The 55,590-nt window shown below is 73.3% G+C and carries 56 protein-coding genes (2 of these 56 only partly in view); 30 read left to right on the top strand and 26 right to left on the bottom strand.

Features of this window, described 5'->3' with window-relative positions; translation table 11 throughout:
- Both ACYVP9_RS01080 and ACYVP9_RS01075 read right to left on the bottom strand, forming a co-directional pair.
- Positions 1–324, bottom strand: partial view of an acetoacetate--CoA ligase gene (locus tag ACYVP9_RS01080; protein ID WP_460602837.1) — the 5' end (the start) only. Its footprint begins 1,635 nt before the window's first position; 324 of the gene's 1,959 nt are visible here — the first part of the coding sequence; it begins with the start codon at positions 322–324; the stop codon falls past the left edge of the window.
- Entirely contained in the window at positions 321–1,022 is a 702-nt protein-coding gene (locus ACYVP9_RS01075; protein ID WP_460602836.1) for a GntR family transcriptional regulator, read from the bottom strand. Before ACYVP9_RS01075 ends, ACYVP9_RS01080 begins: the two co-directional genes overlap by 4 nt.
- Before the next feature lie 250 nt (positions 1,023–1,272).
- Here ACYVP9_RS01075 and ACYVP9_RS01070 point away from each other — a divergent pair, with 250 nt between their 5' ends.
- From ACYVP9_RS01070 to ACYVP9_RS01055, 4 genes are read left to right on the top strand one after another with little or no spacing between them, the layout of a single operon-like run.
- Positions 1,273–2,481, top strand: a complete 1,209-nt coding sequence (locus tag ACYVP9_RS01070; RefSeq protein WP_460602835.1) for a sugar ABC transporter substrate-binding protein — start codon at positions 1,273–1,275, stop codon at positions 2,479–2,481.
- A complete protein-coding gene (locus ACYVP9_RS01065) occupies positions 2,482–4,023 on the top strand; it encodes a sugar ABC transporter ATP-binding protein (protein ID WP_460602834.1) in 1,542 nt (513 codons plus the stop codon).
- Positions 4,020–5,087, top strand: coding sequence for an ABC transporter permease (locus ACYVP9_RS01060; RefSeq protein WP_460602833.1), 1,068 nt, complete (start codon positions 4,020–4,022; stop codon positions 5,085–5,087). The genes ACYVP9_RS01065 and ACYVP9_RS01060 overlap by 4 nt, the downstream gene beginning before the upstream one ends.
- Before the next feature lie 20 nt (positions 5,088–5,107).
- Positions 5,108–6,052 (top strand): fumarylacetoacetate hydrolase family protein, encoded by a 945-nt coding sequence (locus ACYVP9_RS01055; protein WP_460602832.1) that lies wholly within the window; start codon positions 5,108–5,110, stop codon positions 6,050–6,052.
- Positions 6,053–6,058: 6 nt separating this feature from the next.
- On the opposite strand, the gene ACYVP9_RS01050 is transcribed toward ACYVP9_RS01055, so the two are convergent.
- The 4 genes from ACYVP9_RS01050 to ACYVP9_RS01035 are packed head-to-tail and all read right to left on the bottom strand — an operon-like array spanning position 6,059 to position 8,744.
- Complete coding sequence (locus ACYVP9_RS01050; RefSeq protein ID WP_460602831.1) at positions 6,059–6,667, bottom strand: histidine phosphatase family protein; 609 nt, start codon at positions 6,665–6,667, stop codon at positions 6,059–6,061.
- A gap of 51 nt (positions 6,668–6,718) precedes the next feature.
- Positions 6,719–7,006, bottom strand: coding sequence for a hypothetical protein (locus ACYVP9_RS01045; RefSeq protein WP_460602830.1), 288 nt, complete (start codon positions 7,004–7,006; stop codon positions 6,719–6,721).
- The gene (locus ACYVP9_RS01040; protein WP_460602829.1) at positions 7,006–7,341 is read right to left on the bottom strand and encodes a hypothetical protein; all 336 of its coding nucleotides are present in this window, start codon (positions 7,339–7,341) and stop codon (positions 7,006–7,008) included. Before ACYVP9_RS01040 ends, ACYVP9_RS01045 begins: the two co-directional genes overlap by 1 nt.
- 23 nt (positions 7,342–7,364) lie before the next feature.
- Positions 7,365–8,744, bottom strand: coding sequence for an HNH endonuclease signature motif containing protein (locus tag ACYVP9_RS01035; RefSeq protein WP_460602828.1), 1,380 nt, complete (start codon positions 8,742–8,744; stop codon positions 7,365–7,367).
- Positions 8,745–8,805: 61 nt separating this feature from the next.
- Here ACYVP9_RS01035 and ACYVP9_RS01030 point away from each other — a divergent pair, with 61 nt between their 5' ends.
- The 7 genes from ACYVP9_RS01030 to ACYVP9_RS01000 all read left to right on the top strand — a co-directional run bounded on the left by ACYVP9_RS01030 (position 8,806) and on the right by ACYVP9_RS01000 (position 18,568).
- Positions 8,806–9,855 (top strand): NADPH:quinone reductase, encoded by a 1,050-nt coding sequence (locus tag ACYVP9_RS01030; RefSeq protein ID WP_460602827.1) that lies wholly within the window; start codon positions 8,806–8,808, stop codon positions 9,853–9,855.
- 66 nt (positions 9,856–9,921) lie between these two features.
- Positions 9,922–11,328: a 2-oxoadipate dioxygenase/decarboxylase gene (hglS, locus tag ACYVP9_RS01025; RefSeq protein ID WP_460602826.1), complete on the top strand. Its 1,407-nt coding sequence runs from the start codon at positions 9,922–9,924 to the stop codon at positions 11,326–11,328.
- Positions 11,325–12,485 (top strand): NAD(P)/FAD-dependent oxidoreductase, encoded by a 1,161-nt coding sequence (locus ACYVP9_RS01020; RefSeq protein ID WP_460602825.1) that lies wholly within the window; start codon positions 11,325–11,327, stop codon positions 12,483–12,485. The genes hglS and ACYVP9_RS01020 overlap by 4 nt, the downstream gene beginning before the upstream one ends.
- A 25-nt stretch (positions 12,486–12,510) precedes the next feature.
- Positions 12,511–13,725, top strand: coding sequence for a 4-hydroxybenzoate 3-monooxygenase (locus ACYVP9_RS01015; protein ID WP_460602824.1), 1,215 nt, complete (start codon positions 12,511–12,513; stop codon positions 13,723–13,725).
- A 19-nt stretch (positions 13,726–13,744) separates the two neighbouring features.
- Positions 13,745–14,314 carry a GNAT family N-acetyltransferase gene (locus ACYVP9_RS01010; protein WP_460602823.1) on the top strand — a complete coding sequence of 190 codons (570 nt, stop codon included), beginning with the start codon at positions 13,745–13,747 and terminating at the stop codon, positions 14,312–14,314.
- A gap of 125 nt (positions 14,315–14,439) precedes the next feature.
- On the top strand, positions 14,440–17,358 hold the full coding sequence (locus ACYVP9_RS01005; protein ID WP_460602822.1) for a S8 family serine peptidase: 2,919 nt from the start codon (positions 14,440–14,442) through the stop codon (positions 17,356–17,358).
- A 25-nt stretch (positions 17,359–17,383) separates the two neighbouring features.
- Entirely contained in the window at positions 17,384–18,568 is a 1,185-nt protein-coding gene (locus tag ACYVP9_RS01000) for a saccharopine dehydrogenase family protein (protein WP_460602821.1), read from the top strand.
- Between the two features lie 23 nt (positions 18,569–18,591).
- Here the strand turns inward: ACYVP9_RS01000 and ACYVP9_RS00995 are convergent, their stop codons facing one another.
- Positions 18,592–20,367, bottom strand: coding sequence for a DUF2189 domain-containing protein (locus tag ACYVP9_RS00995; protein WP_460602820.1), 1,776 nt, complete (start codon positions 20,365–20,367; stop codon positions 18,592–18,594).
- Positions 20,368–20,436: 69 nt separating this feature from the next.
- Between ACYVP9_RS00995 and ACYVP9_RS00990 the strand changes: the two genes are divergently transcribed.
- The 3 genes from ACYVP9_RS00990 to ACYVP9_RS00980 all read left to right on the top strand — a co-directional run bounded on the left by ACYVP9_RS00990 (position 20,437) and on the right by ACYVP9_RS00980 (position 24,406).
- Complete coding sequence (locus ACYVP9_RS00990; RefSeq protein WP_460602819.1) at positions 20,437–21,972, top strand: aminopeptidase P family protein; 1,536 nt, start codon at positions 20,437–20,439, stop codon at positions 21,970–21,972.
- A gap of 4 nt (positions 21,973–21,976) precedes the next feature.
- Positions 21,977–22,423 carry an aminoacyl-tRNA hydrolase gene (gene arfB, locus ACYVP9_RS00985; protein ID WP_460602818.1) on the top strand — a complete coding sequence of 149 codons (447 nt, stop codon included), beginning with the start codon at positions 21,977–21,979 and terminating at the stop codon, positions 22,421–22,423.
- Positions 22,424–22,582: 159 nt separating this feature from the next.
- The gene (locus ACYVP9_RS00980; protein WP_460602817.1) at positions 22,583–24,406 is read left to right on the top strand and encodes a metallophosphoesterase family protein; all 1,824 of its coding nucleotides are present in this window, start codon (positions 22,583–22,585) and stop codon (positions 24,404–24,406) included.
- Here ACYVP9_RS00980 and ACYVP9_RS00975 read toward each other — a convergent pair.
- From ACYVP9_RS00975 to ACYVP9_RS00950, 6 genes are all read right to left on the bottom strand, one after another.
- A complete protein-coding gene (locus tag ACYVP9_RS00975; RefSeq protein ID WP_460602816.1) occupies positions 24,375–26,120 on the bottom strand; it encodes an IucA/IucC family protein in 1,746 nt (581 codons plus the stop codon). The two genes, ACYVP9_RS00980 and ACYVP9_RS00975, sit on opposite strands and share 32 nt — an antisense overlap.
- Positions 26,117–26,641 (bottom strand): GNAT family N-acetyltransferase, encoded by a 525-nt coding sequence (locus tag ACYVP9_RS00970; RefSeq protein WP_460602815.1) that lies wholly within the window; start codon positions 26,639–26,641, stop codon positions 26,117–26,119. Before ACYVP9_RS00970 ends, ACYVP9_RS00975 begins: the two co-directional genes overlap by 4 nt.
- The gene (locus ACYVP9_RS00965; RefSeq protein WP_460602814.1) at positions 26,638–27,927 is read right to left on the bottom strand and encodes a lysine N(6)-hydroxylase/L-ornithine N(5)-oxygenase family protein; all 1,290 of its coding nucleotides are present in this window, start codon (positions 27,925–27,927) and stop codon (positions 26,638–26,640) included. The genes ACYVP9_RS00970 and ACYVP9_RS00965 overlap by 4 nt, the downstream gene beginning before the upstream one ends.
- Complete coding sequence (locus tag ACYVP9_RS00960; RefSeq protein ID WP_460602813.1) at positions 27,924–29,408, bottom strand: pyridoxal phosphate-dependent decarboxylase family protein; 1,485 nt, start codon at positions 29,406–29,408, stop codon at positions 27,924–27,926. Before ACYVP9_RS00960 ends, ACYVP9_RS00965 begins: the two co-directional genes overlap by 4 nt.
- Positions 29,409–29,513: 105 nt before the next feature.
- The gene (locus tag ACYVP9_RS00955) at positions 29,514–30,617 is read right to left on the bottom strand and encodes a winged helix DNA-binding domain-containing protein (protein WP_460604259.1); all 1,104 of its coding nucleotides are present in this window, start codon (positions 30,615–30,617) and stop codon (positions 29,514–29,516) included.
- Positions 30,617–30,994: a VOC family protein gene (locus tag ACYVP9_RS00950; RefSeq protein ID WP_460602812.1), complete on the bottom strand. Its 378-nt coding sequence runs from the start codon at positions 30,992–30,994 to the stop codon at positions 30,617–30,619. The genes ACYVP9_RS00955 and ACYVP9_RS00950 overlap by 1 nt, the downstream gene beginning before the upstream one ends.
- Before the next feature lie 91 nt (positions 30,995–31,085).
- Between ACYVP9_RS00950 and ACYVP9_RS00945 the strand changes: the two genes are divergently transcribed.
- Positions 31,086–32,063 carry a helix-turn-helix transcriptional regulator gene (locus ACYVP9_RS00945; RefSeq protein WP_460602811.1) on the top strand — a complete coding sequence of 326 codons (978 nt, stop codon included), beginning with the start codon at positions 31,086–31,088 and terminating at the stop codon, positions 32,061–32,063.
- On the opposite strand, the gene ACYVP9_RS00940 is transcribed toward ACYVP9_RS00945, so the two are convergent.
- Together ACYVP9_RS00940 and mca are read right to left on the bottom strand one after the other, a co-directional pair.
- Positions 32,010–32,258, bottom strand: a complete 249-nt coding sequence (locus ACYVP9_RS00940) for a hypothetical protein (RefSeq protein WP_460602810.1) — start codon at positions 32,256–32,258, stop codon at positions 32,010–32,012. The two genes, ACYVP9_RS00945 and ACYVP9_RS00940, sit on opposite strands and share 54 nt — an antisense overlap.
- Positions 32,255–33,127 carry a mycothiol conjugate amidase Mca gene (gene mca, locus ACYVP9_RS00935; protein WP_460604258.1) on the bottom strand — a complete coding sequence of 291 codons (873 nt, stop codon included), beginning with the start codon at positions 33,125–33,127 and terminating at the stop codon, positions 32,255–32,257. The genes ACYVP9_RS00940 and mca overlap by 4 nt, the downstream gene beginning before the upstream one ends.
- A 151-nt stretch (positions 33,128–33,278) precedes the next feature.
- Between mca and greA the strand changes: the two genes are divergently transcribed.
- Positions 33,279–33,776 carry a transcription elongation factor GreA gene (greA, locus tag ACYVP9_RS00930; protein ID WP_460602809.1) on the top strand — a complete coding sequence of 166 codons (498 nt, stop codon included), beginning with the start codon at positions 33,279–33,281 and terminating at the stop codon, positions 33,774–33,776.
- Between the two features lies 1 nt (position 33,777).
- Here greA and ACYVP9_RS00925 read toward each other — a convergent pair whose 3' ends face one another.
- A complete protein-coding gene (locus ACYVP9_RS00925; RefSeq protein WP_460602808.1) occupies positions 33,778–34,245 on the bottom strand; it encodes an Lrp/AsnC family transcriptional regulator in 468 nt (155 codons plus the stop codon).
- Between the two features lie 19 nt (positions 34,246–34,264).
- On the opposite strand from ACYVP9_RS00925, the gene ACYVP9_RS00920 reads away from it, so the two are divergent.
- A complete protein-coding gene (locus tag ACYVP9_RS00920) occupies positions 34,265–35,716 on the top strand; it encodes a sigma 54-interacting transcriptional regulator (protein WP_460602807.1) in 1,452 nt (483 codons plus the stop codon).
- On the opposite strand, the gene ACYVP9_RS00915 is transcribed toward ACYVP9_RS00920, so the two are convergent.
- Entirely contained in the window at positions 35,704–36,657 is a 954-nt protein-coding gene (locus tag ACYVP9_RS00915) for a DMT family transporter (protein ID WP_460602806.1), read from the bottom strand. The genes ACYVP9_RS00920 and ACYVP9_RS00915 overlap by 13 nt on opposite strands.
- 57 nt (positions 36,658–36,714) lie before the next feature.
- Here ACYVP9_RS00915 and ACYVP9_RS00910 point away from each other — a divergent pair, with 57 nt between their 5' ends.
- On the top strand, positions 36,715–37,290 hold the full coding sequence (locus ACYVP9_RS00910) for a TetR/AcrR family transcriptional regulator (RefSeq protein WP_460602805.1): 576 nt from the start codon (positions 36,715–36,717) through the stop codon (positions 37,288–37,290).
- Positions 37,291–37,303: 13 nt separating this feature from the next.
- Positions 37,304–38,089: an LLM class F420-dependent oxidoreductase gene (locus ACYVP9_RS00905; protein ID WP_460602804.1), complete on the top strand. Its 786-nt coding sequence runs from the start codon at positions 37,304–37,306 to the stop codon at positions 38,087–38,089.
- A gap of 103 nt (positions 38,090–38,192) precedes the next feature.
- Here the strand turns inward: ACYVP9_RS00905 and ACYVP9_RS00900 are convergent, their stop codons facing one another.
- On the bottom strand, positions 38,193–38,801 hold the full coding sequence (locus ACYVP9_RS00900; RefSeq protein WP_460602803.1) for an SGNH/GDSL hydrolase family protein: 609 nt from the start codon (positions 38,799–38,801) through the stop codon (positions 38,193–38,195).
- 46 nt (positions 38,802–38,847) lie between these two features.
- Between ACYVP9_RS00900 and ACYVP9_RS00895 the strand changes: the two genes are divergently transcribed.
- From ACYVP9_RS00895 to ACYVP9_RS00860, 8 genes are read left to right on the top strand one after another with little or no spacing between them, the layout of a single operon-like run.
- On the top strand, positions 38,848–39,177 hold the full coding sequence (locus tag ACYVP9_RS00895; RefSeq protein ID WP_460602802.1) for a DUF2256 domain-containing protein: 330 nt from the start codon (positions 38,848–38,850) through the stop codon (positions 39,175–39,177).
- Positions 39,178–39,217: 40 nt separating this feature from the next.
- On the top strand, positions 39,218–41,173 hold the full coding sequence (locus tag ACYVP9_RS00890; RefSeq protein ID WP_460602801.1) for a vWA domain-containing protein: 1,956 nt from the start codon (positions 39,218–39,220) through the stop codon (positions 41,171–41,173).
- A complete protein-coding gene (locus ACYVP9_RS00885) occupies positions 41,170–41,550 on the top strand; it encodes an SET domain-containing protein (RefSeq protein WP_460602800.1) in 381 nt (126 codons plus the stop codon). The genes ACYVP9_RS00890 and ACYVP9_RS00885 overlap by 4 nt, the downstream gene beginning before the upstream one ends.
- A gap of 9 nt (positions 41,551–41,559) precedes the next feature.
- Complete coding sequence (locus ACYVP9_RS00880; protein WP_460602799.1) at positions 41,560–42,018, top strand: hypothetical protein; 459 nt, start codon at positions 41,560–41,562, stop codon at positions 42,016–42,018.
- Positions 42,018–42,473 carry a GNAT family N-acetyltransferase gene (locus tag ACYVP9_RS00875; RefSeq protein WP_460602798.1) on the top strand — a complete coding sequence of 152 codons (456 nt, stop codon included), beginning with the start codon at positions 42,018–42,020 and terminating at the stop codon, positions 42,471–42,473. The genes ACYVP9_RS00880 and ACYVP9_RS00875 overlap by 1 nt, the downstream gene beginning before the upstream one ends.
- 23 nt (positions 42,474–42,496) lie before the next feature.
- Positions 42,497–42,970, top strand: coding sequence for a SigE family RNA polymerase sigma factor (locus ACYVP9_RS00870; protein ID WP_460602797.1), 474 nt, complete (start codon positions 42,497–42,499; stop codon positions 42,968–42,970).
- A complete protein-coding gene (locus ACYVP9_RS00865; protein ID WP_460602796.1) occupies positions 42,967–43,803 on the top strand; it encodes a hypothetical protein in 837 nt (278 codons plus the stop codon). The genes ACYVP9_RS00870 and ACYVP9_RS00865 overlap by 4 nt, the downstream gene beginning before the upstream one ends.
- Positions 43,804–43,816: 13 nt before the next feature.
- Positions 43,817–44,470 (top strand): DsbA family oxidoreductase, encoded by a 654-nt coding sequence (locus tag ACYVP9_RS00860; protein ID WP_460602795.1) that lies wholly within the window; start codon positions 43,817–43,819, stop codon positions 44,468–44,470.
- A 6-nt stretch (positions 44,471–44,476) separates the two neighbouring features.
- On the opposite strand, the gene ACYVP9_RS00855 is transcribed toward ACYVP9_RS00860, so the two are convergent.
- The 6 genes from ACYVP9_RS00855 to ACYVP9_RS00830 form a co-directional block, all read right to left on the bottom strand.
- On the bottom strand, positions 44,477–44,971 hold the full coding sequence (locus ACYVP9_RS00855) for an FBP domain-containing protein (RefSeq protein ID WP_460602794.1): 495 nt from the start codon (positions 44,969–44,971) through the stop codon (positions 44,477–44,479).
- Positions 44,972–45,101: 130 nt separating this feature from the next.
- Positions 45,102–46,583 (bottom strand): glucoamylase family protein, encoded by a 1,482-nt coding sequence (locus ACYVP9_RS00850; RefSeq protein WP_460602793.1) that lies wholly within the window; start codon positions 46,581–46,583, stop codon positions 45,102–45,104.
- Positions 46,584–46,621: 38 nt separating this feature from the next.
- A complete protein-coding gene (locus ACYVP9_RS00845) occupies positions 46,622–47,641 on the bottom strand; it encodes a zinc-dependent alcohol dehydrogenase family protein (protein WP_460602792.1) in 1,020 nt (339 codons plus the stop codon).
- Positions 47,641–48,069 carry a cupin domain-containing protein gene (locus tag ACYVP9_RS00840; RefSeq protein WP_460602791.1) on the bottom strand — a complete coding sequence of 143 codons (429 nt, stop codon included), beginning with the start codon at positions 48,067–48,069 and terminating at the stop codon, positions 47,641–47,643. The genes ACYVP9_RS00845 and ACYVP9_RS00840 overlap by 1 nt, the downstream gene beginning before the upstream one ends.
- Before the next feature lie 9 nt (positions 48,070–48,078).
- The gene (locus tag ACYVP9_RS00835; RefSeq protein ID WP_460602790.1) at positions 48,079–50,553 is read right to left on the bottom strand and encodes a bifunctional acetate--CoA ligase family protein/GNAT family N-acetyltransferase; all 2,475 of its coding nucleotides are present in this window, start codon (positions 50,551–50,553) and stop codon (positions 48,079–48,081) included.
- Positions 50,537–51,709 (bottom strand): acetoin utilization protein AcuC, encoded by a 1,173-nt coding sequence (locus ACYVP9_RS00830; protein WP_460602789.1) that lies wholly within the window; start codon positions 51,707–51,709, stop codon positions 50,537–50,539. Before ACYVP9_RS00830 ends, ACYVP9_RS00835 begins: the two co-directional genes overlap by 17 nt.
- 49 nt (positions 51,710–51,758) lie before the next feature.
- Between ACYVP9_RS00830 and ACYVP9_RS00825 the strand changes: the two genes are divergently transcribed.
- Genes ACYVP9_RS00825 through ACYVP9_RS00815 form a run of 3 tightly spaced genes read left to right on the top strand, consistent with a single transcriptional unit; the run spans position 51,759 to position 54,214 of the window.
- Positions 51,759–53,321, top strand: coding sequence for a methyltransferase domain-containing protein (locus ACYVP9_RS00825; RefSeq protein WP_460602788.1), 1,563 nt, complete (start codon positions 51,759–51,761; stop codon positions 53,319–53,321).
- Positions 53,309–53,611 carry a DUF6752 domain-containing protein gene (locus tag ACYVP9_RS00820; RefSeq protein ID WP_460602787.1) on the top strand — a complete coding sequence of 101 codons (303 nt, stop codon included), beginning with the start codon at positions 53,309–53,311 and terminating at the stop codon, positions 53,609–53,611. Before ACYVP9_RS00825 ends, ACYVP9_RS00820 begins: the two co-directional genes overlap by 13 nt.
- Positions 53,612–53,620: 9 nt before the next feature.
- Positions 53,621–54,214, top strand: coding sequence for a GNAT family N-acetyltransferase (locus tag ACYVP9_RS00815; RefSeq protein WP_460602786.1), 594 nt, complete (start codon positions 53,621–53,623; stop codon positions 54,212–54,214).
- Here ACYVP9_RS00815 and ACYVP9_RS00810 read toward each other — a convergent pair.
- Entirely contained in the window at positions 54,202–55,029 is an 828-nt protein-coding gene (locus tag ACYVP9_RS00810; protein ID WP_460602785.1) for an SDR family oxidoreductase, read from the bottom strand. The genes ACYVP9_RS00815 and ACYVP9_RS00810 overlap by 13 nt on opposite strands.
- A gap of 70 nt (positions 55,030–55,099) precedes the next feature.
- A protein-coding gene (locus ACYVP9_RS00805; protein ID WP_460602784.1) for a cystathionine gamma-synthase crosses the window boundary here: on the bottom strand, positions 55,100–55,590 show its end. 652 nt of this gene lie beyond the right edge of the window; the window shows 491 of its 1,143 coding nt (coding positions 653–1,143); its start codon lies off the right edge, out of view; its stop codon occupies positions 55,100–55,102.

The raw sequence follows: 55,590 nt of genomic DNA, 5'->3' as shown, positions 1-55,590 counted from the left end.
GCCCTCGTCGACCGCGACCACCGCGACGTCGTCGGGGTCGCGTCCGGCGAACACCCGCGCGACGTAGTTGAGGCGCACGCCGGGGAACCAGGTGGCGCCGGGCATGCCGTTCGAGGTGAGCACGTCCTGCGGCGCGTCCGGCGCCACGTCGAAGAACGTCCAGACCCCCCGCCAGAAGTCGGCGAGGTGCTCGACCGACCACGCGTGCAGCGCCGGATAGTCGGGCAGGACGACACCGTGCTCGGCCTCGGCGCGCCGGGCGAAGCCGGCGATCGCGCTGTCGGCCGCGCGCCGCGGATCGGGTTCCCAGATCGGACGGGTCACGAGACGAGATCCGGACGGTGCTCCTCGACGTACGCCTCGAGCAGGCGCGTGGTGGTGTCGATGTGGTCGGTCAGCAGGGCCACGGCACGGGCGGCGTCACGGTCGAGGGCCGCCTGCATGAGCGCGCGGTGCTCGCCGGCGACGTCGCGGCGCCCGAGTTCACCGCGCGCCATCCCCGACCAGCGGCGGTAGAGCTCGGCCGTCTCGCGCAGCGATTCGGCGAGATCGCGCAGGCGGGCGCTCGGCGCCGCGCTCACGAGGGCCGCGTGGAACTGCGCGTGGGCGGCGGCCCATTCGTCCGACATCACCCGCTCGCCGTCGGGCGACGACGTGGGCGTCCGGGTGAGCCGGTGGTGGCTGGCCAGGACCCGCGCCTCGTACTCGACGTCGGCGTGCACGACGGCCTGGCGCAGGGCCTCGCCCTCGATCAGCACCCGCAGCGCCGACAGGTCCCGGACGTCGTCCATGTCGAGCTTGACGACGGTGAACCCCTGCTGGGGCGCGGCCACGACCAGGCCCTGCTCGGCCAGCCGCGTGAGCGCCTCGCGCACCACCGACATGCTGACGGCCTCCTCGGCGGCCAGCGCCCGGGGCGACAGGCGGGCGCCCGGCGGGTACCGCCCGGCCAGGATGTCGCCCCGGATCCGGGCGAACGCGGCGCGCGTCAGGTTCCTGGGGGCAGCTGGCGTGACTGGCATCGATGTCCTCCCGGGGCCGACGAGCCGCGGCGGCGCGGCATGCGCGCAGACGCTAGCAGCGGGTTGTCGAAATCCAGGCTCATGAGCGACTTCATGCCAAAGAATCGATTACTTGCATGAGAATCCTTGACACTGGATGTGTTCCTTTCCACACTCGGCGGACGACCGCGGGGGACAGAATCGATCACGGGTGCGTCGCCCCGGCCCGGTCGCAGCAGCCGCTCGCACCGCCTACCGAAGGACGACGCCGATGCCGTACCTGCCGTTTCCGACCCGCCGCGCGACCGCCCGCCGCATCACCCTCGGGTGTCTCGCGGTCACCGCGCTCGCCGTCAGCGCCTGCAGCAGCGCCCGCTCCGACACGCCGGGCGGAGGCTCGACCGGCACCGGGGGCGGTGGCGGCGGGGGCGGCGGCGCCGTCGTCGCGAAGGCCAAAGCCAGCCTGGCGAAGTACTCGGGCGAGGTGTCGAGCTACGACGCCGTGAAGGCCATTCCCGGCGGGGTGAAGTCGCTCAAGGGCAAGACCGTCTGGTACGTGCCGATCGGGTCGGCCGTCCCCATCCTCAACGCATTCGGTTCGGGCGTCGAGCAGGCCGTCACGAAGATCGGCATGCGGTACAAGACGTGTGACGGCAAGTTCCTGCCCACCACCATCTCGCAGTGTCTCTCCCAGGCGGCGTCGCAGGGCGCCGACGCCGTGATCACCGGCTACATCGACTACGCCCTCGTCCCGAACGCCTTCGACAATCTCGTCGCGAAGAACATCCCCGTCCTCGTCGCCGGCGAGAAGCCGAGCGCCGGCAAGTCGGACTCGCCCAAGCTGGCGTTCTACGACACCACCAAGACCATCGAGCTGCTGCAGAAGCTCGGCGCCGACGCGATCATCGCCGACAGCGGCGGCAAGGCGAAGGTGCTCTACATCGGGGTCGACGACTCGCCGCAGACCAAACAGGCCGCGATCTTCGCCAAGAAGTACTTCGCGCAGGCCTGCAAGGAATGCACCTACAAGGAGATCAGCTACAACACGGCGAGTCTCAACAAGGTGCCGTCGCAGGTGAGCAGCGCGCTGATCGCCAACCCGGAGACGACCTACGTGTTCCCCGCCCTGGACGCGGGAGCACCCGGGGCACTGAGCGGCATCCAGACGGCCGGCTACAGCAACAAGGTCAAGCTCGCCTCGACCAACGGCGCGCTCGACTCGGTGCAGCGCGTCAAGGCCGGCAACGTGCAGTTCGCCGACATCGGCTTCAGCCCGATCTACGCCGGGTGGCAGTTCACCGACGGCATCCTGCGCATGATGACCGGCGGCACGCCCGTCCCGACCACGGGCATCGTCCGCGCGTTCACGAAGGACAACGTCGGCGATCTGGAGCTGACCCCGAAGGCGTACGCGACCAACGACTGGTACGGCTCCGACGACTTCGAGAAGACCTTCCTCACCGCGTGGGGCGCGAACTAGATGTCGATCGCCCTGTCGCCACCGACGACGGTGCCGCGGCTGTCGATCCGCGGGCTCGACAAGACCTTCGGACCGGTGCAGGTGCTGCACGGCGTCGAGCTCTCGGTCCGTCCCGGCGAGGTGCACGGGCTGGCCGGGCAGAACGGCTCCGGCAAGTCGACGCTCATCAAGATCCTGACCGGTGTGTACGCGCCCGACCCCGGTGCCGCCTACGAGGTGGACGGGCAGGCCGTGCGCCTGCCCGTCCGCTGGCCGGAGGTGCGGGCGGCCGGCGTGTCGGTCGTGCACCAGGACCTCGGCCTGCTCGACCAGCTCACCGTCGCCGAGAACATCTGCGTCGGCGGCTTCCCCACCGAGCGCTTCACCGGACGGATCGACCGGGCCCGGCGCGACCGCCTCGCGGCGGACACGCTGGCCCGGCTCGGCGTCGACCTGGACCCCGCCGCCCCGGTCGGCTCGCTCGGGGCGACGGAACGCGCCGAGGTCGCGATCGCCCGCGCCATGCGCGACCACGACACGGGTGGCGGGCTGATCATCCTCGACGAATCGACCCGGGCGCTGGCCGGTGACGACCTGCGCCGGATCCACACCCTGCTGCGCCGCATCGCCGCGGACGGCGGCTCGGCCGTCCTCATCAGCCACAACCTGACCGAGCTGCGCGACGTCACCGACCGGCTGACGATCCTGCGGGACGGTCGCGTGGTCGCCGCGGGCGCGGTCACCGCCGAGCTGAGCGAGGAGGAGATCGCCCGCCGCATGCTCGGCAGCTCTCTCGCGGTCACGGAGGCGCGGTCGGTCACCAGACCGGAACGTCCCCGCGTCAGCGTGAGCGTCACCGGCCTCACCGGGCAGAAGGTGCGCGACGTCGCCTTCTCGCTCGGCGACGGCGAGATCGTCGGCATCACGGGACTTCCGGGCAACGGGTACGAGGAAATCCCCTACCTGTTGGCCGGCGCGACCCGGGCGAAGGCGGGCACGGTGCGTACCCGCAACGGCACCGTCGAGCTGCGCCGGGCGGGTGTCAGCGCGTGCATCAGGGCCGGGTTGGTGCTCGTTCCCGAGCGTCGCGACCGGGACGGGCTCGCGTTCGAGATGTCGATGCGGGACAACATCAGCCTGCCCGCGCTGCGGTCACGGGGACGGCCGTGGTTCGTCTCCCGCGGCTGGCAGCGGGCCGGCGCGGAGGACGCGGTCGGCACGCTCGGCATCCGTCCGAACCTGCCCAACATCCTGGTCAAGCAGCTCAGCGGCGGGAACCAGCAGAAGGTGCTGCTGGCCAAGTGGCTGTCGATCGGCCCGTCCGTCCTCGTGCTGCACGAGCCGACGCAGGCGGTCGACGTGGGGGCGCGCCAGGACATCCTCGCGGCGCTGCGCCGTGCCGCCGACGGCGGGATGGCGGTGCTCCTCGTGAGCAGCGAACCCGAGGACCTCGCGGCCGCGTGCGACCGCGTCCTCGTCCACCGCGAGGGCGAGGGCCTGGTGGAGACGGGTGCGGCCACGCCCGACGACCTCATCGAGCAGATCTACGGGAGGACCTCATGACCCTGTCCCACCACGACGAGACGACACGCGACACCACCCCGGTGCAGGACGCCTCGGGTGACCCGGCGGACGTCGTCGCGCCCGTGACCTCGCCGCGCCGCGGCAGCGTCCGGGGCGACCGGCTGCGTTCCGTCGGCTCGCGGTACGCACTGCTCGGCGTCTGGGCACTGATGGCGGTCGTCTACGGCGCGATCATGCCCGACAAGTTCCTCGACACCTCGACCGTGCAGTCGATCTTCGGGTCGCAGTCGGCGCTGCTCTTCCTGGCGATCGCCGCCCTGTGCACGTTCGTGGTCGGCGAGTTCGACCTGTCGTTCGCGAGCGTGATGGGGCTGTCGGCGACGATCATCCCGGTGCTGTCGACGCTGCACGGCGTGCCGCTGCCCCTCGCCTGCCTGATCGCGGTGCTCTCGGCGCTCGCGTGCGGGGTGCTCAACGCGTTCTTCATCGTGAAGCTGAAGGTGCCGTCGCTGATCGTCACCCTCGGCACGGCGAGCCTGTACCTCGGCATCGCCGAGCTCATCTCGTCCTCGACCATCGTGTCGGTGTCGAGCCGGACGTTCTCCGACATCGCACTGATGAACTTCCTCGGACTGCCGCTGTCGTTCTGGTACGGCCTGGTGCTCGCGGCGGCGTTCGCGTACGTGCTGACGTGGACGCCGCTCGGACGGCACATCGTGTTCGTCGGGTCGAACCGCGAGGTGGCCCGGCTCGCGGGCATCAACGTCGACCGCATCCGGGGCGGCAGCTACATCGTCGCGAGCCTCGTCGCCGGTCTCGCCGGCGTGCTGCTGGTGATGTCGGTGGGCGGGTTCGACCCGACCGCGTCCGCCACGTACCTGCTGCCGGCCCTCGCCGCGGTCTTCCTCGGCACCGCGATGGTGCTGCCCGGGCAGTTCAACCCGATGGGCACGTTCTTCGGCATCTACTTCCTGTCCACCGGCATCATCGGCCTGCAGTTGCTGGGCTACACCGGGTGGGTGCAGGACGCCTTCTACGGCGCCGGTCTCGTCCTCGCCGTCACCATAGCCACGGTCGTGCGCACCCGCTCCCGGGTCGCCTGACCGCCGAGTTCGGAGGAACCATGCGTTTCGTCAGAACCGCCACACCGGACGGCCCTCGCGTGGGTGTCCTCGGCACGGACGACACCGTCGCGGTCTCGCGGGACGTGTCACGGCTGGACGACCACCTCGAATCGCTCACCGCCCTCGGGGAAGCGATTCTGCGCGATCCTGCGCGAACGACGTCCCTGGATGCACTCGACCTGGTGAGACCGATCGACCCGCCCTCGATGCGCGACTTCATGGTGTTCGAGGAACACATCAAGCCGGCGTGGGCGCACCAGGGACGCGAACACGGCCCGGACGTCTGGTACGAGCAGCCCGTCGGCTACTTCAGCAACGTCGCGAGCCTGCGGGGTCCGCGCGAGGCGGTCGAGATCCCCGGCGGTTCGCAGCGGCTCGACTTCGAGCTCGAGGTCGGGGCGATCGTGAGCCGGACGCTGCGCTCGGCGAGCCCCGACGAGGCGGCCTCGGCGATCGCCGGTTACCTCGTGCTCTGCGACTGGTCGGCCCGCGACCTCCAGTTCCGGGAGATGGAGGGCAGTCTCGGCCCGTTCAAGGGCAAGGACTTCGCGTCCTCGCTCGGCCCGGTCCTCGTCACCCCGGACGAGATCGCGGGCCGCCGCTCGGGCACCGGTTACGACCTGACGATGACGGCGTCGGTCAACGGCCGCGAGTACGGCCGCGACCAGTGGTCGTCCGCCTACTGGTCGTTCGAGGAGCTGCTCAGCTACGCGTCGTGGAACTCCGTCGTCGAGGCCGGCGCGCTCGTCGGCAGCGGCACGTGCCAGGGCGGGTGCATCCTCGAGCTGTCCCTGCGGCACGGCTCGGAGCGCTACCCGTGGCTGGCCGACGGTGACCGGGTGAGCCTCGCGATCGAGGGCATGGGGTCGATCGAGACCGAGATCCGGGCGCCCGCCCGCGGACCGTGGCCGCACGTGCGCCGCAGGGAGCGCGTCGGCGGCTGACCGGACCTAGCCGGCCGGCTGCCGCACCACGTGCGGCGTCTCGTTGACCGAGCGGACGACGACACGTCCGCTCGGCAACCGCAGCACGCGGGAGATGCTCGTGTAGTCGGCGCTGAACCACATGACCTGCCGGGCACCGATGAGGTGGCCGAGGTAGGCGGAGATGAAGCCACCGTGGCTGCTCACCACGATGCGGTCACGGTCGCCGTAGCGCGCGAGCACGTCGTCGATGGCGCTGACCGCCCGCTTCTGGAAGCCGATCGTGTCCAGCTCGGGGACGAAGTCGTCGTACCGGCCCTCGGCGACGGCGAGCACGCGCGGATCGTCGGGCGCCATGTCCTCGAGTGCGTCGTACACGTGCTCGGGGTCGTCGAGTTCCCATTCCCGCAGGTCGTCGATCACCTCGGCCTGCAGCCCGAGCGCGGCCTCGATCGGCGCCGCGGTCTCACGGGCACGCCGCAACGGGCTGGTGACGACCGCGTCGACCGCGTTGATCGCCTCGCCGGCGAGCCAGGACGCCAACCGCTCGGCCTGTGTGCGCCCCAGGTCGGACAGCTCGGGGTCGGCGTGGCCCGAGACGGGAAGGCCGTGTCGGACGAGAAGCAGTTCGGTCACCCCTGCACGGTCGGTGTTACTGCCTTCGATGTCAAGTAAGTCCGGACGGGATCACGGCACGGCCGATCGCCGGCGGATCGTGTCACCCGGCCACACCTCGTCCCGCCCCACGCCGGGCAGCACCAGGGCGATCGCGCTCGGATCGGCGGTGCGGCTGCAGACCAGGTCGACCAGCGCACGCGCCCGGGCCACGACCCGTCCGTCGCGGACGATCTCGACCTCGTCGCCGTTGTGCAGACCTCCCGACCCGATCGCACCGGTCACCACCGTGCCCCGACCGGTGATCGTGAAGACGTCTGCGACGACCAGGACGACGTGCTCGGCCCCGGGTCCGCGCATCACTCGCCGATCCCGCTGTCGTGCCAGGTCTGCCGTTCGGCGCCGGTGTCGAAGAACGTATCGAGATACGCCTCGGGTTTCAGCGAACTCGTCCGCATGAGGGAGAAGACCTCGGCGCCGTCGGCCAGGTCGTCGGCCATCGTGTACACCTGCGCCAGCGCGAGGTACGTGGCATCGACGGCCTCGGCGTACTCCGCGGCCTCGGTCTCGGCGAGCGCGATGGCATGGTCGGGCCCGTCGGCGCGCCAGATCGTGACCCGTTCCTCGTAGAGGCCGGCGCCGTCGCACTCGGACCGGAACACGCAGCGCACACCGAACCACCCCGACGTCTCCACGTCGACCATTCTCCCCGGTTCGGTCAGAACGGGGGTGGGTCGGGATCTCCTACCGTCTCGACGACTGGCGGCGGCACTGGGTCGAGCCAGGGTTCGGGGTGGCCGGCGTAGTGGCGGCTGTCGGGTGAGAGCCAGTGGGTGGTGCCGTTGTGGCGAGCGGTGATCCAGCCTGCTTCGTGTTTGAGGCGGTGGTGACGGCGGCACAGGCAGTGCAGGTTGCCGGCCTCGGTGAGCCCGCCGCGGGCGGGGTCGGTGTGGTCGAAGGGGTCGAGGTGGTCGCAGTCGCAGGCCTCGGCGCGGCGGCGGCAGCCGGGGAAGCGGCAGGTGCGGTCGGTGAGTTCGACGAGGCGTTTGAGCATTGCGCCGGGCTTGTAGGTGCGGGCGCCGACGGCTTCGAGGCGGCCGCGACGGTCGATCAGCACCGGCCGCCACCACGCGGACGGGTCGGTGGCCAGGCGCATCGCCACCGACACGGGCACCGGTTCGCCGTCGATCTCGGCGACGCCGTCGGCGCCGTCGGCGCCGGCCGCCCGCCCGGTCTCGGCGGCGCGCAGCGGGACGATCACCTGGATCGGGCGCGGCTTCCCGGCCGGACGCCGCCGACCCGAGCGAGTGCGCCGCGCCGTCGCCGGATCACTCGACCGGTCGCTCGCCTCGTCGCTCGGGTGCTCGTCGGACGGCTCCGGTGCGGCTGCCGCGTTGTGGGCCTCGGCGCCGGCGGTGAGCAGATCGACCAGCACATCGGCGCGGATCTCGTCACGGGTGCGCGCGTCGTCCGGGTCTTCGGCGGCGGCGGCCACCTCGGCCTCGGTCAAAGCGTCCAGTTCGTACCGCACCCGGGCCAGCTCGTCCGCCCCGAGGTGGGCGAACAACGATCCCATCCCGTCCGGATCGGCGACGAACCGCACCCGACGCGCCTTCCGCGCGATCGCGTGCCGCCGCTCGGCTCCCTCGGGATCGACCGCGAGCAGGGCTTTGCGGCAGCGGGCCTTGAACTCCGCCACCGACAGGTGATCGCAGCGCGGCAGCACCCGCGCCTCCACCCGACCGGTGGTCTCGGCGTCGGCCAGCAGCGTGACGTCCAGCAGCACCGCCACGTGCCCACCGGTGATCCGCCCCGCCTCCAACGCGTGCAGCGTGTCGGGCAGCAGGTCGCACACCGTGCGGGCCTGCGCCAGACGCCCGGCCGCGGTCACCGGCGCGCACCGCAGCAGCGACGACACCGCCTCACGGTTCCACCGCATCGCCGGATGCTCGCGCTCGTCCAGCCGGTCGATCGCCGCGAGCGTCATCAACCGTCGCGCGTCCAGCGCGCACTGCTCGGCCTGCATCGCCTGCAACTCGTCCAGCAACGCATCCCGCGCGAGCACCACCGGCTCGACCGCCAGACCATCGCTGCTCATGTGTTCGATTCTACGAACCACCACCGACAGAAACGGGCGTCGATGCGGAAGGCTCGTCCGCATGAGCGAGCCGCAGCAGTCGGGGACGAACACCGCCGTGACCTACGAACGCACCGGCGCGGCCGACGTGCTGCACGTGGTGGCGCGACCGCTGACCGCCCCCGGTCCGGGCGAGGTCCGGGTGCGCATGCACCGCGCCGGCGTGAACCCGACCGACTGGAAGTCGCGCCAGGGACAGGCGGACGACACGCCGGTCGACCCGCCGCAGGTACCCGGCCAGGACGGCGCCGGCGTCGTCGACGCGGTCGGCGAGGGCGTGGAGGCAGCGCTGGTCGGGGTCCGGGTGTGGGTATGGGAGGCCGCCTACGCGCGCGCCGAGGGCACCGCGCAGCAGTACGCGACCGTCCCGGCACGCCAGGTGGTCGCGTTGCCCGACTCGGCCTCGTTCGACCTCGGCGCCGCGCTCGGCATCCCGTTCCTGACCGCGCACCGCTGCCTGACGGTGAACGAGGACGGCCCGCGCCGGCTCGGCCCCGGCACGCTGCAGGACCGCGTCGTGCTCGTCGCCGGTGGCGCCGGCGCGGTCGGCAACGCCGCCATCCAGCTGGCCCGGTGGTCGGACGCCACCGTCGTCGCCACCGTCAGCGGCCCGGCGAAGGCACAGCTGGCGGCCGCGGCGGGCGCCGACCACGTCGTCGACTACCGGCGGCAGGACGTCGCCGCCGAACTGCACCGCATCAGCGCCCGCGGCGCCGACACGATCGTCGAGGTGGCACCGGCACAGAACGCCGGGCTCGACGCCGCGGTGCTCGCGCCGAACGGCGCGGTCGCGATGTACGCGAACAACGGTGGCGACGAGTTCACCCTGCCCGTCCGCGCCCTGATGGGCCCGAACGCGCGCTGGCAGTTCGTGCTCGTCTACACCGTCCCGGCCGCGGCCAAGGCGGCCGCGGTCGACGACGTCACCTCTGCCGTCCGTCACGGCGCCGTCCGCGTCGGCGAGGAGGCGGGCATGCCGTTGCACCACTTCGCGCTCGAGCGCGCCGCCGACGCGCATCGCGCGGTGGAGGACGGCACGACCGGCAAGGTGCTGATCGACATCACCGACTGAGGGCGGTGCGGGCACGCGCCCTGCGACCGGCGATGCTGGTGGCCGTCCGCCACACGAGGGGAACCGATGACCGCCGTCGACACCACCGAGCTGCGCGCGCGTTTCGCCCGCCGCCTGTCGGACCTCTACGGACGCGAGGTTCCCGCGTACCGGCAGCTCGTCGAGGTCTCGCACGAGGTGAACGAGCGGGTGGCGGCACGCGACCCGGACGGCGCGCAGCGGCTCGGATCCCTCGACCGCGTGACCGCCGAGCGGCACGGCGCGATCCGCGTCGGCACCCCTCGGGAGCTCGCGCAGGTCGCCCGCATCTTCGCCGCGCTCGGCATGCACCCGGCCGGCTTCTACGACCTGCGCGACGCCCGGCCACGTCCGGTGCCGGTCGTCTCGACCGCGTTCCGTCCGCTCGAGCGCGATGCCCTGGCCCGCAACCCGTTCCGGGTGTTCACCTCGATGCTCGTGCCGCAGGACCGGCGGTTCTTCGACCCCGACCTCGAGGCGCGGTTGTCACGGTTCCTCGACGCGCGGCAGCTGTTCCCCGACGAGCTGCTGCTGCTCGCCGACCGGGCGGTCGCCGACGGCGGCCTGGGTGACGGCGACGCCGGCCGGTTCCTCGACCTCGCCGCCGCGAGCTTCGCGCTCTCCCCCGACCCCGTCGACCGGTCCTGGTACGAGGAACTCGAGCGTGTCTCGAGCGTCGCGGCCGACATCGGCGGCGTGACCAGCACGCACATCAACCACCTCACGCCCCGCGTGCTGGACATCGACGACCTGTACGCGTCGATGACCGCCCGCGGCGTCGAGATGATCGACGCCATCCAGGGCCCACCGCGCTGGGACGGTCCGCCCGTGCTGCTGCGCCAGACCTCGTTCCGCGCGCTGGCCGAGCCGCGGCTGTTCCGCAACAGCGACGGGGCGATCGTCAAGGGTTCCCTGCGGGTCCGCTTCGGCGAGGTCGAGGCTCGCGGCATCGCATTGACCGACCGCGGACGCGACCGCTACGACCAGCTCACGGCGGCCGTCGACGAGCGGCTGCGCGACGACCCGGCGTCGTCCCGCGCCGACGTCGCCGCGGACGTGTGGCGCGAGGGCTTCCCCCGCACCGAGGCCGCGTTGGCGCGTACCGATCTGGCGTTCTTCACCTACGAGGTGGCCGGCCGCCGACGCGACGGGCAACCGCCGGAGCGGCTGTCGGACCTGCTCGACGGTGGCTGGCTCGCCGCGAGGCCGATCGTCTACGAGGACTTCCTGCCCCGGTCCGCCGCGGGCATCTTCGCCTCGAACCTCACCGGGCACGGCGAGGCGGACGCCGACCACGCCGGCGAGGTCCTCGACGCCGACCGGTTGTCCGCGGCGATCGGGCGCCCGGTCGCCGACCCTGCCGAGCTGTATGCGCGCGAACGCGCAATGTCCCTGGAGTCAGTGGCGCGCACGCTCGGCCCGATCGAGGACGACCTCTCACCGGACCCGCGATGACCTCAGGCACTCCGCCGTCGTCCGCGTCGGTCGTCGTGATCGGCGGTGGCGTGATGGGGGTCAGCGTCGCCTACCACCTGGCCGCCGCCGGCGTCCGCGACGTGCTGCTCGTCGACCGTGACCAGCTCGGCTCCGGCTCGACGTGCAAGGCGGCGGGTGGCGTGCGCGCCCAGTTCTCCGATCCGGTGAACATCGCCCTCGGCGCCCGCAGCCTCGAGACGTTCGCCGACTTCGAGGCCCGCTTCGGTCAGCCGATCGACCTGCACCAGGTGGGGTACCTGTTCCTGCTGTCGACGCCCGACGACGTGGCCGCCTTCGAACGCAACGTCGCACTACAGAACGACCTCGGAGTGGCGACCCGCATGATCACGCCGGCCGAGGCGCAGGCGCTGTCGCCCATGGTGTCGACCGAGGGACTGCTCGCCGCGGCGTTCGGCCCGCAGGACGGTCACTGCACCCCCGAGTCGGTCGTGCTCGGGTACGCCACCGCGGCCCGCCGCTTGGGCGCGCGGCTGGTCCCGCACTGCGCGGCGACCGGTATCGACGTGGTCGACGGCGCGGTACGCGCGGTGCACACCACCGGGGGCACCGTCCGCACCGACGCGGTGGTCTGCGTCGCAGGGGCGTGGTCGGCCGAGGTCGGACGATGGGCGGGTGTCGACCTGCCCGTCACCCCGCTGCGCCGGCAGGTGCTCGTCACCGAGCCGGTACCCGGCCTCGACCCGCGAACGCCGTTCACCATCGACTTCGCGACGAGCTACTACTTCCACGGTGAGGGTCGTGGCCTGCTGCTCGGCATGTCCGACCCGGACGAGACGCCGGGTTTCGACCTGAGCCGCTCGGAGGCCTGGCTGCCGCGGCTGGGCGCCGCCATCGAGCACCGCAGCCCGCGCATCGCCGAGGTGGGCATCCACAGCGGCTGGGCCGGGCTGTACGAGATGACCCCCGACCACAACGCCGTCATCGGCCGCAGTCCCGTCGTCGACGGCTTCCTGTACGCGACCGGCTTCTCCGGGCACGGGTTCCTGATGGGTCCGGCCGTCGGCGAGGTCGTGCGCGACCTCTACCTCGGCGAGCAGCCGTTCGTCGACGTGTCGGGCCTGGCCGTCGAGCGGTTCGCCGGTGCCCGGACCCGCCCGGAGCTCAACATCGTCTGACCCGGTGGCGGACTACGTTGCGTCCATGACCGGACATTCCGACACCACCGAGGTCGCGATCGTGGGCGGCGGGCCCGCGGGGCTGATGCTGGCGCACCTGCTGCACGTGGCCGGGATCGAGTCGGTGGTCGTCGACAACCGCACCCGGCACGAGATCGAGACGACCGTCCGCGCCGGCATCCTCGAGGACGACTCGGTGCGCCTGCTCGTCGAGTCCGGCGCGTCAGACCGGGTGCTGCACGAAGGTCACCCGCACGACGGCATCTCGCTGCGGTTCGGCGGCGAGCACCACCGCATCGACTTCCGCGAACTGGTCGGTGCGTCGGCCTGGCTGTACCCGCAGACCGACGTGTTCGTCGACCTGGCCGACGCCCGCGCCCGCGACGGCGGGGACGTCCGCTTCGGCGTCACCGACTGCCGCGTGCTCGACCCGACGGACGACCGTCCCGGCATCGCGTTCACCGACGCGTCCGGGGTCGCGCACGAGATCCGGGCACGCGTCGTCGTCGGTGCGGACGGGTCGCGCAGCATGTGCCGCGCGCAGATCCCGGAGCAGCAACGGACGCAGTTCACCCGCGAGTACCCGTTCGCGTGGTTCGGCATCCTGTGCGACGCCCCGCCCAGCGCCCCCGAGCTCGTCTACACGAACTCCGAACGCGGCTTCGCGCTCGTCAGCCAGCGCACCGACACCGTGCAGCGGATGTACTTCGAGTGCGACCCGGACGAGGACGTCGACGCGTGGGACGACGACCGCATCTGGTCCGAGCTGCAGGCGCGCGTCGCCGGGCCGGACGGGTTCACGCTGCGCGAGGGCCCGATCACCGACCGCTCCGTGCTGCGCTTCCGCAGCTTCGTGTGCGAGCCGATGCGCTACGGCAACCTGCTGCTCGCCGGCGACGCCGCGCACACCGTGCCGCCGACCGGCGCGAAGGGACTCAACCTCGCGCTGGCGGACGTCCGGGTGCTGGCCGAGGTGCTCGAGCGGACGCTGCGCCGGGGCGACGCCGACGCCCTCGACGAGTACGGCCCCCGCGCGCAGGAGCGGGTGTGGCGGGTGCAGCACTTCTCGTACTGGATGACGACGATGCTGCACCGCCTCCCGGGCGGGTCGGCGTTCGACCACCGCCGGCAGGTCGGCGAGCTGGCGTCCGTCGTGGCGTCCCGGGCCGGCTCAACCTACCTGGCCGAGGCGTACACCGGGTGGCCGTCGGCGCCCGGGATGACCGCGAAACGTCGGTAGCCGGCCCTACTCTGCCGCCATGGCTATCACCGTGCGTCCCGCCGACACGTTCGACGACGTCGCCGCCCTCGTCGGGCCGAAGCGTCCGGACGCGAACGTGTGCTGGTGCCTCAGCCACCGCGTCGACGCGAAGACCAACAAGGCGCTGGTCGGGCCGGCCCGCGGCGAGTACGTCCGTGAGCTGACCCGGCAACCGGTCGCACCCGGCGTCCTGGCCTACGACGGCGACGTGCCCGTCGGCTGGGCCGCGATCGCGCCGCGGGCCGGGACGCTGTACGCCCGCTCGCGCACCATCCCCCACCCCGACGACCTGCCGGTCTGGTCGCTGTGGTGCATCCGGGTGCGTCCGGGCCATCGCGGCAAGGGCATCTCGCACCACCTGATCGAGGGCGCCGTCGCGTTCGCTCGCGATCACGGCGCGCCCGCCGTCGAGGCGTACCCGGCCGACAACGGCGGCGAGAAGGTCGACCTCACGATGGCCTACGTCGGGCTGCGGTCGGTGTTCGAGGCGGCAGGATTCACCGTCGCGTCCACCACCACCGCGCACGCTGCCGGATTCCCCCGCGTTCTCATGCGACGCTTGCTGTGACACCCTGTCGACGCGGGCGTTCGTGACCAAAACGGCAAGATCGCTGACAATCGGGACCTCAGTCCCACCGTGCCGGGCGGGCCGCGCGGTGAGATGAGCACCAGGATGCACCGGGGGTGGTGGCCATGACGCGCGCGCGGACGCTGCTCGCTGCAGCCCTCACCGTGCTGCTCGCCGTGCTGCTCGCCGTCACCCTGCTGCCCGGCGCCCCGGCCGGCGCCGACCCCGCACCCCCGCCCGCCGCCCCGCCCGCCGCCCCGCCCGCCGCGTCGGACCCGGACGAACCCTCCCCCGCCCCGGGCGTCGTCATCCTGCACACCGACACCAGCGCCGACGCCCGCTCGACCCGGCTGCGAGCCGATCTCGAGGCGCTCGGCGCCGAGGTGCGGCACACCTTCGCCGGCCAGCAGGCGGTGTCGGTGCAGCTGCCGGCCGACGGCAGCGTCGACGCGGGCCGGCTCGACGCGTTGCCCGGCGTCAGCGGTGTCGAGCACCCTGTCCGCCGGACGTATGCGGGCGCGCCCGCGGTGCCGAACGACCCTTCCTACAGCCGCCAGCGTGGCTACCTCGAGGCGGTCGGCGCCCCTGCCGCGTGGCGGCGGGGCCACGGCTCACGAGGCGTCCGCATCGCCGTGCTCGACAGCGGCGTCGACGTCAAGCACCCCGACCTCGCCCGCAAGATCGTGGGCAGCCACAACGCCGACAACGGCTCGACCGACGTCAGAGACCATGTCGGCCACGGCACCTTCGTCGCGGGCGTCGCCGCCGCGAGCACGAACAACGCCGTCGGCGTGGCCGGCGCCGGGTGGAACACGTCGCTGCTCGCGGTGAAGATCGCCGACCGCTTCGACGACATCACGATCGACGACGAGGTGGCCGGCATCCGCTGGGCCGCCGACCACGGCGCCGACGTCATCAACCTCAGCATCAGCGGCACCCTGCCCAGCACGGCCGAACGCAAGGCGATCGAGTACGCGCAGGGCAAGGGCGTGCTCGTCGTCGCCGCCGCCGGCAACGACGGTGACACCACGCGCCAGTACCCGGCGGCGTACCCCGGCGTGGTCGCGGTCGGTGCCACCGACAGCGCGCGGCGCACCCGCGCCGGGTTCTCCAGCCACGGTTCGTGGGTCACGCTCGCGGCCCCCGGCGTCGGCATCGTGTCGACCACGCCGATGGCCGGCTCGAACTACTTCCCGCCCGGCAACGGCGTCGGTAGCGGCGACGGCACCTCCTTCGCCAGCCCGCTCGTGTCCGGCGCGGCCGCGCTGGTGCTGGCGCGCAACCCCGCGCTCACGCCCGGCCAGGTGCGCGCCGCGCTGGTCGCGTCCGCGCGCGGGTACGCCGGCCAGGGCCTCGGCCGCGGGCAGGTCGATCTCGACCTCGCGCTGCGCCACACGATCCCCCCGACCAGGCCGGCCCGGGTCACGGCGGCGGGAACCTCCGGCCGCATCGCGCTCACCGCCACGAGCACGGCCCCCCGGGTCGCCTTCCGCGTCGACGGCCTGACCGTCGCCACGGCCGCCGTCTCGGGCGGACGGGCCGACGCCGGGTGGAGCTCCTACGGCTTCGCGAACGGACGGCACCAGGTCGTCGCCGTCGACTGCACCGAGTTCGGCGAGTGCAACAGCGGCACGGCCTCGACCTCCGTCAGCCTCGCCAACGCCGCTCCCGACCTGCGGACGCCCTCCGCGGGCGCCACCGTCAGCGGCCAGTTCGTGGCCACGGGCCGGGGCCCGGGCGGGGGCGCCCGCCTGCTCGTCGACGGCCGCGAGGTCGGGTTCGACGCGAGCGCTCCCTACTCGTTCGCCGTCAACGCCAGCCGGTACGACGACCGCGTGCACGACCTCGCGCTGCAGACCTGCTCCTCGGGACACAAGCGCTGCGACGGCCCGGTGTCGGCGACACACCGCGTGCGGTTCGACTCGCTGCACCCCGTCGTCGCCGGCCTGAGCCGCACCCGCATCAGTCCGAACGGCGACCGCTCCGGCGACACCGCCGTGCTGACGTTCACGCTGGCCGAGAGCCAGACGGTCACCGTGCAGACCCGCGACGCGCGCGGTGTCGTCGTCCACCGGTCGCCACTGGGCGTGCTGCGCGCCGGACGCCACACCTACGTCTGGCGCGGTCTCGGGTCCGGCACGGCACGACTGCGCGACGGTGCCTACCGCCTCGTCGTGGTCACCTCCCGCGGCACCGGTTCGTCGTACCGGCAGGGACAGACCGAACGGTCGGTCGCCGTCGACACCGTCGCCCCGCGGCTGGCGGCGTCCCGCGGCGCGGGGGCCCGGCTGTTCCCCGTCCGGGACGGCTACCTCGACACGTTCCGGCCCAGCGTCGCCGTGCCCGACGGGGGCGCGCTGACCCTCACGGTGCGCTCGCCGGCCGGGCGGACGGTGCGCGTGCTCACGACCGGCACCCGCTCCGGTACCCGGGCCGCACTGACCTGGGCGGGGCGCACCGCTGCCGGCCGCATCGTCCCCGCCGGCGCCTACAGCTGGTACTTCACCGCGTGGGACGCCGCCGGCAACCACCGGCGCTCGGGGACGCACCGCGTGTTCGTGTCCGGCAAACGGCTGCGGCAGCGGGCGGCCGACCTCGCCCGGCCGGGCGCGTCCGCGCACGACGTCGGCGGCACCGCCCGGTGCGCGGGGCGCGCTCGCACGGCGCTCGGCGGGTCCGCCGTCCGCCTGGTCAACACCTGTCGTCCGGCGACCAACGACGTCGCGTTCGCACGCTTCACGTTCCGGCTGCCCGTCGCCCACGCCTACAAGCGACTCGGGTTCGCCGTGCTCGGACGCACTGTCAGGGCGTCCGACATCAACGCGACGTTCCGCCGGCCCGACGGCGGCGTCGAACTCCCGGCCTACGTCCGCGTCTCCCCCGGGCGGCTGGCCTGGCGCTCCGTGGCCGGCGTGTACGCCGCCGGGCACGTGTCCGGCCGCAGCGTCACCGTGTCGCTGCTGCTCGGCAGCGGCGGCGCCCCGGCCAACGACATCGACGTGCGCTCGGTGCGGTTGCGGGTCGTCTACACCTATCTCGGCTGAGGTGACCGGTGGGTAGGTTCGGGCGGTGGCAACCTCCTCGGATCGTGAGTACGACGTCGTCCTGCTCGGCGGCACCGGTTTCGCCGGGCGGCTGACGGCCGAGCACCTCGCGCGGCACGCGCCGCCGACGCTGCGCTGGGCCCTCGCCGGACGCAACCGCGAGAAGCTCGAGAACGTCCGCGCCGCACTCGCGGCGATCGACCCGCGTCACGCGGGCCTGCCGCTCGTCGGTGCCGACGTCACCGACCGGGCGTCGTTGCAGGCCCTCGCCGCCTCGACACGGGTCGTCGCGTCGACCGTCGGTCCGTACGTGCTGTACGGCTACCCGCTGGTCGCCGCGTGCGCGGCCGCCGGCACCGACTACCTCGACCTCACCGGCGAACCGGAGTTCGTCGACACCTGCTACGTGCGCTACCACGCCGAGGCCGAGCGCACCGGCGCGCGGCTGGTGCACGCCGCCGGGTTCGACTCGATCCCGCACGACCTCGGCGTGTTCCACGCCGTCGGCCTGCTGCCACCGGACGTCCCGGTCGAGGTGTCCGGGTACGTGCGCGCCAACGCCCGTTTCTCCGGCGGCACCTTCGCGTCGGCGCTGACCGCCATGTCACGTCCGAAGCAGAACGTCACCGCCGCCCGTGACCGCCGCAAGGTCGAGCCGCGCGACGACACCCGCCGCGCGCGGGCCGTCAGCGGACGCCCGCACCGCGACCCGGTGCAGGGCGGCTGGGCGCTGCCGCTGCCCACCATCGACCCGCAGATCGTCGCCCGCTCGGCACGGGCGCTCGAGCGCTACGGGCCGCGGTTCACCTACTCGCACTACGCGTCGCTGCCGCACCTGTGGACCGCCGCCGGAGCGGTCCTCGGGGTCGGCGCCGTCGCCGGCCTGGCGCAGCTACCGCCGGCGCGCAAGGCGCTGCAGAAGCGGCTGGCTCCCGGCGACGGCCCGTCCGAGGAACTGCGCTCGCGCAGCTGGTTCACGGTCACCTTCGTCGGCACCGGCGGTGGCAAGCGGGTCGTCACGCGCGTGTCCGGAGGCGACCCCGGCTACGACGAGACCGCGGTCATGCTCGCGGAGTCGGCGCTGTGCCTCGCCCTCGACGACCTGCCCGCCACCGCCGGGCAGGTCACCACCGCCACGGCCATGGGCGACGCGCTGATCACCCGCCTGCGGGCGGCCGGCCTGAGCTTCGAGGTGCTCGAGCAGGGCTGAACCGGCCCGAGCCGGCCGCCGCGTCAGCGGTGGTCGTCGTGTCCGTGGCCGAGGTCGCCGAGCTCGCTGTCGTCCGGCGGCACCGGGAACGCCTGGGTGGGCGGCGGCTCCGCGGCGCGCTGCTCGGCAGGCGGCTCGCCGGCCCGGTCGCCCGGGTCGGCCGAGCCGGCCGGGTCGGCCGGGTCGGCCGGGTCGGCCGGGTCGGCCGGGTCGGCCGGGTCGGCCGCGCGATCACCGTGCTGCGCCTCGGTGTCCGTGGGCATGTCGGGAGCGGTGTCCGGACGGTCGTGCCCGGAGGGATGCCAGGTGCCCTGCTCGCCGAGGACGATCGGGGCCTCGCCGTCGTGGTCGACGCGCGGCTGCGGCCCGGTGGCCGGGCCGCCGTCGTCGCGGCCCGAGTCGGCGGTACCGCCGGACATGGTCGCCGGCCCGAACCCGGAGGCGGGGTCGTCCGGGCGGGCCGGCTCGGCCGGCGCCGCGCCGGTGGCGTTGCCACGGGGCTCGTCGTTGCGGGGCTCGTCGTTGCGGGGCTCGTCGTTGCGGGGCTCGTCGTGATCGGCGCCCACCACGGGCATGGCCGCGGTCGGCTCGTCACGCGGCGCGTCGGCGCGGGACTGCTCGTCGGCGCGGGACGGCTCCTCGTGGTGGTCACCCGCCGCTGCCGCGGGCAGCGCCGTGGTGGCCTGGTCGGCCGAGGCGCTGCGCGCCGACTCGGGTTCGGCGCCTTCCCGGTCGTGACGCTCGCCGTCCGTCCGCTCGCCGTCCGTCCGCTCGCCGTCCGTCCGCTCGCCGTCCGTCCGCTCGCCGTCGCGCTTCGAGAGCGCGACGGCACCCGCACCGGCGGCGGCACCCGCGGCAGCTCCACCGGCGACGGCCGGGAAGGCGGTGGTGCGCTGGTCGGCCTCGGGTCCGGACACCGGCGCGTCGTCACGGCGCTCGTCGCGCTTGGTGAACGACGGCCCCCCGGCGACCCCGGACGTGGCCGTCGACCCGTAGTAGGGCTCCGGCGCCGTCGGCGGGGCGTAGGGGTCGGCCGCCGGCTGCGCGGGCACGGCGAGCGGCAGCCCGGGACGCCGGCTGGCCACCGCGACGAGCGCGGCGACCAGGGCGACCAGCAGGCCGGCCGCCAGCGCGGCGAAGACGGCGACGCCGCTGGTCAGCAGCAGCACGCTGGCCGCCCGTCCGCCGGGAAGCGACTCGACCGAGTACCGGCTGGGCACCACGGCGCGCTGCACCATGCCCGCCAGCACCGTCGCGACGATCGTCGAGGCCCACACCGCGACGAACGCGCGCCAGAACGTGATCGGGCCCCGCACCAGCACGAGGGTGATCAGGAACGAGAACACGAACAGCGCGCCGAGAGCGACGTAGCCCACGACGTCGAGGTCGGTCAGCCCGTTGGGCCGGGAGACCCGCCACGAGAACGTCAACGGCACGCGGGCGAGCGACCCCAGGATGTTCGGCTGGTCGATGCCGTCGCGCAGCAGCTTGTCGGTGACCCACTGGTTGCCGACGGCGGCGACGATGACGAGCTGCGCGACCAACGCCATGAGCGCGATGAGACCCGGACGTCCGCGCGGCGGGCCCAGCACCGGCGGCGGGCCGGGCGGCGGACCCTCCCGGTCGTGCCGCGCCACCTGCGGCGGCGGCGCGCCCCAGCCCGGCTCGTCCGCACGGTCGGTCCGGCCGCCGTAGGGCGAGTCGTAGTCGGCCTGTCCGTACCGGGTGGTGGCGCCGCCACCCGCCGGGTACGAGTCGGTGTCGGGCCCGGTGTCGCCACCCTCGTTGCGTCGTCGCATGTGCTCCGACGCTAGGGGCTGCGCGCCGTTTCGGACGGCTGCCGCGCCGCCGCTCGTAGACTCGCCGTCATGGCCGAGGACACCCGCGACGACGCCAGCGCTGACGCCGGCACCGACATCACCCCCGAGACGGACGGCACCACGGACGACGCTCCGGGAACGACCAGCCACGACATCCCGATGGCGCAGCACCTGCGCGAGGCGATCGCGAGCGACTGGGACCCGGCTCCTCCCATGCCGCACCCGGCGGCGGCGTCCGGGGTGGCGCCGTACACCGCCGCCCGCCGCGACGCGCTGTCGCGGCACTTTCCCGGCACAGTGATCGCCGTGCCCGCGGGCACGCTCGTGGTGCGCGCCAACGACACCGACTACCCGTTCCGCGCCGACAGCTCGTTCGCGTGGCTGACCGGCGAGACGGCTGCCGACGCCGTCCTCGTGATGACGCCGCAGGGCGACCGGCACGCGGCCACGCTCTACGTCGCCGAGTACGCCCAGCCCGGCGAGGTCGGGTACTTCACCGACCGGGTGCACGGCGCCGTGTGGGTCGGCAACGTCCCGAGCGTCACGGACACCGAGGACGTCCTGCGCATCACCACCCGTCCGCGCGCGGCGCTGGCCGACGACCTCGCCGCGCACCGCGGCACACCGTGCGTCACGCTGCGCGGCATCGACGCTGCGCTCGACGCCCTGCTTCCCGGCGCGGCCGACGACACCCTCGGCCGCGTGCTGGACGAGCTGCGCATGCGCAAGGACGAGTGGGAGATCGCCCGGCTGCGCCACGCGTGCGAGGCGACCGCGCGCGGCTTCGCCGACGTCGCCCGTGAGCTGCCGAACGTCGTCGGACGCGAGGACCTGCGCGGCGAGCGCTGGCTGGAGGGGACGTTCTGGCGGCGCGCCCGGCTCGAGGGCAACGAGGTCGGCTACACCTCGATCCTCGGCAGCGGACGCAACGCGACCACGCTGCACTGGTGGCGCAACCACGGTGTCGTGCAGCCGGGCGGGCTGCTGCTGGCCGACATGGGCGTCGAGACCGACGAGCTCTACACCGCCGACGTCACCCGCACGATGCCCGTCGACGGCACGTGGTCGCCGGAGCAGCTGAAGGTCTACCGCGCCGTGTACGAGGCGCAGCAGGCCGGCATCGCCGAGGTCAAGGCAGGCGCCGACTTCCTCGCCGCGCACCGCGCCGCGATGTACGTGATCGCCGACCACCTGCACGCGTGGGGCATCCTGCCGGTCACCGCCGAGGTGTCCTGTGCCGACGACCCGGAGCGGCCGGGTGCCGGACTGCACCGTCGCTACACGCTGCACGGCACGTCGCACATGCTCGGCATCGACGTGCACGACTGCGCCCGGGCGCGCGACGAGGTCTACCGCAACGGCCCGCTCGAGGCCGGGCACGTGCTCACCGTCGAGCCCGGCCTCTACTTCCAGGCCAACGACCGCTCGGTGCCCGCGGAGCTGCGCGGCATCGGCGTCCGCATCGAGGACGACGTCGCCGTCACCGACGGCGCGCCGGTGAACCTGTCCGACCAGCTGCCGCGTGACCCGGACGAGATCACCGCGTGGCTCGCCGACGTGCAGCACACGCCCGCCGCTCCGTAGGCCCGTGGACGATCTCGTCCTGTCACCGCGGCGCGGCCTGCCGCGCGGCCTGGTGATCCCGGCGGCCGAGCTGGACGAACGGTTCAGCCGCTCGTCCGGGCCGGGCGGTCAGTCGGTGAACACGACCGACAGCCGGGTCGAGCTGCGCTGGGACGTCGCGGCGTCCACCGCGCTGACGGACGACCAACGCCGTCGCGCGCTCGACCGGCTCGCGTCCCGGCTGACGGACGGCGTGCTGGTGATCGTCGCGTCCGAGCAGCGTTCGCAGTACCTGAACCGGACGGCGGCCCGCGGCCGGCTGGCCGTCCTGCTCGGCGAGGCGTTCACGCCGCCCCCGCCGCCACGGCGTCCGACCCGGCCGTCCCGCGGCGCCCGCGAGCGCCGCCTCGGCGCCAAGCAACGCCGCGGCGACCTCAAGGCGACGCGCCGGCGTCCGTCCGACGACGCCTGACAACTGACCGCAAGGTCGATTCGCGCGTTCCGTCCGCTTGTGCCAGGCTCGCGACCGATTCCGTTGAGTGGCGCGTTCCGGCGTCGAGTGGCGCAAAAGTCCGCGCCACCGAAGGGGTTTCCGCGCCACTCGACAGTCGGGTGGACGAGGGAGCGCGCGGTGGACGAGACGGCGGAACCGACGACCGGCATCACCCGGCGGCGCCTGCTGGGCACCGCGGCGGCGGTGGCCGGCGCGGCGGCGGTGGGGTCGGTCGTCAAGGGCAGCCCCGCGGGCGCCGCCCCTGTCTATCCGGTGGCCCCGCAGGGGACGACGCTGGCGCGCACGCTGGTGCACGGCGCTCCCGGGGCGAAGGGGTACCGCCGCGTCGTCACCGGCCCCGGCGAGCCGTCGGTCGTGCGGGCGGACCTGCTCGGCGGCGCGACCCGCGGCAGCGGCACCCGCACCCCGCTCGTGGCGTTCGGGCAGTTCACCGACATGCACATCATCGACGCGCAGTCGCCGCTGCGCGTCGAGTTCCTCGACCGCCTCAACGACCCGGGCGGCCCCTTGGCCGACTCGCTGCCGTTCTCGTCCGCGTACCGGCCGTGGGAGATGCTCACCGCGCACGTCGCCGAGGCGATGGTGCGGGCGGTGAACGGGCTCGCCGGCGGACCGGTCACAGGCCGCGGGCTCGACTTCACGATCTGCACGGGCGACAACGCCGACAACACCCAGTTCAACGAGGTGCGCTGGCACATCGACCTGCTCGACGGCCGGGCGACCGTGCGTCCGGACTCGGGCAGCACCGCCCGCTGGGAGGGCGTCGGCGGACGGGACGACGCCGACCCCTCCTACTACCAGCCCGCCGGCAACGGCACCGACAACTACCGGGCGCGGTACGGCTACCCGGCCGTACCGACGCTGCACGACGCCGCGCGAGCGCCGTTCCGCTCGACCGGCCTGCGCACCGACTGGTTCTCGGTGTTCGGCAACCACGACGGTCTCGTGCAGGGCACGGTGCCGTCGCTCGGGGTGCTGGGCCTGATCGCCGTCGGGCCGCTCAAGGTCACCGGATTGCCGGCGGGCACCGACCCGGTCGCGGTCGCCGAGGCGGTCGCCCGCGGCGACGCCGCCGCGCTGCGCACCCTGCTGTCGATCGCTCCGGCGAGGTTCGTCACCCCGGACGCGAAGCGCCGGCTGCTGACGCCGAAGCAGGTCGTGGCCGAGCACTTCAACACGACGGGCACGCCGGTCGGCCACGGGTACACGCAGCGCAACCTGGACGCCGGCACCGCGTACTACTCGTTCGACCGTGGCGTGGGCCGGCTCGTGCACGGCATCTCGCTCGACACCGTCACGCCGCAGGGCTACGACTCGGGGTCGCTCGACCGCCCGCAACTGGTATGGCTCGAGAAGCAACTGCAGGCGCACAGCTCGCGCTGGCTGGACACCTCCGGCGCCTGGGTGCGCGGCACCGGCACCGACAAGTACGTCGTGATCTTCAGCCACCACACCGTCGACACGATGGACAACCCGCTCGGCGCCGCCGCCGGACGTGCCCTCGGCACCGAGGTGCGCGACCTGTTGCTGCGCTACCCGAACGTCGTGGCCTGGGTGAACGGCCACACGCACGTCAACTCGGTGACCTCGCACGCCCGTCCGGCGGGCACGGCCGTGGGCGGCGGCTTCTGGGAGATCAACACCGCCTCGCACGTCGACTGGCCCCAGCAGGCCCGCGTGATCGAGCTCGTCGACAACGGCGACGGCACGCTGTCGATCTTCGGGACCGTCGTCGACCACGCCGCCGCGACGAAATGGCCGACGAAGCCCACCACGCCGCTCGAGCTCGCCGCGCTGTCGCGCGAGCTGGCGGTCAACGACCCGCAGCGCGAGCCGGAGACCGCCGATGTCGACGGCCGCCGCGGCACCCGCCGCGACCGCAACGTCGAGCTGCTCGTCCGCGCGCCCTTCACCCTGCCGGCGTCGCTGCGCGCCGGCTGACCGGGTTCGCGATCGGGCCGGCGAGCGCGAGGGCCGACGCGGGGTCGGACAGGTCGACCATCTGCCGGTTGTCGCGCAGCTGCAGCCGGTTGAGGCACGACAGCTCGAAGGTGTCGGCGAACAGGTCGTGCGCCGCGAAGCGCTCGGCCAGCTCGGGATGCGCCTGCTGGTAGCGCAGGCAGCACCCGCGGACGACGTCCCAGAACTCGTCCGCGTCGAGCACGCCGGCGTCGTCCAGCAGACCGGCGAGATGGCGCAGGACGCCGTCGAACACGTCGACGAACACCGACAGCAGGTGCAGCTCGTCCGGAACATCTGCGCGGATGCGCGCAATATCGTCCGGCAGACCTGCATCGGACGACAGCACGGCGACCTCCTCGCCGATGTCCTTCATCAACGCCCGCACCGGCACGTGGTCGCGCAGCACGAGGATGACGTTCTCGCCGTGCGGCATGAACACGAGCGCGTGCGCGTAGAAGCAGTGCAGCACCGGAACCAGGTAGGCGTCGAGGTACCGCCCGAGCCACTCGTCCGCCGTGAGCCCGGACGCCGCGATCAACTCGGCCGCGTACGACGTCCCCTTCGCGTCGACGTGCAGCAGCGACGCCATGGTGGCGAGCCGCTCGCCCTCGCCGACGAAGGCGGACGGGCTCTCGCGCCACAGCCCGGACAGCAGCTTGCCGTACGGCCCGGACGCCGAGTAGCGCGCCGGGCGGTAGCCGACGGCGGCGATCTCGCGCAGCACGTCGAACCCGTGCTCCCGCAGCACGGGGTCGGTGCGCACGAGGTCGGCCACCCACGCGTTCACCGCCGGCGTCGACGCCATGTACGCCGGCGACAGCCCGCGCATGAACCCCATGTTGAGCACCGACAGTGCGGTCTTCACGTACGCCCGGTCGGGCCGGGACACGTTGTGGAACGTGCGGACGGACTGCTGCGGCTGGTACTCGTCCGTGCTCTCGCCGACGCGCACGATGTCGCGCCGGGCCACCTCGGGCGCGAGGGTCACGGCGATCTTGTCGTCCCACTGCCACGGGTGGCACGGCAGCAGACGGTAGGCGTCCGGATCGAGGTCCAGGTCGCGCAGCGTGCGCGCGAACCCGTCGAGCTGGCCCGCGTCGAACTCGGCGGCGAGCAGGCGCTCGTACGACAGCCCGGGCACGCTCGCGAACACCGATCGGTCGCGCCGCACCGCGAGCCACACCAGCCGCACGCGCGAGCCCGTCTCCGGCGCGTAGGCCGCGTGGTCGGCGACGCCGAACCCGAGCCGTCCGTTGTTGGCGACGAAGCCCGGATGTCCCTCGGTCATCGCCGCCTCGATCACCTGGAACGCCGCGTCGAGCAGCTCGGCCGACGTGGGCGCGTCGGGGCGCAACTTCCATGCCCGGCCGGCGAGACAGGCGGCGATCTCCTCGAGGTAGACGTCGACGTTCCCGTCGGGGATGCCGAGCGCGCCGCGCAGGTCGAGCACCAGGTCCTGCGCGTCCGGTTCCGCGCCGTCGCGGCGCACCGAGGACGGCTCGACCAGCCAGTGGTCGAGCGGCAGCACGCGCGCGCGGAAGCGCCACGAGACGTCCGGCGCGTCGACGACCCAGCCGTCGCCGTCCGGGCGCGGCGTGACGAGCCGCTCGTGCGCGAACTCCGCCAGCGCCTTGGCGCACAGGGCACGCTGCGCGACGGCGAGCCGCTCCGGGTCGAGGTGTGCGGTGCTCACGACGCCGCCAGGGTCGCGGCGAAGCCGGCGCGGGTGCAGACGCTGAACAGCGCCTGCTTGTCGGGCAGCGCGATCTCGCGCAGCGGCCGGAACCCCACGAGTGCATTCAGCCGCTGCACCTTCTCGTTGCGGACGTCCGGTTCGACGACCACCCGGCGGACGGACGGGGTCGCGAAGCAGTGCTCCATCACCCCGGTGATCACGGCGCGGGTGAACCCGTGCTCCCGGGCGCCCGCCGGCGGGGCGGTGAGGAAGTGCATGCCGAGGTCGCCGGCGGCGACCTCGTAGTGCCCGGCGAGCGGGCTGTGCGCCGGGTCGTACGTCTCGGCCAGCGCTACGGGCACGCCGTCGCGGGTACCCAGCCAGGCGTCCTGGTGCGGGTCGTCGGCGACGCCGCGGAAGTACTCCCCCACCGCGGCCTCGGACATCGCCGTCATCCCCCACCAGTGCGCGGACGGCCGGGTCAACCAGTCGTGCAGCAACGCGGTGTCGGACGGCACCACCGCACGGAACGCGATCACGCGCGCACCCCCGTCCGCACCCGGGCGGGGACGCCGAACTCCTGGAAGGCGATGCGCTCCTCGACGGGGTACGGCGCCTCGCCGAGCACCGTCCGCAGGATCACCGAGTTGCGGTAGGCGCCCATGCCCAGGTCGGGGGCGACGAGGCCGTGGGTGTGCGCCTCGGCGTTCTGCACGAAGATCTCCTGACCGGTGTGGTCGACGGCGTAGTTGGCGTCGGCCGCGAACCGTCCGGCGGAATCCCAGCGGATGCGGTCGCGCACCGGGTCGAGGAACTCCGGCACGCCGGCGCGGTAGCCGGTGGCGAGCACGAGCGCGTCGGTCTCGAGCGCGAACCGCTCGTCGATCTCGGCCTGGTGCAGGTCGAGCCGGTACCCGGCCCCGTCCCGACGAGCCGCCTCGAGCGCCGTGTTCGTCAGCAGCTGCACGTCGACGCCGGGGGTGCGCGTCACCGTGTAGAGCCGGTCGTAGATGGCGTCGACGAGCTCGCCGCTGATGCCCTTGTACAGCCCGCGCTGCGAGGCCAGCAGCTCGTCGCGCCGCCGCTGCGGCAGCCGCTGGAAGTAGCCGGTGTACTCCGGGGACGTCATCTCCAGCGTCAGCTTCGTGTACTCGAGCGGGAAGAACCGCGGTGAGCGGGTGATCCAGCGCAGCCGAAGGCCGGTCGTCCCGATGTCGGACAGCAGGTCGTACACGATCTCGGCCGCGCTCTGCCCGCTGCCGACGACGGTGACCGTCCGCGCGCGGCGCAGCTCGTCACGGCGGTACAGGTAGTCGGCGCTGTGGCAGGCGGGTCCGTCCTCGACCACCGGCGGCGTCCACGGTTGCGTCCCGACGCCGAGCACGAGGCGGCGCGCCCGGTGCTCCTGCCGCCGGCCGTCCGACGACGCGGACGTCACGACGTAGGCCGACCCGTCGTGCTCGACCCGCTCGACGCGGTGGTCGAAGCGGACGCTGCGCAGCCGGCGCGTCGCCCAACGGCAGTAGTCGGTGTACTCCGCCCGCAGGGGGTAGAAGTTCTCGCGGATGTAGAACGGGTAGAGCCGTCCGACGTCCTTGAGGTAGCCGAGGAACGAGTACGGCGACGTGGGGTCGGCCATGGTGACGAGGTCGGCGAGGAACGGCACCTGCAGCGTCGCGTCGGGCAGCATCATGCCGGGGTGCCACTCGAACTGCGCCTCGCGCTCGAGGAACACGCAGTCGAGGCCGGCGAGCGGCGCGGCGAGGCAGGCGAGGCCCAGGTTGAACGGACCCAGCCCGATGCCCAGCAGGTCGTGGTCGGTCATCGCGCGAGCTCCTGCCGGGCGAGTGCGCGCAGGTCGCCGACGAGACCGGCGACGTGCTCGACGGTCGTGGCGGGGTTGAGCAGGGTCAACTTGAGGAAGGCCCGGCCGTCGACCGTGGTCGCCGCGACGGCACCTCCCCCGGACGCGAACAGGCGCGCGCGGGCCGAGCGGTTGGCGGCGTCGAGGCGGGCGTCCGGCACGCCCGGAGCGACGAAGCGGAACACGAGCGTCGACAGCGACGGTCGCGCCGCGATCTCGACGTCGGGGGCCGCCGCCAGCAACTCGTGCCCCGACCGCGTCAGCTCGATGACCGTGTCGAGCAGCTCGCCGATGCGGTCGGCGCCCAGCTCGCGCAGCGTGAACCACAGTTTGAGCGCGTCGAAGCGCCGCGTCGTCTGCAGGCTGCGATCGACCTGGTTCGGACGCTCGGGGTCGTCGCGCTCGGGATTGAGGTAGTCGGCGTGCCAGGCGACGTGCCGCAGCGTGGCGCGATCGCGCACGATCACGGCGCTCGAGGCCACCGGCTGGAAGAAGGTCTTGTGGAAGTCGACGGTCACCGAGTCGGCGGACTCGATGCCGGCCAGCAGGTGCCGGTGACGGTGCGACGTGACGAGCCCGCCGCCGTACGCGGCGTCGACGTGCAGCCAGGCACCGTGCGCGCGGGCGAGGGCGGAGATCTCGGGCAGCGGGTCGATCGCCCCGAAGTCGGTGGTGCCGGCAGTGGCGACGACCGCCATGGGGGTGAGCCCGTACGTCACGAGTTCCTCGAGCCGGCGGGCCAGCTCGTCCGGACGCAGCTGCCGCTCGCCGTCGACGGCCACGGGCACGACCGCGTCGGCCCCGAGGCCGAGCACGCGGGCGGCCTTGGCGACGCTGAAATGGCCGTCGGCCGAGACGAGTACCCGCAATCGGCCGATGTCGCGCACGTCCGCGGATTCGCGGGCCAGTAGCAACGCCTGCAGGTTCGACTGCGATCCGCCGCTCGTGAAGACACCGTCCGCGGTGGCGCCGAAGCCGAGCCGCGCGGCCGTCCACGCCACCAGCCGCTGCTCGATGAGGGTCGCGCCGGCGCTCTGGTCCCACGTGTCCTGCGAGGTGTTGACCGCCGACGCGAGCACGTCGGCGGCGACCGCGGGCACCGCCACCGGGCAGTTCAGGTGCGCGGCGTAGCGGGGGTGGTGGAACCACACGGCGTCGTCGAGCCACAGCTCGCCGAGCTCCTCGAGCACGGCGTCGCGACCGGCGAGCGGCCGGTCGAGGTCGACCCGTCCGATGCGCTCGCGCAGGCCGGCGGCCGCCGCCCCGGTGAAGGGGCGCTCGACCGTGAGCAGTCGCGTGACGACCTCGTCCCGCATCGCGGTCACGGCGGCGGCGTAACGCTCGGCGCCGGCGGCGTCGAGCAGATCGCCGCGGCCGACGGGCGCGCCGGACGCAGCGGACCCGGCAGTGACGGACGGGGACTCGGGGCGGTGTGCGCGCATCGGCACCTCTCGGACGTCGAAAGTTAGGTAAGCCTCACCTAACTGCACATCCTGGCGCATTTCGCCCTCATCGAGAGGGTGATCACACCTGTGAATCGATGCGGTTCAGTCCCGTTGCACCGTCACCCGTTCGAACCCGCGCACCGCTGCCACCCGCTGCGCCTCGTCCTCCAGGGCCGCGGCCACCTGCTTCGTGAGCCGGCCCGTCTCCAGCCGGATCGTGAGGCGCTTGCCCGACGCCCTGGTGCGCCACGTGCCCACGATCTCGCCGTCGGCGAACACCGCGCCGGGGCGGCCCAGCGTCGGCCACAGCCGCTTGTGCAGCGAGGTGTCGGGCACGATCACGTCCCGGTCACGCGCCTGCAGGTACGGGTCGAACGGGCCGAGCAGCCGCGCCACGCCGGGCGCCGGGGCGTCGAGGTCGGCGTCGTCGGGCAGCCAGGCCTTCTTCCGGCGGAAGGTGACCTCGACGAGATCGTCCGGCCAGTGCTCGGCCACGTCCGCGCGTCTGGCCCCGAGGAAACCGGCCACCTCCGTGGGACCCGCCGGGCCGAGGAAGCGCAGGTAGTCGCGGATCACCGACTGGAGTGCCCGGACGTCCGGGCGCTTCGGCAGCGCCGCCTTCGGACGGCGCAGCAGCACCGGCGGCGACGTGCCCGGGTCGAGCTCGAGCCCGGCGAGCAACGCCGCCACCCGCATGGCCGAGTCGCTGATGTGCACCGCCTTGCACGGGCGGCACTCGCGCTGCATCGCCTCGGGCAACCGCTTCGTGACGGCGGTGCTCGCCTCGCCCTTCGGGGTGGGCGTGCGAACGACAGCCCGCAGCTCCTTCGTGGCGGTCGCGACCTGGTCGAGGGCGGCGATGCCCGCCCGCTCGACGCTCTTCGCGTTCTCGTTCAGCCGCGTCGCGGCGTCCGCCTCCGACAGCGGGAACACCGCCTTCGCGATGCGGTCGAGGTCGGTGCGCGGGTGCACGTGCGGCGCGCCGCGCAGGCTCCACGCCAGGGCGAACGGGCTCCCCGGGCCGACCTCGAAGCCGGTCACGGCGTCGACGTCCTCGACCCGCGCCGCGAGGATCACCGAGGCCGGGTGGCCCATCGCCTCCTGCACGCCGAGGGCGAAGACGTCGAGGTCGCCCGGGCGGGTCGCGTCGCGGTGCAGCCCCTGGGCGGTGACACGGTAGGCGATCGCCTCGTCCCGGGTGACCATCACACCGACGCGGTGGTCAGGCAGAACGGGTGGCCGGCCGGGTCGAGCAGGACACGGAAGCCCTCGGGGTTCGCCTGGTGCTCGGCAACGGTCGCGCCCAGCTCCTGCGCCGCGGCGGACGCGGCGTCGAGGTCGTCGACCGAGAGGTCGAGGTGGAACTGCTTGCCCGGCGCGCCGGCGGCGACGTCGGGCCACTGGGGCGGCATGTAGTCGTCGATCCGGTACGCGCCGATCCACGTGCCGCCGGGCGTCTCGACCGCGACGAACCCGTCGCTCTCGTACGCGATCGTGCCGTCGAGCATGCTCGCCCAGAACTGAGCGAGCGGCTTGGGCTCGGTGCAGTCGAGCGTCACGGACCAGAGCTTTCCCACTGCCATCGTGCGTGTCCTCTCCTCGGGAACGATGCCGTGCAGTCTGCCGTGAATACCTGACACCGAACGTCATGTATTCGCGGCAGAATGGCAGGACATGAGGGCCAGCCGGTTGCTGTCGCTGCTGCTGATCCTCAGCACGCGCGGCCGCACCAGCGCCACCGACCTGGCGCGCGAACTCGAGGTGTCGGTCCGCACCGTCCACCGCGACGTCGAGGCGCTGAGCGCGGCGGGCATCCCGGTCTACGCGACCCGCGGGCGGCACGGCGGGGTGCAGCTGCTCGACGGCTACCGCACCCGCCTCACCGGCATGACGGCGGACGAGGCGGACGCACTGTTCCTCTCGGGATTGCCCGGCGCGGCGGCCGACCTCGGGCTCGGCGGCACGCTCGCCGCGACGCAACTGAAGCTGCTGGCCGCCCTGCCGCCCGAGCTGCGCGACCGCGCGTCGCGCGTCCGCGACCGGTTCCACGTCGACGCGAGCGACTGGCTGCGCGAGCGCACCGACACCACGCCGCCGCCCTGCCTCGACACCGTCGCCGACGCGGTGTGGACGCAGCGCCGCCTGGACGTGCGGTACGAACGCGCCCGCCGCGACGTCGTCGAGCGGACGCTGGACCCGCTCGGCCTCGTGCTCAAGGCCGGCACCTGGTACCTCGTGGCCGCCTCCGAGGGGCGCCCGCCGCGCACCTACCGCGTCTCGCGGGTGCACTCCGCGACCGTCCGCGACGAGGCCGTCGCACGGCCGGACGGGTTCGACCTCGAGACGTTCTGGTCGGCGTTCCTCTCCGATTACGCCGACCGGGTCTACCGGGAGGTCGCGACCGTGCGCGTCGACGCCACCGGACGGGCGCTGTTGTTCCTGCTCGGTTCGATCCCCGCGCGCCACGCCCGGGCGGCGATGGGTGAGCCGGATGCCGACGGCTGGGCGGTCACGACGGTGCCGATCGAGTCGGTACGCCACGCGCAGCACGCCCTGCTGCAGCTGGGCGAGCACCTCGAGGTGCTCGCCCCGGACGAGCTACGCGCCGCCGTCGCCGCGACCGTCGCCGCGCTGAGCGTCCGCTACCGGTGACGCGGGCGGCGCGGGCGGCGCGGGCGGCGCGGGCGGCGCGGTCGGCGCGGTCGGGAAGTCCTCCCGCACCCGCTTGAGGTGCTTGGACATGGACTTGAACAGGAAGTAGCAGGCGATGCAGAGCAACAGGATGACGGCCAACCCGATCGGGCCGGCCTTCGCCGCCTCACCGCTCTTGGCCAGGACGTCGATCACGATCGCACCGTGCCCCTGATGCCGGCGAACAGGTCGTCCTCGGGGATCTCCGAGTCGACCAGCGAACGGGCGAGTTCGAAGTCCTCGGTCGGCCAGAGCTCGCGCTGCATGTCGAGGGGCACCTTGAAGAACCAGCCGTTCGGGTCGACCTGCGTCTCGTGGGCCAGCAGGGCGGCGTCGCGCTGCTCGAAGAAATCGCCGCACGGAACCCGCGTCGTGATCTTGGGCTCGCGCGGCTTCTCCGCCTTCGCGCGCTCGTCCATGCGCTTGAACCACTCCTCGAACGGCGACTCGAGGCCCTTGGCCACCATCGCCTCGTGCAGCAGCGTCATGCGCTCACGCGAGAACCCGCCGTTGTAGTACAGCTTCAGCGGCTGCCACGGGTCGCCGGCGTCCGCGAAGCGGTCGGGGTCGCCGGCCGCTTCGAACGCGCCCACGGAGATCTCGTGCGTCCGGATGTGGTCCGGATGGGGGTAGCCGCCGCGCTCGTCGTAGGTGGTCACGACGTGCGGACGGAACGACCGCATCTCGCGAACCAGCCGCTCGACACCGTCCTCGACGGGCGCGAGGGCGAAGCACCCCTCGGGCAGCGGCGGCAGCGGGTCGCCCTCGGGCAGTCCCGAGTCGACGAATCCCAGCCAGTGCTGCCGGACACCCAGGATCTCGCGGGCCCGCGTCATCTCGGCACGGCGGATCTCGCTGATGTTCGCCTCGATGTCGGCGCGACCCTCGAGCGCGGGGTTGAGGATGCTGCCGCGCTCGCCGCCGGTGCAGGTCACCACGAGGACGTCGACGCCCTCGTGCACGTAACGGGCCATGGTCGCGGCACCCTTGCTCGACTCGTCGTCGGGGTGCGCGTGCACGGCCATCAGTCGCAGTTCTGCCACTCGTCCATTGTCCCTGAGCCCCGGAAACCTGCCACCTCCCGGGGCGGCGGTGTTACGTTCGTAGCTTCCGCTTTTCCTTTTCCGCCGCGGGTTGCGACCCGGATCCGGCCCGACGAACCCCCGGAGGACGACTGTGTCCACGACCGACGACGCGAACGTCACCTTCCTCACCCAGGACGCCTACGACCGGCTGTCCAAGGAGCTCGAGGAACTCATCGCGAACCGTCCGGCCATGGCTCAGGAGATCAACGACCGGCGCGAGGAGGGCGACCTCAAGGAGAACGGCGGGTACCACGCCGCCCGCGAGGAGCAGGGCAAGCAGGAGGCGCGCATCGTGCAGCTGCAGCAGCTGCTGCGCACGGCCAAGGTCGGCGAGGCGCCCGTCAGCGACGGCGTCGCCGGGCCCGGCATGCTCGTGACCGTCCGCTTCGACGGCGACGACGAGGAGGAGACCTTCCTCATCGGCTCGCGCGAGGAGGCGCAGACCGCCGGTGTCGACGTCTACTCCGCCCAGTCGCCGCTCGGCGTGGCCCTGACCGGCGCGTCCGAGGGCGCAACCGTCGAGTACGAGACCCCCAACGGCAGGACGATGAAGGTCACGCTCGTGACGGCCAAGCCCTTCCAGGGCTGACTCACACCAGCGGCAGCACCCGGTACGGGACCGGGTTCGACAGCGCGATCACCGACGACGAGCGGACGACGTCCGGGAACTCGGTGACGCGGTCGAGCACGGCCTGCAGGTCGTCGTTCGAGCGCGCGACCACCCGGCACAGCATGTCGCCGGCACCGGTGATCGTGTGCACCTCGAGCACGTTCGGGATCGCCCGGAGATGCTCGAGCACGGCCCGTCCCTGACCCTGGCTGATCTCGAGCGTGGCGTAGGCGGTCACCTCGAAACCCAGCGCCACCGGGTCGATCGTCGGCGCGAACGTGGCGATCACGCCCCGCTCGACGAGCCGGTCCAGCCGGGCCTGGACGGTCGCCCGCGCCACCCCGAGCCGCCGCGACATCTCCAGCACGCCCACCCGCGGCGCTTCGGCCAGCAGCCGCAGCAGCCGGGCGTCCAGCTCGTCGATCACGGCCTTCGCATCCCTCGCCACCGCGACAGCGTGGCACGGCTTGGCAGGGGGTCGTACTTTCGGACGGGTGACAGCACCGTCCATCAGCACCCTCGCCGAACTGCGCGAGTCGGGCCACGTCCAGCTCTCGGTCAAGACCGAGATCCGCCGCAACCTCATCGGCCGCCTCGCCGCCGGCGAACCGACCCTGCCGGGCATCGTCGGCTTCGACGACACCGTGCTGCCCGAGGTCGAGCGGGCGCTGCTCGCGGGCCACGACATCGTGCTGCTCGGCGAGCGCGGCCAGGGCAAGACCCGCCTCATCCGCACGCTGATCGGCCTGCTCGACGAATGGACGCCCGTCGTGGCCGGGTGCGAGATCAACGACCACCCGTTCGCGCCGATCTGCAACCGCTGCCAGGCACTGCTGGAGCAGGACGGTGAGCTGACGCCCGTCGCGTGGAAGCACCGCAGCGAACGGTTCGGCGAGAAGCTCGCCACCCCCGACACCAGCGTCGGCGACCTCATCGGGGACATCGACCCCATCAAGGTGGCCGAGGGCCGCACCCTCGGTGACCCCGAGACCGTGCACTACGGCCTGGTGCCCCGCACCAACCGCGGCATCTTCGCCGTCAACGAGCTGCCCGACCTCGCCGAGCGCATCCAGGTCGCGTTGCTGAACGTGCTCGAGGAGCGCGACATCCAGGTGCGCGGCTACCAGCTGCGGCTGCCGCTCGACCTGCTGGTCGTCGCGAGCGCGAACCCCGAGGACTACACCAACCGCGGCCGCATCATCACGCCGCTGAAGGACCGGTTCGGCGCCGAGGTGCGCACCCACTACCCGCTCGAACTGACCGACGAGCTCGTGCTCATCGCGCAGGAGGCGGCGGTGCTGTGGAGCGACACCGACTACGCCGCGCCGCTGGTCCCGTCGCACCTGCTCGAAGTGGTCGGCCGGTTCGCCCGCAACGTGCGTGACGCGCCGCAGGTCGACCAGCGCTCGGGCGTCTCGGCCCGCTTCGCCATCGCCGCCGTCGAGACGGTCGCGGCCGCGGCCGTCCGCCGCGCCGCCGTGACCGGCGAGCAGGTCGCCGTCGCCCGCGTGTGCGACCTGCCCGCGGTCGTCCCCGCGTCCCGCGGCAAGGTCGAGTTCGACGACGCGGACGAGGGCCGCGAGTTCGAGGTGCTCGAACACCTGCTGCGCCGCGCGACGGTCGAGACGTTCCGGTCCCGGCTGGCCGGGCTGGACCTGCGCCCGCTGCAGGAACGCTTCGACGACGGCAACACCGTCACCACCGGCGACACCGTCCGCGCGCAGGAGCTGCTCGACCAGCTCGGGGCCGTGCCGGTGCTGTCGGCGCTGCTCGACCGGCTCGAGCCGGACGGCGTCGGCGAGGGGCCGGCCGCCATCGGCATCGCCGCGTCCGCGCTCGAGTTCGCGATGGAGGGCCTGTACCTGAACCGCCGACTGGCCAAGGACTCGGACGGTTCGCGCACGGTCTACGGCGCGTAGCGGGCGGCCGCGGGCAGCTCGAGCCGGTTCGGCGACGTGGTGCGCGTCGTCGGCCGCGGCGCCACCACCGACCTGCTCGGCTGACCCCGCAGCGCGAGCGCCACGCCCGCGCCGCACAGCAGCCCTCCCGGCAGCGCGAACCAGGACGGTTGCTGTCCGAGCACGGCGAACGCCCACAGCGTCGTGACCGCCGGCGTCAGGTACAACAGCGTGCTCGCCCTGGACGGCCCGGAGCGTCGCACGACCGCGAAGTACGCGCCGTACCCGCCGAAGGACGCGAGCACGACGAGCCAGCCGGTCGCCGCCCAGAAGCCCGTCGACGCCGGCGGCGCGAACTCGCCACGGGCGGCGGCCACCGCGACGAAGACCACGGCCGCCGTCGTGGACTGCACCGCGAGCGACATCGGCAGGGACACGCCCGGGCGCCACCGTCGTTCGGACACGGTGCCCGCGGTGAGCGCGAGCAGCGCCGCCACCGGAAGCAGGAACGCCCAGGGCGGCGCCCCGCCCGCACCGAGGTCGCCGCTGACGACGACCAGCACGCCCACCACACCGACGCCCAGGCCGACCATCTGCCGTCGGGTGACCGGTTCGCCGAACGCGCGGCCGGCCACCGCGGCGACGAGCAACGGCTGCGCGCACGTGATCAGCGCGCTCGTGCCCGCCGCGACGCCGACCCCGGCCGCGGCGAAGACACCGCCCAGGTAGAGCACCTGCACGAGCAGACCCAGGACCGCCTGCTGCACGAGCCCGCGCACGGACACCCGCTCGCGCCGGTACGCCACCCACGCGACGAGCACCGCGGCGGAGACGACCGTCCGCCACACCAGCACCGTCACGACCGGCGCCTCCCGGGTACCGACCGCGGCCCCGACGAAGCCCGACGACCAGCACACGACGAGGACGCCGGCGAGCGCGGCGTCCGTCCGATCGGCTCTCATGACACCGACGTAACCACACCGGTGGGTATACTCGCAGTGTCCTACCGAGGAGCAGCGATGACCGACCTTCTGGCCACTCCCCCGCCACTGACCCCTGCAGGCGAGCGCATCGCCGTCGCGGCCGGCGACCTGTTCTTCGCGCACGGGGTGCGCGCCGTGGGTGTCGACGCGATCGCCGAGGCCGCGGGCACGACGAAGAAGACGCTGTACGACCGGTTCGGGTCGAAGGACGCGCTGGTCGCCCTGTGGTTGGTGCGGCGCGCGCTCGCGTGGCAGCAGTTCCTCGAGGCGCAGCTCGCCCGCCGGCGCCGCGGCCCCACGCGCGTGCTGGGCGTGTTCGACGCCGTCGAGCGGTGGATGGCCGGTTCGGCGCGCGGTTGTGCGTTCGTCAACACCTACGGCGAGGTCGGCGGCACCGACCATCCGGCGGTCCCCGTCATCCGCGCCGAGAAGGACTGGATGCGCCGACGGTTCGTCGAGCTGGTCGGCGAGGCGGGCGTTCCGCGGGCCGACACCACGGGCCGCGCCGTGCACCTGTTGTACGAGGGCGCGCTGGTCACCGCCACCGCCGGCGGTGACGGGCGGGCGATCGCCGACGCCCGCAACGCGGCAGGTCGGTTGTTGTCGCGGTGACTAGGTTCGAGGTGTGACCACTTCGAACCGCCCCGTCCGCATCGGGGTCCAGCTGCAACCCCAGCACGCCGACTACAGCGCGCTGCGCCGCGCGGTCGCCGAGGTCGAGGACCTCGGCGTCGACATCGCGTTCAACTGGGACCACTTCTTCCCGCTCTACGGCGAGGCCGACGGCAAGCACTACGAGTGCTGGACGATGCTCGGCGCCTGGGCCGAGCAGACGTCCCGCGTCGAGATCGGCGCGCTCGTCACCTGCAACAGCTACCGCAATCCCGAGCTCGTCGCCGACATGGCCCGCACGGTCGACCACATCAGCGAGGGCAGGCTGATCCTCGGCATCGGTTCGGGCTGGTTCCAGCGCGACTACGACGAGTACGGCTACGACTTCGGCACCGCCGGCGGCCGGCTGAACCAGCTGCGCGACGACCTGCCGCGCATCGAGCAGCGCTGGGAGAAGCTGAACCCCGCGCCCACGCGCAAGATCCCCGTGCTCATCGGCGGCGGCGGCGAGAAGAAGACGCTGCGCCTGGTCGCGCAGCACGGCGACATCTGGCACTCGTTCAGCGACCTCGAGACCTTCAACCGCAAGCAGGAGGTGCTCGCGGGTCACTGCGCCGACGTCGGTCGCGACCCGTCCGCCATCGAGCGGTCGGTCGGCGCGCCCGAGGGCGACCCCGCCGAGGTCGGCGCGGCGTTCCTCGAGGCCGGCGCGACGCTGTTCACCGTCGGCATCGACGGCCAGAACGACTTCGACCTGACGAACCTCAAGGCGTGGCTGCGCTGGCGCGACTCGCTGTGATGGGTAGGACGGGGGTCATGTCGACACCAGACCCGCGCCGCGGCGACGAACCCGGCGACCCCGTGACCCCCGCCCCACCCCGCGACCCGGCCCCCGAGAACGGCTAGGCCGAGTCGCGCTCCTGCGCGTCACGGGCCGCGGCGACGACGGCGGGCAGCACCGCCTGCGCGATCAGTTCGTAGCCGCGGCTCGACGGGTGGAAGCGATCGGCCGAGAACAGCCCCACGTCGAGCGCGAACCGGCCCGACAGTCCCTCCACGTCGGCCACCCGCGCGCCCTCGCCGAGCGCGAGGCGCGACTGCGCCTGCCGCAGCGCCGCGCTCGCCGCCTGCACCAGCGGGCGGAACTGCACCGGCACGAACGGCAGCGCGCTGAGGTCGGGTGCGGGCACGACGACCACCTCGACCCCGCCGCGCCGCAGCTCGCGCACCGCCTGCTGCAGCTGCCCGGCCGCCTGCGGCACGGGCACGAAGTGCGTCATGTCGTTGGCACCGATGACGATCAGCGCCAGGTCGGGGGTCGACGCCAACGCGGCGCGAACCTGGACCGCCAGCGCGGCGCTGCGCGCGCCGGGAACGGCGTGCACCTCGACCCGGCACAACGTGCCGTCCGCGGCGAGCGCCCGGCTCAGCCGTTGCCCGATGGTGTCCGCGGGACGGTCCGCCCCCTGCCCGTACGCGATCGAGTCACCCAGCACCGCCAGTGTCAGCACCCCTCGATGGTGCCTTGCGAACCTGGGGACGGGTACGAACGTCGGCGTGAGCGAGCACCCGTCCAAGACCTGCGCATCCTGCGGCAGGCGGATCGAGTGGCGCAAGAAGTGGGAGCGCACCTGGGACGAGGTCCGCTACTGCAGCCAGGCCTGCCGCACGCGCGGGCTGACCGACGCCGACCGGGAGCTCGAGAGGTCGATCAGGGCGCGGTTGACCCGCAGACCCGTCGCGCTCGCGGATATCGGCGACGAGGACGAACCCCTGCGCCGCGCCGCCCGTCGGCTCGTCGCGCAGGGTGAGGCCGAACTGGTGCAGCGCGGACGGGTAGTCGACCCGTCCACCGCGAGGGGGCCACTGCAGGTGCGCCGCGCCTGAGTCCTCGCAACGCCGCCCCGCGCTGATTACGCTCGACGGGGTGGCATTCCGATATGGCGCCTACGACGGCGGACCCGACCCGCTCGAGGCGCCGTACGACATCCGGCAGGCGCTGGACGAGATCGGCGACGACGTGCTCAACGGCATGTCGCCCCGCAACGCCCTGAACCGCCTGCTGCGCCGGGGCGCGACCGGACGCGACGGGCTCGACTCGCTGCGGCGGCAGGCCCGCGACCGCGCCCGGCAGCTGCGCAGGTCGGGCCGGCTCGACGGCACGCTCGACCAGGTGCGCGAACTGCTCGACCGCGCGGTCGAGGAGGAGAAGCGCGCGCTGTTCCCCATCCCCGACGACTCCGCCCGCATGGCCGAGGCCGAGCTCGACACCCTGCCGCGCGACACGTCGCGCGCGGTACGCGAGCTGGCCGACTACCAGTGGCGCTCGCCGGAGGCCCGCGCCACCTACGACGAGATCCAGGAGCTGCTGCGCAGCGAGGTGCTCGACCAGCAGTTCGCGGGCATGCGCGAGGCGATGCAGAGCGCCACGCCCGAGGACATGGAACGCGTCCGGCAGATGATGTCGTCGCTGAACGACATGCTCGACGCGGACGCGCGGGGCGAGCACACGCAGGACCAGTTCGACGACTTCATGCAGCAGTACGGCGAGTTCTTCCCCGACCAGCCGCAGAACCTCGACGAGCTCGTCGACAGCCTGGCCCGCCGGGCGGCCGCCGCCCAGCAGCTCATGGACTCCCTCACCGCCGAGCAGCGTGAGGAACTGGCCGGCCTCATGGCGCAGGCCATGGGCCAGAGCGGCCTGGCCGACGAGATGGCGCGCCTGCAGCAGGGTCTGCGGGCGGCCCGTCCGGACCTGCAGTGGGGCGGACGCCAGCGCATGGACGGCGAGCAGGGCATGGGCCTCTCCGACGCCACCGGTGCACTCGCCGAGCTCGCCGACCTCGACCAGCTCGAGGAGCTGCTCGGTCAGGACTACCCCGGCGCCAGCATGGACGACATCGACGAGGAACTCGTCGAACGCGCCCTGGGCCGCGCCGCCGTCGACGACATGGCGCAGCTGCGCCGCATCGAGCGCGAGCTGCGCGAGCAGGGCTACCTGCAGCGCAACAGCGACGGCCTGCGGCTGTCGCCGCGCGCGCTGCGCCGGCTCGGCAGCACCGCGCTGCGGCGCGTGTTCGCGGTCGTCGAGTCGCGCGGACGGGGCAGCCACGACGTGCGCGACGCGGGCGCGGCGGGCGAGATCACCGGCGCCAGTCGCGAGTGGCGTTTCGGCGACGAGCAGCCGCTGGACGTCGTCCGCTCCGTCCGCAACGCCGTGCTGCGCAGCGCCGGGGCCGGCGAGCGCGAGGTGCGCATGCAGGCCGACGACTTCGAGGTCGTCGAGACCGAGCGGCGCTCGTCCGCCGCGATCGCGCTGCTGGTCGACATGTCGTACTCGATGGAGCTGCGCGGCACGTGGGGCGAGGCGAAGACGACCGCCCTCGCGCTGCACTCGCTGGTGACGACGAAGTACCCGCAGGACGCCATCGAGATCATCGGGTTCAGCGACTACGCGCGGGTCATGAGCCCGAACGCGCTGGTCGAGCACGACTGGGACCGCGTGCAGGGCACCAACCTGCAGCACGGACTCATGCTCGCCCGCCGCCACCTCGACAAGCACCGCGGCGCCGAGCCGCTGATCCTCGTCATCACCGACGGCGAGCCCACCGCGCACCTCGCCCCCGACGGCTTCGCCGATTTCGCGTGGCCGCCGACGCAGGAGACCATTGCGGCGACCCTTGCCGAGGTCGAGCGCTGCACCCGGCGCGGCGCCACCATCAACGTGTTCATGCTCGACGACGACCCGCGGTTGGTGTCGTTCATGCAGGAACTCGGCCGGCGCAACGGCGGGCGGGTCTTCCAGCCCAAGCGCGGCGCGCTCGGCGAGTACGTCGTCGAGGACTACCTGACCCAGCGTCGCGGCAAGCGCCGCTCGGCGTGACCGTCCGCCGGTCGGACATCGCGGGGTCGGGCACGTTCGCCGACGACGGCCTCGCGGTCGGTGACGTCGCCGTCCGCTTCGACGCCGACGTCGAGTCGGTGGCCGGGCTCGGTCCGCTCAACCACAGCTGCGACCCGAACCTCGGGTGGACGGACGGCCGCACCCTCGTCGCCCGCCGCGACGTCGCCGCCGGGGACGAGCTGACGCTCGACTACGCGACGCTGATCGCCGACGAGGGGTACGTCCTCTGGTGCCACTGCGAGACCTACCGGTGCCGGCAGGTGGTCGAGGGCACCGACCACCGCATCCCGCAACTGCAGCAACGCTATGCCGGCCACTGGGCCCCGCGGGTGCGGGCACTGATCGAGGGCCAATAGCCTCAGGGCATGTCCGCCTACCACCTGTTGCTCGCGGTGCACCTCGTGCTCGCGGTGTTCGCCATCGGACCGCTCGTGCACGGTGCCACCACCGCCGGACGGGGCGTGCGTACCGGCGACGGCGCCGCGGTCGCGTCGTCGGCCCGCATGCTGCGCATCTACTCCTACGTCTCCGTGCTCGTCGTGATCGCGGGTTTCGCGCTGATGTCGCTCGACAGTCCGTACCGCAAGGGCGAGAAGGTCGGCGAGTTCTCGGACGTGTGGATCTGGCTGTCGCTGCTGCTGTGGGCGCTCGCCGCGGGCATCGTCCTCGGCCTGGTCGTGCCCACGCTCGAGAAGGCGAAGACCACCATCGACGGCGAGGGTTCGGTCGTGTCCCTGACCGGACGGGTGGCTGCGGGCGGCGGCGTCGTCGCGATCCTGTTCCTCGTGATCGTCGTGCTGATGGTGTACCGCCCGGGAAGCTGATGGAGATCGTCGAGGCGACCGCGGACCAGACCCGTCCGCTGCGGCTGGCGGTGCTGCGCCCCGGCCTGCCGCCCGACACCCCGACCCTCGAGGACCCGCCCGGCGCCGTTCACCTCGCCGCCCGCGACGGCGGGGAGGTCGTCGGGGCCGCGGTGCTCGTCGTCCGCCCCTTCGCGCGGCAGCCCGGGCGCCGCGGCTGGCAGTTGCGCGGCATGGCCGTCGCCCCGGCGCGGCAGGGCACCGGCGTGGGTGCCCAGGTGCTCGCCGCCGCCGTGCGCCTCGCGGCCGGGCGGGGCGTCGAGGTGCTGTGGTGCCAGGCCCGCACGAGCGCCGTCGGCTTCTACGAGCGACAGGGCTGGCGGGTCGAGGGCGAGGAGTTCACCGGCGCGATGGGGCTGCCCCACGTGCTCATGTGGCGTGCGGTGGAACCTCTGCCGGACGCCACCTCGTCCTAGTTCTACGAGGGAGGACGCGACCGGTGCGTGACGAGGCGGGGTTCCGCGCGTTCGTCGAGGCGAACGGCGCCACCTTGCTGCATGCTGCCCGGCTGCTGACCGGCGACCACCACCGCGGGGAGGATCTCGTGCAGACCGCGCTGACGAAGGTGTACCTGAAGTGGGGACGCATCGACGCCCCGCTCGCCTACGCCCGCAAGGCGCTCGTCACGGCCCACATCGACGCGAGCCGACGCAAGTGGTGGGGCGAGCGGCCCACCGAACAGCTGCCCGAGCTGCCGGCGTCGTCCGAGGCGGGTGTCGCCGACCAGCGCGACGAGCTGCGCCGGCTGCTGGCCGGCCTGCCCGCGCGTGACCGCGCCGTCGTGGTGCTGCGCTACTACTGCGACCTGTCCGAGCAGGACACCGCCGCCAGCCTCGGTATCCCGGTGGGCACCGTGAAGAGCAGCTGCGCCCGGGCGCTCGCGCGGCTGCGGGTGGAGGTGGCGGCCGGATGAGCCCGTCGGAGTTCGACCTGCGCGCAGCACTGCACCAGGGCGAGGGGCAACCGCTCGACCCCGACCGCGTCGTCGCGGCCGGGCGGGCCGAACGCTCCCGCCGCCGCACCCGGCTCGCGAGCGTCGCCGCCGCCATCGTCCTCGTCGCGGGGGGCGCCGGGGTCACCGCGGCGCTCGTGTCGGGCGACGAGGGTCGGACGGGACCCGAGCTGAACGCCGCGCCCCGACCGAGCACCTCCGCGTCCAGCCCGGCCACCCGGGCCCCCGCCGGTGCGCAACAGTCGGACCAGGGTCGCACGAACCCCAGCCGCGGCATCCAGGCGCCGGCCGCCGGCGACGTCCGCTGTCCGGACTCGTTCCCGCAGCGGCTGCTGCCCGGCGGCGGCAGTCCCGGGCAGTTCGGTTCGGACGGCGACCTGTTCCCCACCACACCGGTGTCGATCGTGGTGTGCAGCTACGGCGACCCGGCCACGACCACGGCCCCGGGCCGCACCGTGCTCACCGAGGCGCAGGCCCAGGCGCTGGTCGCGTCGCTCGAGTCGGCTTCGAAACAAGCACCCAGCTGCCCGCCGATCGACGGGCAGGACGACGAGCGGCGGGCGTACGCGTTCCTCGGTGTCGGTTCGGACGGCCGCGCGCTGCGCACCGTCACCGCCGAGTTCGACGGCAACCCCTGCGACACCCGTGTCACCAACGGCACGGCGGTGCGGTTCGCGTGGCAGCCGCCGGCGTCGCTGCAGCCGGTGCTCGACGCGATCCCGACGAGCGCGCCGACCGGCGTCGCGCCCCGTCCGCAGCCGACCGGGAAGAAACACGGCTCACCGGTGCGCTGACATCCTCGTGGACGTGACGGACGACGGCGAGAAGAGCCCCACGGTGATCATCGAGGTGTGGTCCGACCTGGTCTGCCCCTGGTGCTACCTCGGCAAGCACCGGCTGCAGGCAGCCCTGGACGAGCGGCCGGACGCCCGGGCCTTCACGATCCGCATGCGCGCGTTCGAGCTCGACGCGAACGCCTCCCGGGAGCCCGAGACCGTCCGGAGCCTGCTGACCCGCAGGTACGGCGCGCACATGATGCAGGCGGAACAGCAGCTCAAGGACCTCGCCGAGGGCGAGGGGCTGCGCTACGACCTCGCGCGGCTCAACGCGAACACGTCCGACGTGCACCGCGCGACCGCGTACGCCACCTCCGCCGGGCGGGGTTACGAGTTCTTCTCCGCCGTCCAGGACGGGTTCTTCGCGGGCACGCTCGACCCCTACGACCCCGTTGCGCTCGCCGACGTGGCCGGGCGGACGGGCCTGGACCGGGACCGGCTGCGGCAGGTCCTGGACGGCGACGAGTTCGCCGACCGGGTCCGGGCCGACGAGCTCGAGGCACGGCAGCTCGGGGTCACCGGGGTGCCGTTCGTCGTCGTCGACCGCGCCGTGGCCGCACCCGGCGCGCAGTCGGTCGAGGTGTACGGGCAGCTGCTCGACAAGGCCCTCGAGCGGCGGCGCTGACCGTCGTCAGTCGAGCGAGCGGACGAACCCGTCGAGCCGCTCGAGCATGGCGGCGGCCCGCTCGTCGTCGTCGGCGTACCCGTCGGCGAGCATCGTCCGGCCGCCCCGGTGGGTCGGGTGCCGCAGCTGCGCCGAGCAGTCGAGACCGGCGCAGATGTAGGTGCCCACGGTGTCGCCGCGGCGTCCGGCCGTGCCGGTGCGGCGCGCGGCGAACAGCGCGACGTTCGAGCCGTCGTCGACGGCGCGGCACACGCTGCACATGGCCTTGCGACGGGTGCCCGCTCCGGTCGCGGTGGTCGTGACGAGCACGGTCGCGAGCCCGTCCGGACGCTCGACGACGAGGTAGCCGCGGCGCTCTATGCGCGGATCGCGCCAACCGTAGAAGTCGAGCTCGGCGAAGCGCTCGGCCCCGAACTCGCGCGGGACGGTGATGGCCGCGACCTCGCTGCGGGTCGCGTTCACGGCGGCCGCGCGCACGGCGGCCTGGGTCAGGGTCTGCATGGTGGAACTCCAGGTGGGTGGTGCCTGACGGAGGTGGGCTGGGCTCAGCCCGCCACTTCCATCGGACGGTCCACGGGAGTCACGGCGTCCACCCTGGCATGCACTGCAAGGGGTTTGCTCGCTCCACCGGTCAGAGCGGCATCCGTTCGGCCCGCAGGTAGGCCTTCGCGGCCCACGACACCGGGTCGCGCGCGAACCAGCGTTGCAGCGAGCGTCCGTCGAGCGCGTTCGCCAACGCGGCCATGATCATCGACTGGTCGAGCACGAGGCGGCGGTGCCCGACCGAGCCGGTGACGGGGTCGAGACCGTCGTAGAACCCCCCGTCACGCGAGTACACGCCGGGGTAGCGGGCCAGCATCGTCCGAATGTTCGCGATCGCCGCGCGGGGCGCGGCGTCGAGCGCGAGGAACGACGCGTGCGGCGTCACCGCCGTCTCGACCGGACAGGTGGGGCACTGGGCGAGCTGGTCGCCTACGGGCAGCCGTTGCCCGCCGACGCCGTAGATGCCGTAGCCGCCGGTGTCGTCCGGCGTGGACGACGGCGACAGCCCCCACACCGGGAAGCCCAGCTGCCTCGTCGCGTACGCGCGCTGGACGTCGACGGTGCGCCGGTCGGCGAGACCGAAGCTGTGGCGTCCCCACGTCGATTCCGGCACGACGAGGTTCGCCATCAGCGCCTCGAACATGCCGCCGGCGAACGTCGGCAGGAAGCGCCGTCCGGTGTCGGGATCGACGTAGTACCCCTGCCACACGCGGAACGGCTGTCCGCTCCGAGGGTCGCGGACGGTCACGTACCGGCCGCGGGACGGTTGTCCCTGCCCGGCGTCGGACGGGTCGCCCGCGCACCGCACGGGCGGCTGGGTGCGCCACGAACGCCACCACACGTCGCCGGGCATCTGCCGCAGGCCCATGCCCAGGTACATCGCCATGCGCGGATCGCTGTACAGCGCGCTGTTGTGATAGCCGGCCGGCCCCTGCCCCACGTAGTAGCCGCCGTACTGCTGGCCGCCGGTGTTCGCGACGCAGTCGGTCTGCGGCCCGTCGTCGTAGAAGATCGAGAAGTCCGTGGCGCGCAGCAACCGCGTCGCGAGCGGGGCCACGCCGCGCAGCGCCTGCCGGGCGACGACGAGGCCCGACGCGTACCAGCCGTTGTCGACCGCCGAGAGGAAGAAGCAGTTGTTCTGCGCGGGCGCGGTCTGCGTCGCGCAGTCGACGCCGTCCTGCTTGCTGATGACGTCACCGGTGGACGTGTCGTACCACTGGTACAGGAACCCGTGGCTGCGCTTGATTCGCGCGACTGTGCGCAAAATTTGGGTGACGCGTTGCTCGGCCTGCCGGGTTGAGATGACATTCAGGTCCCGCGCCGCGACGACGGCCCAGAGGTAGACGCCGATGTTCGCCGCCGACGTGTACTCGCCACGCACGCCGCCGGGGCCGAGGTTGTCCAGCGGCAGGTGGGTACGCGGGTCGACGTCCGCCTCGAAGAACCGCCACGTGTCCCGGGCGATCTGCTGCAGCAGGGCACGGTCGGACCGCGGCGGCGCGGCGGACGCGGGCGTGACGAGCCCCGCAGTCAGCAGCAGGACGGAGAGCACCACCACGAGGCGTCGCATTCCCCGACACAACGCCCACGGCGGGACGAAGTCAACCGTCAGGGCTCGGCCACCACGATGCCGACGGGTGACGCGGCGCTCATGCCCGGCAGCAGCCCCGTCAGGTCGTCGAGCCCCACTGTCGACGTGACGAGCCGCTGCGGCTCGACCCGTCCGGCGGCGACGTCGGCGAGCATGGCCGGGTAGTCGGCGGCGGCCATGCCGTGGCTGCCGAGGATCTCGAGCTCCTTCGCGATCACGGTGCTCATCGGCACCGCCGGGGACGCGTCGTCACCGACCAGCAGACCGACCTGCACGTGCCGCCCGCGGGGCCGCAACGCCGCGATGCCCGCCCGGACCAGGGCCGCCGACCCGAGCGCGTCGACGGTGACGTCCGCCCCGCCGTCCGTCAGGTGGACGATCGAGGCGACATCGGTCGTGACCGACGCGGCGCCGAAGGCGCGGGCGAGCGCCAGCGCGTCGTCCGAGAGGTCGACGGCGACGACGTGCGCGCCGCGCGAGGCGGCGATCATGACGGCCGACAGCCCCACTCCCCCGCAACCGAGCACCGCGACGCGGTCACCCGCCGCGACGCGGCCGTGGGCGACGAGAGCGCGGTACGACGTCGCGAACCGGCAGCCGAGCGCGGCCGCGGTCGCGAACGACAGCTCGTCGGGCAGCGCCACGGCGTTGACGTCCGCCCACGGCACCGCGACGTACTCGGCGAACGATCCCCACCGCGAGAAGCCCGGTTGCTGCTGGCGTTCGCAGACCTGACCGGCGCCACGGGCGCACGTCGGGCAGGTGCCGCAGGCGCACACGAACGGCACGGTGACGCGGTCGCCGACCCCCACCCGGCGGACGTCCGGGCCGACGGCCACGACCTCGCCGGCGTACTCGTGGCCGGGCACATGGGGCAGCACGATGTCGGGGTCGTGACCGGCCCAGCCGTGCCAGTCACTGCGGCACAGGCCGGTGGCCCGCACCCGCAGCACCATGCCGTCCGCAGGACAGTCGGGCTCGGGCACGTCGCGCACCGACGGCGCCTCGCCGAACGCGTCGACGACGAGCGCCCGCATCAGGCCGGACCCACCCAGCGCAGGTCGTCGAGGTTGACGACGATCGCCTCCTGGGTGGTGCGCGCGATGACCACGACGGCCTCGTCGGCCGGGTCGGGGTTCTCCTCGCGGTGCGGCACCCACGGCGGCACGAACACGTAGTCACCGGGGGACGTCTCGACACGGCGCTCCTGCCCCGTGGCCTCGTCGAGGAACACGAACACGGGATGTCCGCTGACGACGTAGATCGCGGTCTCGGAGTGTCCGTGATGGTGGTTGCCGGAGTTGGTGTCGGCGGGCACGTGCGTCTCGCCCATCCACAGCGCCTGCGACCCGACGGTCGCCCCGCTGATGGCCTCGAGCCGCTGCATGCCGCTGGTCTGCGCGGTGTCGCCCACGAGGCCGGACGGCGCCACGTGGTGCAGGCGGCGGTGGAACGCGTCGGTCATCGTCTCTCCCTAGAGGCCGCGCAACCGGCGCGGACCGGTGTCGGCGCGCGCGGTGGCGGGGGCGACCCGCGCCGTCACGGACGTCACGTGAGCCCCGACGGGCGTCGCCAGCACCGTCAACCGGCACTCGGCGAGGTCGGGCAGGGCGTCACCCAGCACCGACAGCCGCAGCGCGAGGTCGGCGAGAGCGGCGGTGTCGCAGGGCTGGCTGCCCCGGTAGCCGGTGAGCAGCGGCGCCGCCCGCGGCGTGGTGATCAGCCGCGCGGCGTCCAGCTCGGTGAGCGGCACGGCGGCGTACGCGGTGTCGCCCAGTAGTTCGGTGGCGACCCCGCCGATGCCGAAGGACACCAGCGCGCCGAACGACCGCTCGTCGAACACCGCGAGCTCGACCTGCACGGTGTCGACGGGTTGTTCGAGCGAGATGACGACACCGAGGGCGCCGAGCAGCTGCGCCGCCTCGTCCGGGCCGAGTTCCCGTCCGCCGGCGGTGTCGTCGAGCACCGAGCGCACGAGCGCGCGCGCCGCGTCGAGGTCGACGTCCGTGAGCGTCGGCAACGTGCCGGTGGGCGCCGCCCGCCAGGCGGCGTACCGGGTCGCGCGGGCGAGGGCGCGCACCGCCCGCTCCGGCGACGGGTACGACGGCACCGAGCCGCGCGGCGGCGCGCCCTCGCCGTCGGCGCGCAGCGCGTCGGGCACGCCCTCGTAGCCGAGGAACGTGCCCAGGATCGGCTTGTCGGACGTCGCCGCGACGGCCCGCACGGCCGCGGCGACGTCGTCCTCGATGCCGCGCAGCAGCGGGGGGACGAACACCACCGTGACCGCGTCGACCTCGGGGTCGTCGACCGCTGCCTGCAAAGCCGTCGCGAAGGCCTCGACGCCGGCCTCGACGCCGGTGTCCTCGAGGCGGGTCAGTCGCAACCCCTCGGCGGCGCACGCGTTCGCGACGAGCACCCCGATGGCGGTGGAGTTGCCCACGACGGCGACCCGGTCGCCCTCGGGCAGCGGCTGGGTCGCCAGCAGCACCGCGATGTCGAACATGCCGCTGACCGTCTCGACCCGGATCACCCCCGACGCCTCGAACAGCGCGCGGGTGCCGGCCTCAGGAACCTCGACGGACGTCTGCGCCAGGCCCTCGACCGGCGCGGTCGCCGTGCCGCTCTTCACCGCGATGATCGGTTTGACCCGGCCGAGGCGCCGGGCCAACCGGGCGAACTTGCGCGGGTTGCCGAAGCTCTCCAGGTAGACGAGCACGACGTCCGTCCGCTCGTCGCTCTCCCAGTACTGCAGCAGGTCGTTGCCGGAGACGTCGGCGCGGTTGCCCGCGGACACGAACGTCGAGACGCCGAGCCCGCGCCGCGCGGCTTCTCCGAGGATCGTCACGCCCAGCGCGCCCGACTGCGAGAAGAAGCCGACGCGTCCCGGCTCGGGGGCGAGGGGCGCCAGGGACGCGTTCAGCCGCACGCCGGGGTCGGTGTTGATGATGCCGAGGCAGTTCGGCCCCACCACCCGCATGCCGTTGGCGCGAGCGGCGTTGACGAGCTCCCGCTGCGCGGCGCGGCCGGCGTCGCGCACGTCGTCGTCGGCGCCGCGCTCGCCGAAGCCGCCGGAGATGACCACCAGACCGCGCACCCCCCGTCCGGTGCACTGCTGCACGATGCCGGGCACGGCCGGAGCGGGCACGGCGACGACCACCAGGTCGAGCTCGCCGGGCACGTCGAGCACGGACGGGTACGCGGGCACGCCGTGGACGTGACGGGCGTCGGGGTTGACGGGGTACAGCGGCGCGTCCGGGTTGCCGCGCAGCAGGTTGCGGAAGACGGCGTGGCCGAGCTTGCCCTCGTCGTTGCTCGCCCCGACCACGGCGACCGACCGGGGCCGCACCAGCCGGTCTATCGAGCGCGACTCGGCTCGCTGCTCGCGTTCGCGCATGACCCGTTCGGTCGTCTCGGTCTCGTCGATCGCGAACTCGAGCGTCACCTCGCCGTACTCGATGTGGCGGGTCGTCTCGTACCCCGCCTCGCGGAACACCCGGATCATGTTCGTGTTCTCGGCGAGCACCACGGCCTGGAACCGCCGCAACCCCACCTCGCGTCCGGCCGCGGCGAGGTGTTCGAGCAGCACCGAACCGATGCCGCGGCCCTGGTGGGCGTCGGCGACCACGAACGCGACCTCGGCGTCGTCGGTGCCCGCGTGTCGCTCGTAGCGGCCGACCGCGATGATCTCGCCGCCGAGCTCGGCGACGAACGCGACCCGGTCGTGGTGATCGACGGTGACGAACCGCTGCAGGTCGCGCTCCGGGATGCGCGGATAGGCCGAGAAGTAGCGCAGGTAACGGGTGCGCTGCGACAACCCGCCGTGGAACGCGACCAGCGCCTCGGCGTCCGACGGCACGATCGGGCGCAGGTGCACGGTGCCGCCGTCGGCGACCACGACGTCCGCCTGCCAGTGGGCCGGCGGCTCGGGCAGGTCAGTCGCGGGGGTCATCGGGGTCCAGTCCGAGCAGCGGGAAGACCGCGCGCCGGGTCGCGCCGATGGCACCGTCGAGCCATCCCTCGCCGCCGGGCGCCCAGGGCGTCACCTCGGGCAACGGCTTCTCGCCCATCCGTTCGGGCAGGTCGGCGCGGACGCCGCGTTCGCGCAGGTGCCGCGTCCACCCCGGCGGCACCGCGGTGTCGGCGGCGACGGCCGCGCCGGTGGCCTCGGCCAGCAGGTGCGTCCAGGTGCGCGGCACGCAGCGCAGCACGCCGTACCCCCCGCCGCCGAGCGCCAGCCAGCGTCCGCCGGCGAGCTCGTGCGCGAGCCGGTGCATGCGCGCGATCGCGGCCCGCTGGCCGTCGACGGTGAGCTGCAGGTTGGCCAGTGGGTCCTCGTGGTGGGTGTCGCAGCCGCACTGTGAGACGAGCACGTCCGGACGGAAGGCCCGCACCGCGCCGGGGACGACCGCGTCGAAGGCGCGCAGCCAGCCGGCGTCCGAGGTGCCCGGCGGCAGCGCGACGTTGACGGCCGTGCCCGCGGCGTCGCCCTCGCCCAGCTCGCTCGGCAGGCCGGTGCCGGGGAACAGCGTGCGCGGGTCCTGGTGCAGGCTGATCGTGAGCACGCGCGGGTCGTCGTAGAAAGCCGCCTGCACGCCGTCGCCGTGGTGCACGTCGATGTCGACGTACGCGACGCGCCCGGCGCCCTCGTCGAGCAGCGTGCGGATCGCGAGCACGGCGTCGTTGAAGATGCAGAACCCGGACGCGTGCCCGCGCATCGCGTGGTGCAACCCCCCGGCGATGTTCACGGCGTGCTCGACGTCGCCGCGCCACACCGACAGCGCCGCCTGGCGCGACCCGCCCGCGATGAGGGCCGACGCGTCGTACATCCCCGCGAACACCGGGTCGTCGTCGGTGCCGAGCCCGAAACCGGTGAAGGACGGATTCTCGCTGGCCTCGCGCACCGCCTCGAGATACGCGGCGTCGTGGACGGTGAGCAGGTGCTTCTCGTCCGCAGGCTCGGGCGCGGTCACCGCGAGCCGTTCGAGGACCCCCAGCTCGCGCGCCAACCGGACCGTCAGGTCCAGGCGGACGGGGTTCATGGGGTGGTCGCCGAAGTCGTACGCCAGGTAGCGCTCGTCCCAGATGGCACCCGCTCGACACTCCACGCCCCGACCGTACTGCGTGCACCCGGCCGATCATTGGTAGTTTGCCTACATGCTCAGTAGAGATAGCGCTGACGCGGACGGGGTCGGGCTGGTCCGCAACGACGACCTCGCCGTCGACGTGCTCATCGACGGCGAGCGCGTGTGGTCGTTCAACCCGCGCCGCGACGCCCGCCGGGTCGCCGGGCTGTGGCACGTCCCCTGGCCGGCACCCCTGCGTCCGCACCTCGACGGCATCGCCCGCGTCAGCGCCCGCGAGCACGTCAGCGGCACCCCGCTGTTCGAGAACGAGGTGCGCTTCGGCTCGTCGACGAAGCCCGTCCGGGTGCGCGACAAGGCGGGCCACCCGCTGGCGGTGAACAAGACCGGGCACCTCGGCCGCTCGTTCGACGAGCGCGACCCCGCCATCGTCGCCGGCCTGCTCGACGCCGCCGAGCGGGCCCTGACGCTGCTGCGCCACGAGAGCGGGGTCGACGCGTTCCTCGCCTTCGGCGGCCTGCTCGGCGCCGTGCGCGAGGGCCGGTTGATCGGCCACGACATCGACCTGGATCTCGGCTACCTCAGCCGGCACACGACCCCGACCGACGCCATCCGCGAGTCCTACGGGCTCGAACGCACCTTCCGCCGCGCCGGCTGGCGCACCTGGCGGTTCTCGGGCCTGGACTTCAAGGTGCTGGCACCCGGGCTCACCACCGCCGCCCGCTGGATCGACGTCTTCGGCGGGTTCGTCACCGGAGGCACGTTCTACCTGATGCCGAACGTCGCCGCGCCCGCCGCGCAGGTCGGCATCCTCCCGCTCGGCACGATCGAGCTCGAGGGACGGACGCTGCCCGCGCCGGCACGTCCGGAGACGTTGCTCGAGGCGACGTACGGCGCCGGCTGGCCGGTGCCCGACCCGTCGTTCACCTTCGAGGTGCCGCGCCTGACCGCGCGCCGGTTGCAGGGCTGGACGCGCAGCAGCGTCGCGAACCGCAACCACTGGCTGCCCTTCTACGGCAGCGCGAAGCGCAGGAACGTGCCGGAGGAGCCGTCGCTGTTCGCCCGCGCCGTCGACCTGCACGAACCGGACGGCAGCCTGCTCGTCGACATCGGGTGCGGCACCGGTCGCGACGCCGTGTGGTTCGCGTCCCGCGGCCGTGCGGTGCGCGGGTACGACTACGTGCCCAGCGCCGTGAACGTCGCGACCGCAGCGGCGAGACGCAGCGGCCTGGCCGCCGCCGACCGGCCGAGGTTCGCCACGCTCAACCTCTACGACGCCCGGCAGGTGCTCACGACCGGAGCACTGCTCGGACGGGAGGACCGTCCGCTCGCGCTCTACGCACGGTTCCTGCTGCACGCCCTGAACGACCAGGGACGGGCCAACCTGTTCCGGCTCGCCGGCATGAGCCTGCGCCGGCGCGGCCGGCTCTACCTCGAATTCCGCGTCGCCGCGCCCTCGGGCGGCGCCTACGCCTTCGGGCACCACTTCCGCCGCCCGCTCGACGCCGACCAGGTCGGCAACGAGATCACCGGCACCGGCGGCCGCGTCGAGCACGTCGAACAAGCGCACGGCCTCGCCCCGTTCGGGGACGAGGATCCCTACGTCTGCAGGATGGTGGCCACATGGCAACGCTGATCGAGACCCGTCCGGCCGCGACCACGCGGGCCGCCCTCCCCGACCGCGCCGTCGTGGTCGCGCACGGCCTGCGCGGACGGGCGCTGGTCGCGCGCGCACGCGTCCGCCGCGTCGTCCACGAGGTGCGGGCGCTGTCGCGGGTGCACGCCGAGTTCCAGGAGATCCGCGCGCTGCACCAGCGGGTCGCCGAGCTCACCGACGTCGTCGCCGAGGTGCTGGTGCCCTTGGCCGACCGCGACGAGGAGCGGTTGCAGCGCAAGCTCGCCGAGTACGCGCGCACCTCGTTCTAGCCTGCACGGGTGTCGCACGCACCCGAGTACCCCGTCGTCACCGACCGCCTGCTGCTGCGCCCCCTCGACCCCGTGACCGACGTCGACGCCGTACACGCGTACCAGTCGCGCGAGGACGTCTGCCGCTTCGTGCCGTACTCGCCGAGAACCCGCGAGAAGGTCGCCGAGGTGCTCGCCGACCCGGCGATCCGCTCGCGCATCGACGTCGTCGGGCAGCTGATCACGCTGGGCATCGTCCGGCGGCAGGACGACCGGCTGATGGGCGACATCATCCTGGTGTGGCACAGCCGCGAACACGCCCGCGGCGAGATCGGGTACGTGCTGCACCCCGACTTCCAGGGCCGGGGGTACGTGACGGAGGCGTGCGCGGCACTGCTCGACTACGGCTTCGCCGCGGACGGCCTCGGCCTGCACCGCATGGTCGCCCGGATCGACGAGCGCAACACCGCCTCGGCGGCGGTGCTGCGGCGCCTAGGCATGCGCGAGGAGGCGCGGCTCGTCGATCACGAGTGGTTCAAGGGCGAGTGGGCCACCGAGCTGCACTTCGCGATCCTCGATCACGAGTGGGCGGCCCACCGTCCGGCACTGCGTCAGGAACCCTGAGCCTCGAGGGCGACGGGCTGCCACTCGTTCCACGTGGCCAGCCGCGACTCGTAGTCCTTGGTGGCGATGCCGAGCGGCGCCTCACCGAAGAACACCCGCAGCGGCGGGTTCTCGGCGTCGACCACCTTCATCAGCGCGGCCGCGCTGGCCTTGGGATCGCCCGGGGTCGCGACCCGCTGCCGCCGCTGCTCCATGGCCTTCTCGCGGAACTCGGCGTACGCCTCGAGCTGCTGCGAGTGCTTGGCGGACGAACCGGACCAGTCGGTGTCGAAGCCGCCCGGCTCGATGAGGGTCACGTGGACGCCGAAGTCGGCGACCTCCTGCGCGAGCGACTGGCTCAGGCCCTCCAGCGCCCACTTCGAGGCGTGATAGGCACCGACGAGCGGGAACGCCGAGATGCCACCGATGCTCGACACCTGCAGGATGTGGCCGCTGCCCTGCTCGCGCAGGAACGGCAGCGCCGCCTGGGTCACCCAGAGGGCACCGAAGAAGTTGGTCTCGAGCTGGCTGCGGACGTCGTCCTCGCTCAGCTCCTCGACGAGACCGAAGTGGCCGTACCCCGCGTTGTTCACGACGACGTCGAGCCGGCCGAAGCGCTCGTGCGCCTGCTTCACGGCCGCGAAGTCGGCGTCGCGGTCGGTGACGTCGAGCTGCAGCGGAAGGAAGCGGTCGCCGTACCGCTCGGTCAGGTCGTCGAGGGTGGACGTGTCCCGGGCGGTGGCGGCGACGGAGTCACCCCGCTCGAGGGCGGCGATCGCCCACTCCCGACCGAAGCCGCGGGACGCGCCGGTGATGAACCAGGTCTTGGATGCCATGCCTCCGTACTACCCCGTCCGGCCGGCCCTGGTGCGGTGAGAAACCAGACCGGCGGACGGGGAATAGCCGTCAGGCCAGCGCGGCGGCGAGATCGGCGACGAGGTCGGGGGCGTCCTCGATGCCGACGGACAGCCGCACGAGGTCCGACGGCACCTCGAGCGGCGAGCCGGCGACGCTGGCGTGCGTCATGCGGCCCGGGTGCTCGATGAGCGACTCGACGCCGCCGAGCGACTCGCCGAGGGTGAAGACCTCGACGAGCCCGCACACCTTGAGCGCGGCCTCCTCGCCACCGCGCAACCGGAACGACACCATGCCGCCGAACTGCGACATCTGCTTCGCCGCGATCTCGTGACCGGGGTGCTCGGGCAGGCCCGGGTAGAGCACCTGCGCCACGCCGGGGTGGCCGGAGAGGAAGTCGACGACCTGCGCGGCGTTGGCGCAGTGCCGGTCCATGCGCACGCCGAGGGTCTTGATTCCACGCAGCACGAGCCACGCGTCGAAGGGACCCGAGACGGCACCCATGGCGTTCTGGTGGAAGGCGAGCTGCTCGCCCACCTCGG

This window comes from Jatrophihabitans fulvus, from assembly GCF_054781375.1.
This window is presented reverse-complemented; position numbering and strand designations above follow the sequence as displayed.

What these genes read in the sequence shown, in the direction of transcription:
- ACYVP9_RS01075 (WP_460602836.1), bottom strand. Translation starts at nt 1,022, where the DNA reads ATGCCAGTCACGCCAGCTGCCCCCAGGAACCTGACGCGCGCCGCGTTC.
- ACYVP9_RS01070 (WP_460602835.1), top strand. Translation starts at nt 1,273, where the DNA reads ATGCCGTACCTGCCGTTTCCGACCCGCCGCGCGACCGCCCGCCGCATC.
- ACYVP9_RS01065 (WP_460602834.1), top strand. Translation starts at nt 2,482, where the DNA reads ATGTCGATCGCCCTGTCGCCACCGACGACGGTGCCGCGGCTGTCGATC.
- ACYVP9_RS01060 (WP_460602833.1), top strand. Translation starts at nt 4,020, where the DNA reads ATGACCCTGTCCCACCACGACGAGACGACACGCGACACCACCCCGGTG.
- ACYVP9_RS01055 (WP_460602832.1), top strand. Translation starts at nt 5,108, where the DNA reads ATGCGTTTCGTCAGAACCGCCACACCGGACGGCCCTCGCGTGGGTGTC.
- ACYVP9_RS01045 (WP_460602830.1), bottom strand. Translation starts at nt 7,006, where the DNA reads ATGCGCGGACCCGGGGCCGAGCACGTCGTCCTGGTCGTCGCAGACGTC.
- ACYVP9_RS01035 (WP_460602828.1), bottom strand. Translation starts at nt 8,744, where the DNA reads ATGAGCAGCGATGGTCTGGCGGTCGAGCCGGTGGTGCTCGCGCGGGAT.
- ACYVP9_RS01030 (WP_460602827.1), top strand. Translation starts at nt 8,806, where the DNA reads ATGAGCGAGCCGCAGCAGTCGGGGACGAACACCGCCGTGACCTACGAA.
- hglS (WP_460602826.1), top strand. Translation starts at nt 9,922, where the DNA reads ATGACCGCCGTCGACACCACCGAGCTGCGCGCGCGTTTCGCCCGCCGC.
- ACYVP9_RS01020 (WP_460602825.1), top strand. Translation starts at nt 11,325, where the DNA reads ATGACCTCAGGCACTCCGCCGTCGTCCGCGTCGGTCGTCGTGATCGGC.
- ACYVP9_RS01015 (WP_460602824.1), top strand. Translation starts at nt 12,511, where the DNA reads ATGACCGGACATTCCGACACCACCGAGGTCGCGATCGTGGGCGGCGGG.
- ACYVP9_RS01010 (WP_460602823.1), top strand. Translation starts at nt 13,745, where the DNA reads ATGGCTATCACCGTGCGTCCCGCCGACACGTTCGACGACGTCGCCGCC.
- ACYVP9_RS01005 (WP_460602822.1), top strand. Translation starts at nt 14,440, where the DNA reads ATGACGCGCGCGCGGACGCTGCTCGCTGCAGCCCTCACCGTGCTGCTC.
- ACYVP9_RS00995 (WP_460602820.1), bottom strand. Translation starts at nt 20,367, where the DNA reads ATGCGACGACGCAACGAGGGTGGCGACACCGGGCCCGACACCGACTCG.
- ACYVP9_RS00990 (WP_460602819.1), top strand. Translation starts at nt 20,437, where the DNA reads ATGGCCGAGGACACCCGCGACGACGCCAGCGCTGACGCCGGCACCGAC.
- ACYVP9_RS00965 (WP_460602814.1), bottom strand. Translation starts at nt 27,927, where the DNA reads ATGACCGACCACGACCTGCTGGGCATCGGGCTGGGTCCGTTCAACCTG.
- ACYVP9_RS00960 (WP_460602813.1), bottom strand. Translation starts at nt 29,408, where the DNA reads ATGCGCGCACACCGCCCCGAGTCCCCGTCCGTCACTGCCGGGTCCGCT.
- ACYVP9_RS00955 (WP_460604259.1), bottom strand. Translation starts at nt 30,617, where the DNA reads ATGGTCACCCGGGACGAGGCGATCGCCTACCGTGTCACCGCCCAGGGG.
- ACYVP9_RS00950 (WP_460602812.1), bottom strand. Translation starts at nt 30,994, where the DNA reads ATGGCAGTGGGAAAGCTCTGGTCCGTGACGCTCGACTGCACCGAGCCC.
- ACYVP9_RS00945 (WP_460602811.1), top strand. Translation starts at nt 31,086, where the DNA reads ATGAGGGCCAGCCGGTTGCTGTCGCTGCTGCTGATCCTCAGCACGCGC.
- mca (WP_460604258.1), bottom strand. Translation starts at nt 33,127, where the DNA reads ATGGCCGTGCACGCGCACCCCGACGACGAGTCGAGCAAGGGTGCCGCG.
- ACYVP9_RS00915 (WP_460602806.1), bottom strand. Translation starts at nt 36,657, where the DNA reads ATGAGAGCCGATCGGACGGACGCCGCGCTCGCCGGCGTCCTCGTCGTG.
- ACYVP9_RS00910 (WP_460602805.1), top strand. Translation starts at nt 36,715, where the DNA reads ATGACCGACCTTCTGGCCACTCCCCCGCCACTGACCCCTGCAGGCGAG.
- ACYVP9_RS00880 (WP_460602799.1), top strand. Translation starts at nt 41,560, where the DNA reads ATGTCCGCCTACCACCTGTTGCTCGCGGTGCACCTCGTGCTCGCGGTG.
- ACYVP9_RS00875 (WP_460602798.1), top strand. Translation starts at nt 42,018, where the DNA reads ATGGAGATCGTCGAGGCGACCGCGGACCAGACCCGTCCGCTGCGGCTG.
- ACYVP9_RS00865 (WP_460602796.1), top strand. Translation starts at nt 42,967, where the DNA reads ATGAGCCCGTCGGAGTTCGACCTGCGCGCAGCACTGCACCAGGGCGAG.
- ACYVP9_RS00855 (WP_460602794.1), bottom strand. Translation starts at nt 44,971, where the DNA reads ATGCAGACCCTGACCCAGGCCGCCGTGCGCGCGGCCGCCGTGAACGCG.
- ACYVP9_RS00850 (WP_460602793.1), bottom strand. Translation starts at nt 46,583, where the DNA reads ATGCGACGCCTCGTGGTGGTGCTCTCCGTCCTGCTGCTGACTGCGGGG.
- ACYVP9_RS00845 (WP_460602792.1), bottom strand. Translation starts at nt 47,641, where the DNA reads ATGCGGGCGCTCGTCGTCGACGCGTTCGGCGAGGCGCCGTCGGTGCGC.
- ACYVP9_RS00840 (WP_460602791.1), bottom strand. Translation starts at nt 48,069, where the DNA reads ATGACCGACGCGTTCCACCGCCGCCTGCACCACGTGGCGCCGTCCGGC.
- ACYVP9_RS00835 (WP_460602790.1), bottom strand. Translation starts at nt 50,553, where the DNA reads ATGACCCCCGCGACTGACCTGCCCGAGCCGCCGGCCCACTGGCAGGCG.
- ACYVP9_RS00825 (WP_460602788.1), top strand. Translation starts at nt 51,759, where the DNA reads ATGCTCAGTAGAGATAGCGCTGACGCGGACGGGGTCGGGCTGGTCCGC.
- ACYVP9_RS00820 (WP_460602787.1), top strand. Translation starts at nt 53,309, where the DNA reads ATGGCAACGCTGATCGAGACCCGTCCGGCCGCGACCACGCGGGCCGCC.
- ACYVP9_RS00810 (WP_460602785.1), bottom strand. Translation starts at nt 55,029, where the DNA reads ATGGCATCCAAGACCTGGTTCATCACCGGCGCGTCCCGCGGCTTCGGT.